This window comes from Microbulbifer agarilyticus (genome assembly GCF_020171345.1).
Taxonomy (GTDB): Bacteria; Pseudomonadota; Gammaproteobacteria; order Pseudomonadales; family Cellvibrionaceae; genus Microbulbifer; species Microbulbifer agarilyticus_D.
The window spans coordinates 115343-173013 of sequence record NZ_JAIUZM010000005.1; the positions used below are offsets into that span (position 1 = coordinate 115343).

Here is a 57671-nt window from a genome sequence, read left to right on the forward strand (position 1 = left end):
CCAGTGCGCTGTTATTGAATCGTGTCGATGGCAAACCAATGACCGAGCCGCGGGTGATTCGTTTCACGACGGGGCGAAGAAAGCAAACCTGGAAGCACAACTGTATTGCCCTCGGCCTGGCCAGCGGGTTTATCGAGCCGTTGGAAAGCACGAGTATTCATTTAATCGTGACCGGTGTGGTGCGTCTGATGCAGCTCTTTCCATTCGCTGGGCTGGAGCCGGCACTGCGGGATGAATACAACAAGCAGACCCAACGCGAACTCGAGGACATCCGCGATTTTATTGTGTTGCATTACCATGTTAACCAGCGCCATGGCGATCCCTTTTGGGATCACTGCCGGCAGATGTCGGTTCCCGACAGCCTCGCTCAGCGCATCGCGCTGTTCCGTGAGCGCGCCCATGCTTACCAGAACAACGACGAATTGTTCCGAGTGGATTCCTGGGTGCAGGTGATGCTGGGCCAGGGGTTAAAGCCGCAGCGATACCATCCGGTCACGCGCATGATGACCGAGCAGCAGATGCAACAGCTGCAAACCGGATTGCGTAACCAGGTGGCGCGCGCTGTCCAGGCCTTGCCGCCACACCACGAGTTTATTCAGCAATACTGCGCAGAGGATGCCGCAACGGAAGCCTGATTGATTCGGCTTCGAGCATCCCCCAGTGTTAGAAGTCATCAGAGAAAGAAAAGCCGGCGCAAGGCCGGCTTGAAGCAAAGATACGATGAGAGAGTCCTATCGCCATGCGTTGACACTGCAAACGCGATTTGGGGAACTGTATTCTTTGACGGTGTCCTGGCGTTTCAGTTCCCATTTATTTCCCTTGCACGCCAAATTTTGTGGAATTTCGTGTAAAAACGCCGATCAGGACACATTTCTGGCGCAAATCTTCCCATTCTGGCCATCCAGTGGTAGTTTTTTCTGTTTGTGGTTAATGCGTCACCGTTCGTTATAAAAAGAGTGGCGCAAAAATAAACAACACTCAGGATGCGCGGGTAACCCCGCAGAAGTATTCGTATCCAATAAGAAAACCAGAATAATCACAGGGAGCGAATATGGCCGATCTAGTAATCCTTGCTGCACCCGGCATGGGGGCCGTAAACGAAGACTTCGCCGAGCCACTGTTCCAGGCACTCGAGTCGGCGCTGGGCGACGAATGGTCCCGGATTCATACCGAAACCATCCTCTGCGATACGCACTTGCAGCCAAACATCGAACGCGTGTTCGACGCCATGCAAAAGCGCGATATGGATTACCTGCGCGCACGCAAGTTTATGCTGTGTGGCCTCGCCGAAGCCTCTGCGCAGCTGGCGGATATACACCAGCGCGGCGGTAACTACGACAAGAGCCAGCAGGCGATATACCAGACCTTCGAGCGCGCCGCCAAAGCCACCAGCGACAAGACCCCGGTCATATTGCTTACCCACTCCATCGGTTGCAGTACCCTGTCCAATTACCTGTGGGATGCCCAGCGCCCCACTATCAGTCACGGTATCTGGCGCGACGGTGGCCCCAAGGGCGTGCACAAAGGTTCCGCCAAAGACCTGTTTCTGCGCGGCAAGACGCTTAGCCACTGGTACACCCTCGGCGCGAGCAACCCCTTGTGGTCCGCCGGCATGGCCCGCGACCAGATCCAGGCCGTCACCTCAGATACCCGCGGTTATCACTTCCGCTGGAAAAACTTCTACCATCCGGACGACCTGTTCGGCTGGCCCCTGAAGCCCCTCAGTCCCTCCTATAACCAGGCCGTCTACCGCGACTTCGAAACCCGCCCGCTGTCCGACTGGACCGCCGCCAGCTGGGGACCGCAACTGGTTTCCCATGACGGCTACTGGGAGAACCCTTTGGTGCACAAGAACCTGGTCGAAGATGTGAAAGAGGTGCTGAAGAAGTCCTCAACACGCCGCCCGAGCCCGCTAAAAAGAACATCGGAAGTGGTGGTTTGACCACAGTAGCTGGAATTTAAGGTGGTGATGCCGGGTAGCCTCTTGTGAGACCGTCTGCGGCCAGGACGGCCGCAGACGAGCCCCCATGGATGGGTATACGGCGTGTCTCACAAGAGGCTACCCGGTAGCACCACCGCCACGGTGCTAACAGCAGGGTGCACGGGACCAACTTAGCCGGATAAGACCTTGGGCGTTATACTCGCCACCGAAGATAAAACAGGTACTCCCATGGCTCTGCAATTTCACTCGGTCCCCGTCACACCCTTCCAGCAAAACTGTACCCTGCTGTGGTGCGATGAAAGCAAGCGCGCCGCCGTGGTTGACCCGGGTGGTGACATCGACCGTATCCTCGCTGCCGTCGAAGAGCGCGGCCTCAAACTGGAAAAAATCCTCCTGACCCACGGCCACCTCGATCACGTCGGCGGCACCGCACCGCTGTCACGCCAGCTCGACCTGCCCGTCGAGGGGCCTCAGGAGGCCGACCAGTTCTGGATCGAAAAAATTGTTGCCCAGGCCCAAGCCTATGGCTTCCCGCCGGTAGAAACCTTTACCCCGGATCGCTGGCTCAAGGACGGCGATACCGTCACCGTCGCCGACGAAGTGCTCGAAGTCGTGCACTGCCCAGGCCACACCCCTGGCCACGTCATCTTCTTCCACCGCGACAGTGGGCTCGCGCTGGTGGGCGACGTACTTTTCGCCGGCTCTATCGGCCGCACCGACTTCCCCATGAGCAATCATCAGGACCTGATCGACTCCATTACCAAAAAGCTCTGGCCGCTGGGCGATGCGGTGAAGTTCATCCCCGGTCACGGGCCCATGTCCACATTTGGGCAGGAGCGCCAGACCAACCCGTTTGTCGCTGACAAGCGCTTTGGCTGATTCAGCACCGGTTCACCGAGTACGGTGTTGAATGGCCGGGTATCAATGGCGGAACCCCATATGACCTCCTCAATAAAAAGCTGGAAGCTGATAACCCTTATCGTATTGCCCATCTGGATACTGCTCGGCAGCGGCTGTGCGGTCATTTCCGAAAGCGAATGCCAGGCAGGGCTCTGGTACGAGCGCGGCCTTGAAGATGGTGCCCGTGGTAGAGGCCAGGGTACCGTGTACAAAATTGCGCAGAAGTGTCACGAGTACGGGGTGCGTACCGATACTGAAGCCTGGATGCGCGGTCATGAAGAGGGTGTGGAAAGATACTGCACCCCGGAAAACGGTTTTGTCGTGGGGCGCCGGGGGCGCAACTATGAAGGCGTGTGTAGCGGCCCCAGTGCGGATTTGTTTCTCGCCAATTACGAGCGGGGCCTCGCTGTTTATCAGGCTGAAAAGCAGTACAACGCGCTGGTTGATCGCTACCATGATGTGGAGCGTGAGGTGGATGAGATCGAAGAGGCGCTGGATGAGACGGAAATCAAAGAAGAGGCCCGCTCCTTGCGTCGCCAGCGTCGCACCCTGCTGCGGGAAATGCGTCACCTGGAAGCTGAGATGATGCACTTTGGTGGCTTTGGTGCTTTTAATCCACTGCTGTTTTACTGATATTTTTCGCGGTAATTGAAGAAATATCGAGAGGTGATGATATGGCGATCTGGCACGGCGACATTGACTTGGATGCTGCGAACCAATCTATGGAAAACAGCATGCCGACCTATCTGGGAATGAAGCTTACCGAGCTCGGCGATGACTTTATTGTGGGCACCATGCCGGTGGACGAGCGCACTCGCCAACCGTTCGGTATTCTGCACGGCGGCGCCAGCGTCGCCCTGGCCGAGACCCTGGGCTCCATGGCTGCAAATATGGTGGTGGATACCACAAAATTTTATTGCGTTGGTCAGGAGATTAATGCCAATCACCTGCGCCCGGTGGTCGACGGTGAAGTAACCGGCAAGGCGACGGCGGTACATATTGGGCGCACCAGCCAGGTGTGGGAAATCCGCATCCATGATACGCGCGGTAAACTCAACTGTATTTCCCGTATCACCATGGCGGTGGTACCAGTGCCTGCCCGCTAATATCTTTTACCCTAAGTATTTCCAGTTTAAGCAATGAGTGTGACCGGGGATCTGTTTACCTTCGAGGATATTTCCTACCGCCTCTCACGCTCGCCGCGGCGCAAGCGTTTGGGCCTTGTGGTGACGGAAACAGGCCCGGAGGTACGGATTCCCCAGCGCTGTGCCGAGCGCCATGGTCACCAGTTTCTGCGCGATAATATCGCCTGGGTGCGCGAACAGTTGCGTGGGCTTGAGCATCGTAAGGCACAGGTACCCGAACATCATTTCGCGTTTGGTGCGAAGTTTCCCTGGCTGGGTAAGACACTGGAATTGGATCGTGCGGCCCGTGCGGCAGATGCCGGTATCCGCGATGGCTACATCCAGCTGTATAGCCGCATAAAAGAACCCGATGAAAGGCAGCTTCAAACCGCGTTGCAGAAGCTGTACCAGCGCGAAGCGTTGTCGGTATTAACGCAAAAGTCACAATGGTTTGCCGGCCAACTCGGTCTGCAATTTGCTTCGGTAAAGGTGCGGCGCACACGCAGCAAATGGGGGCATTGCACCACTCGCGGCGAGCTCCAGTACAACTGGTTGGTATGTCTGGCACCGGAACCCGTGGTGGATTACCTGGTGATCCACGAAGTCTGCCATTTGCGTCACCACAATCACGGGCGTGAATTCTGGGCGTTGGTGGCGAGCTTGTGCCCCGACTACAAACAGCTGCGGTGTTGGCTCAAGGAAAATGGACACCGCTTGCAACTATAGTGCTGCTCATTAAGTGTGCTATCGCACAAGAATCGTAACCCAGCGCAAGTTTCTACTTATCCCCCCCATTCTGGCGTAAACTGCCAGCATCATTTTTAAGGCTAGCCGGTATGGAATTGGAACCTCTCGGAGACGACTTTGAGGAAAACTGCGCCCGCTTTCTGCCAGAAGCGGTAGAGCAGGGCTGTGTGTGGGCTCTGGAAGGAGAGGAGGGCTTTGCCCTGTGCGAATCGGAGCGCCGCGCCGACACCGATGTCATGCCGTTCTGGTCCCAGCGGGAATATGCCGAGGCACATGTCGCCGATGATTGGTCCAACTACCAGGTCGTGCCGATTGACCTTGAAGAGTTTATGGACGACTGGCTCGAAGGTATGCACCAGGACGTGCTGCTGGTGGGTATTAACTGGAACGACGAAATGGAAGGGGAAGAAATTGAGCCCCTCGACCTGCTTGAACAGCTGGAGCAGGAGCTGCAATAGCAGCTCTCTTTGACTGAAAAATAAACAAGAATAAGCCAGCGACAACTTTCGCATGAGACATCTGGACGCTGGAAACAAATCACCCGAGGGAGGTCTTAGGTGAGTCAGTTTTCTGGGGTGCAAAGTGTTATCTACGGCGTTACCGATTTACCGGAAGCCAAGGCCTGGTATACCACCCTGCTCGAAAGCGAGCCGTATTTTGATACGGAATGTTATGTGGGTTTCAATGTGGGGGGCTTTGAATTAGGTCTCGACCCCAGCGCACGCAATGTGATCAGTCGTGCTGACGGCGTGGTGGCCTACTGGGGTGTGACGGACATTGCTGCTCAGGTTGAGCGCATGAGCGAACTCGGCGCCCGCCTGCATGGGGAAATTGTCGATGTCGGGGACGGCATCTTGATGGCCAGTTTCCTCGACCCGTTCGGCAATGTATTTGGCCTGATCCAGAATCCCTACTTCAAGCCGTCCCAGGAATCGTCCAGCTGAGACCGGCAACCAACTAAGACAGAGCGCACTATTGGAGCAGTACACGTGAGCAAGCTACCCGCCAACCGCTTCCGCCCTTCCGATCAGGGGTTCGCCGCCGAGAGCCTGGCGCAGATCGGTCGCGGTTACGTGGTACCGGACCGGGTAGCGCTGATTACCGGTTGCTCCAGCGGCATTGGCCGCGAGCTGGCGCTGGCCCTGCACGCCCGTGGCACCATCGTGATTGCCACTGCGCGCCGCGCCGAAAGCCTGCTGGAACTGGCGGACCTGGGAATCGCCACGGAATCTCTGGACGTCAACAGCCAGGCGGATATCAACCGCGTGGTGCACGCCATCAAGACCGCCTACGGTCGCCTGGATATCCTGGTCAACAATGCCGGTTACGGCCAGATGGGGCCACTGCTGGAGCTGGATACCCGCGCGCTGGAAGCCCAGTTCCGCACCAATGTATTCGCCCCCATGGCGCTGGCGCGGGCCTGCGCGCCGCTGCTCAAGTCGCAACGCAGCGGGGTGATTTGCAATATTGGCTCTGTCTCCGGTGTCTTGGCCACGCCATTCTCCGGTGCCTATTGTGCGTCCAAGTCTGCCCTGCACAGCCTGTCCGATGTCCTGCGCCTGGAACTGAAGCCGTTTGGCATCCGCGTGGTGACCGTGCAGCCCGGCGCTATCGCCTCCGAATTTGGCCGTCACGCCGAGACCTCCCTGCGCGGATTGCTGGCGCCGGACTCCTGGTACAAGCGCAGCGAAGACCATGTGCGCGCCCGCGCCGTTGAATCCCAGCAAAACGCCACCCTGGCCCGCGACCTGGCCAAGCGCCTGGCCGCGGAACTGTTGCGCAAGCGCCCGGCGTGGATACTGCGTATCGGCAATAAGAGCCGTCTGTTACCGTGGATGGCGCGCTGGTTACCCCGCTGGCTGCGGGATCGCATCCTGTCCAAACGCTTTGGCCTGAAGCGGCTGCAGCTCTCTAACCAGTAGTCCCTGAAACGTCTTTGCCGTCGTTTTCCTTGGTTTCTCTATAGACGTTGCGCTTTTCCACTATGTTTGTGGATAGCCCAATGATTTTCCTCGGGCCAAATCAGAAGTGGAATCTTCTTCCCCTATGGCCCTCGACCAGATCACCATTCTTGGCATCATCGTCGTCACCATCGGCCTGTTTATCTGGGGGCGGTGGCGTCACGATATGGTGGCGCTGGCATCGTTACTGGCCTGCGTGTTCACCGGGTTGATTGAGCCCGAAGATGCCTTCGCCGGGTTTGGTCACCCGGCGGTGGTCACCGTGGCCTGTGTGTTGATCCTGAGCCGCGGCCTGCAGAGTACCGGGGCGATGGATGCTCTGGCGCAAAAGGTGGTACCCAAACGCGGGGGAATCACCATGGCCATCGCCGCGCTGACCGCATTGGGTGCAGCGATGTCCGGCTTTATGAATAACGTCGGCGCCATGGCGCTGCTGATGCCGGTGGCCACGGATCTTGCGGTTCGCCACCAGTTGCCGCCGGGCAAGGTACTGATGCCGCTTTCCTTTGGCACCATTCTCGGTGGCATGACCACCCTTATTGGCACTCCCCCGAACCTGATTGTTTCCGGCTTTCGCGCCAATACCGGCGCCGGTGGCTATGGCATGTTCGACTTCACCCCGGTGGGGGTAGTGGTGGCGTTGGTCGGTATTGTGTTTGTTGCATTGATCGGCTGGCGGTTGGTACCTGCGCGCACCCAGGCGGGCGCCAGTACCTTCGATACCGGCACCTACCTCACCGAAGCGCTGGTCGGGGACAAGAGCGCTGCCATCGGTAAGTCCCTCGCCGAGCTGGTAAAAATGATTGGCGATGATGATGCGCAGGTGATTGGCCTGGTGCACAACAATGCGCGGGTTTCCACCGCCATGCCTGGCCTGCGGGTACGCGCCGGCGACCTGCTATTGATCGAAGCGGAGCCCGCGTCTCTGTCTTCTGTACTTTCCAGTCTGGGGCTCAGTTTGACGGCAGATCCGCAATCGGGTGTGGCGGCCAAAGCTGCCTCTTCCGTCGCACAAGAAACGTCCACGGGTGATGCAGTACAAACGGATACCGGCGAAGCTACAGACGCGCTGGAAGTAGAGCCGGAGGCGGAGCAGGGTAAGGAAAGTAAAAAGGAAGCAAAGAAAGACAGCGACGATAAGCGCTCCAGGGAGCAGGACGATCTGGTAATGCGCGAGCTGGTGGTGCTGCCGGACTCTTATTTGATTGGCCGCAGTGCCGAACATTTACGCCTGGCCGGGCGCTACGAGACCAACCTGCTGGCCCTGTCGCGCCAGGGGCGTCGCTCGGTAAAACGCCTGCGTTCCACACCACTGATGAGTGGCGATACGCTGCTGATGATGGGCAGTGAGGAAAACCTGGCACGCTTCGCCAACGAACAGCGTTGCGTGCCGCTGGCACAGCGCGACATCAGTATGCCCAACAAGGAAAAAGCCTACGTGGCGCTGGTGGCCATGGCGTTGGCGGTCGCGGGCGCCGCCTTTGGCCTGATGCCCGCCGCCATTTCTTTCGCCACCTGTGTGCTGGCCTTTATGGCGTTGAAAGTTGTGCCGCTGCGCAATGCATACGAAGCGGTAGACGGCTCGGTGGTGGTGTTGCTTGGCGCATTAATCGCCGTGGCGCAGGTGATGGATACCACCGGTGCCGCGGATGTGGTGGCGAAAACGATGCTGGAAAACTTGGCGCAGGAAAATCCGCTGTATGCGCTGGTGCTGATTCTGGTGGTCACCATGACCCTGTCGGACTTTATGAATAACGCCGCTACTGCCGCGGTGATGTGCGCCATTGCGCTCAGTGCGGCCGAGCAGTTGCATGTGAATCCAGACAGCTTTTTGATGGCGGTGGCGATAGGCGCGTCGTGTGCCTTTCTGACGCCGGTGGGGCACCAGAACAATACGCTGATTCTGAGCCCGGGTGGTTTTAAATTCGGCGATTACTGGCCAATGGGTTTGCCGCTGGAAATCCTGGTGTTGCTCGTTGCGGTGCCCACACTGTTGTGGGTATGGCCGCTGTAGGCGGCAGTATAAAAACGTATTTCAAGCGATGTCGTCACCGGGCTTTTGTGTCAGGTCCGTAAGGTACTCACTGCAAAAACGCAGGGCATCGGTCACCGTGACAATACCCGCGAGTTCCCCCTCTCTCATCACCAGCACCGAGCCGATGCCGGTATCCGCCATGGCCAGCAGAATCCTGTCTAATGGGTCGTGGATGTCGGCGATATACGGGCGGCGCGCGCACAGGTCGCGCACGTACAGCTGCTGCTCCTCCAGTCGGTGACCGGGCGACTGAACCCGGTCAATATCGCCGCGGGAGATAATGGTTTCCAGATCGCCATCGCGGGTTACCGGCAGGTGATGTACCTGATGTTCCTCCATCAACGATTCGGCGGCTTCGATGGGGGAGTCGATATCGATGTGATAGGGGAACGGCGTCATCAGTGCCGCGAGTGTGGGCATATGGTGGATATCCCGTATTTTACGCATGTGTTCGATCCCCTGATGGCGATAGTCCTGTTCTCTGCAAAAGAATAGAACAGTGGTTTGGCAGTCTGAAGACAATTGCGAGAGCGAAGCATTTAGCGACTTCTGGCTAATATCCCGCTAACCATATCGACGAATATAAAAAGGAAATCGAATTAAGCGGGCAATGGTTGGCTATTGAATATCAACACAGTATTATGCGCAGCCCTCGCTGAGGTACCGTTGGAGGTTTACGGTGCCGTTAACGAAGAGTCAGCGAGGGAATAATTTCCCAAGTATGCTTGAAATATCGGAAAACGGTATTACTTTTGTCTTGTTCGGGTTTGCGATTTAGTAATGCTATTTACCTGATTGGCTATTTTAATCCTGCAAAATAAATATTTAGACGCAAGTCGGTTAATATTTTGGGGTGCTAATGTTTTTCGGTTAATCGCCGCTATTTCGAGACAGTCTGGCTGTCAGTATTCGCTGGATCAAACCGCCGAAGATCCGTGACACCTGTGGCGCACCAACTGCAATTTGGTGTGCCTTGTGTATATGCAAAGACTGGATGTTTGCAAATACAGGGTAGGTCGCCGCGTCAATGGGAAATATACAACCGAAGGATATGGGGTTTGTCCCATTATTTCGTACTCTTCGTTTTTTGCTACTTCAAATCAAAGCGGCATGCCGCACACCAGTACAAAATAAAACACGCCATTTAGGCTAGGCGTTTACACGCAATATATATCGAGGCTCTATATATATGTTTCAAGATTACGATCAGATCGAACAACAAATCGCTGCACACCAGGCCAAAATCGAGGAGCTGCAGGAGCAGAAGGCGCAGGCCGAACGTAAGAAGCAGGGCGTTATCGCTTTTGACAAAACACTGGTCAACCTGGCTGCCGAATACAATATGGAAGAAGAAGAGTTCTTCCCGGCGCGTGGCGAAATGATCGTTGACTGGCTGGTTTCTCAACTCAACGATGATGATGCGCCAGATTACGTGCGCTCCCTGAAGGCACGCGTTGCCCGTTCCCTCAAGCGCGATGGTGAAGCGCCGCGCCGCGCGGGTCGCAAACCTGCGACGAACAAGCCGGCAGAGCCGAAGCTGGAAACCGGTCACTACCGCAACCCATACACCAACGCCACCATCGAGAAGAAAAAACGCAACCCGAAACAGTTGAACCAGTGGGTTGCCGAGCATGGACTGGAAAAGGTGCAGTCCTGGAAGATCTAATTTTCCCTTACGCACCCCAATAAAAAAGCCCCCGCCAGCTGCCGCTGCCGGGGGCTTTTTTTATCGCCTGCCTGACGTAAGTTCATTTCCGGCGGCGGCGGGGTCATCTGCAGGTAAAAGGATATCGGCCATTTTGCGTCAAAAGGTGTATTACCGCGTAACGGGAGCGGCCGCGACAGGGGATATCGGCAATACTTTTTCAGGTGCGAACGGAGTTTTTGAGTTGTAGTTCGACAAGGAGTACCCAGTGCCATTCAGGCTCGCTTTACCGGGTGTCGATTTTCGTCGCTGGCTTTTTCTCGCGGGAATCCCCTTAGTTCTTTGCATGTGCGTTGCCGGGTGTCGTTCCGACAACGACAGCAACAATGTCCCTCGCCCTGGCGAAGCACCTCGCGCCACCACGACCAGTGCCACCAAGACACCCACCACGACCAGTACAAGTGCCTCGAATAGCGGTGAGGAAAAAACCGGAATTTTTGTTGGTGATATCAAAGGCCTGTTTTATGAAACGCCGAGTTTTTCCGGCCTCACCGATGACAAGGGCCGATTCCGTTACCGGCAGGGGGAGCGCATTCGTTTTTCCCTGGGGGGCGTCGATCTCGGCGCTGCACTTGCCCGCCCCAGAATGAGTCCGTTTAATCTGGCCGGCACATTACCTTTTAGCGAGGAGTGGGAGTTCCGTGCGGCGCTGGAGGATCACCAGCGTGTGGATGCACTGGACCTGGCCTCCAATATGATGCTGTTCTTTTTGATCCTCGACCGCGACCAGGACCCGAGTAATGGCATTGACCTGACCGATTGGAATGCAGACTTGCGCGGCTACAGTGTCAATTTTGATTTCGACCTATACGCCTTCCCTTTCCGCCGCGGCCTGGATTCATTGCCGGCGATCAAAAGTCAGTTTGAAATCCGTTATCAGCTGCCGCTGGATGCGCCGCTGTTATATCTCTACGACGCCCTGGGTATCTTGATCCCGACGCTGGTGCCATTCGATGAAACCCGCGACTTTAACGATGACGATATCATCGAGCAGCGCATCCTGTGGCGCTATAACGACTTGGGGCTGCCGCGGGATATTCGCTATTCGCTATTTCCCGATGAGCTGGATCGCTGGCGCGAACGTCTGGAATACACCTATGACGATTGGGGGCGGGCGATATTTGTATTGCGTGAAACCGATCTCGAAGAGAACGGGATTGTGAATTTCTTTTACACCTCCGAGCGTTTCTTCAACGACGAAGGCTTTTTGATTGAAATCATCGAGCAGGATGGGCGTGTGCTGCCGGAGGAGCAGCGCCGCTTCGTGTTTGCCTACGACGAGGGCAGCAATCTCGACCTGTATGTGTTTGAGCAGGACTTCACGCTCAGTGGGGTGGTCGATGCGATTTTTGCGATAGAGAGCCTGTACAACGATGACGGCTTGCTGCGCCTGCGGCTTGAGGAGTCGGACCGGAATGCCGACGGTCTGGTGCAGCGTCGCCTGCGCTATGAATACTTTTATAACGATCTCGGACAGCCCTTCGAGGTGTTGGAAACCGAAGACGACGGTGTGGAATTTCGCGCGGACGGTGTGATCGATCGGCGACGACAGGTGCTCTATGTGTACGGCGCGGGGGCCCGCCTGCTGCGGGAGACGGTGCGTTTCGACGATAACGACGACGGCCAGGTGGACCGCATCAACACCTATGAATTTCTATATGAGAGCAGTGGGCGGCTGCGCGAGGAAAGCTGGGCCTTCGATCTGGATGCCGACGGTGTGGTGGAATCCCGCCGTACCTTCACCTATCGCTATTCCACCGATGACCTGTTGCTGCGCGTGGAAATGAACCTGGACAATGATGACAACGGCTTCCCCGAGGCGACCACGGTCACTAACTATCGGTACAACACCCGCGGCCAGCTGCGTGAAACCGAAATTGCGACCTTCAATGGCAATGATGAGCAGCAGAGCCTGCTGACCACCACCCGTATCTACGGCGCACGTGGGCAGCTGGTGGACTGGTATCGCGAGGGCGAGGGCTTTACCGGAGTGACCAATACGCCGACGCGGCTGCGTTTTCGTTATCGGGAAATCGACGACGGCCTGCGCTATTTAATCGATCACTACCGCTACCGGCAGCCACAATTTACCGAGGTGGGCAACCCGGCCATCAACGTACCCTGTATTGACTACCGCTTTGCCGAGGGCGAGGTGCGTTGCGGGCTCAGCTGGCCCATGCAGTGGAAACTGTTCTGGGAAGAAACCTGGAAGGCGCCGGGTATCAACCGCGGCGGGCCTGTGGTGATCAGGCCCTGAAGCTCACCGCGATTATTGATTCTGTTAGAAGCGGAACTTTACGTCCGCGTAGACACTGCGTGGCTCGCCGATAAAGTAGCGGTCACCACCGCCCAGGCTGGAGTAGTCGGCGCGCTCCGCATAATCCACATCCGCCAGATTCTCGATACGCAAACCAACCGATGTGCTGTCGCTCAACGCCTTCCGCGCGCGCAGGTGCAGCAGCTGGTGACCGTCGTAGCGATGGGCGTTTCCAATATCGGTAAAGTAGCCGCCGGTGTATTGCCACTGCAGCGCGATCTCGGTGGTGTCGGCCGGCTGCCATGCCAGGTTGAGGTTGTGCATAGAGCGCGGCGCGGTATCGATGTCGTTGCCGTCGCTGGCGATGGGGCCCGACCCCGGCGCGCTCAGGTCACTGGTGTACTGGTGACGGGCAAAGGTGCCGCTGGCCGCCAGCTGCCAGGTTTCGCTGAAGCGCCAATCCAGTGCGTATTCCAGGCCATAGTGGCGGCTCTCGCCATCGCTCAGGTTGAGGCGGTCAGATGACTGGAACACCACGTCCGACTTTTCCATATAAAACCCGGTAAGGCTGTAGCGCAGCGTTTCTCCGGCGTGGCGGATACCGGCTTCCAGACTGTCGATGGATTCGGAATCCAGCTCGGCGCGGGTCTGGCCGTTCTGTAAACGGTACAACTCCGTGGCCTGTGGCGCGCGGAAGCCGCTTGCCAGGCGCAATACACCGCTTAGCTGGTCGCTCAGCTGCCGGGTCAGGCTGGCGTTTAGTGACAGGTTGGCGAAGTCATCCGCGCGATCGTCCGGACGGGAATAGCGGCAGCCAATGGCGCCGGTAAATCCGCTGATACAGATATCGCCATTGTCCTGGGTGTCCCCAGCAATCATGTGATTGTCGTAGTTGTAGCGCAGGTATTCGCCGCGCGCGCCGATGCTACCGGTGGTGCGCTCGTCCAGTTGCCAGTCGGCCTGGGAAAAAATGGCCGCGACCGCTGCGGACACCGAGTAGTCATAGTGTTTGCCGGCGGGAAATACCGAGAAGCCGCCCTCCTGGGTCTGCTTGAGCCAGCCCGCGGTGTATTCGAGATCCACGCCACTGGTCAGTGCCAGTGCCGGATCAATCTGCTGGCGCAGCGCAGTTTGCACCCCGAGACCTTTCTGGCCGTTTTCCTCCAGCGGTGTACCCGGCAGGAAGTGCATCAGGAATGCCATGTCGGTGTAGCGTGCGTAAGGCGTGATCTGCAGCTCATCGCCATTACCCAGGGTGCGCTGCATTTTTACCTGTGCCCGTGCCGCTTGGCTGTCGCGGAAGGCTTCCGGGTTGGGGTTTTCCCGTTTGCGCGCGTCGTCTTTGTAGGCATCTTTGCCCACCACGTAGCCGGCGGTTTCCTGATTGAGATTGCTCAGGTTGAGCAGTGCCGAGATGGACCAGTCCTGCCACTGTCGGTCATTGCGCAGCTGCAGTTTTTGCTGATCAAAGCCGGAGTCATCCTTGTAGCCGTCATCGCGGGCACCGGTAAAGTCGATACGCGTACCACCCTGGTCATCGCCCCGGTTGTGTGTCAGCTTCAGGCGCTGGTAGTCGTTGGCGCCGCCTTCGATACCAATTGAGGACTCGCTACCCTGCGCCGGGGCCGCGCTCAGCACGTTGATCACCCCGTGTTGCGCGTCGGAGCCGTACAGCACCGTGCCCGGACCGCGCAATACCTCGATACGGCCGGCCTGTTCAAAGTGGGTATCAAACAGCTGGTTGACGTTGCAGAAGCCGGTACCGCGTACTGGAATACCATCCTGGGTTATCGCAAAAGCGCCACAGCTACCGGCACCGGTGAGTACCGGGGAGCGCAGGCCGATCAGGCTTTCCTGGCCATTGCCGCGATTGATATTCACGCCCGGTACCGAGGACAGGGCCTGGCTGGGATGCACCGCGCCGATTGCGCTGAGTGGTTCCCCGTTTACGATACTGACGGAAGCCGGTTGTGAAAGCAGTGGCTGCGGAGTCCGCGCAGCGGTCACGGAAACCTGCTCAAGCCCGGTGGCTTGCTCTTCGGCAGTGGAATGGGCGGAGTCCGTTGCTACTGTGAGAGACAGAGCGAGCAGTGTTGAGCTGGTGAAGGTTGATGCAGTCAGTCGAGAAGTGGTCATTGCTGCGCGTGCCGCCGGTACCTGATGAGATTTCTGCCATGGTACCGGCAGCGACGAGATCAGCAAAGAGGCGGTCTAGTGCATCTTGAGCCGTGGGCTTACGAATCGGTTAGCTTGGCCGATAATGTACAAAAGCATGGCCTTGGGCCAGCCGTGTATGGCCGCCAGATGCATGCGATACAGGGAGCGGTAGGCAACACCTGCCAGTCGGCCTTCAATGGTGAGGCTGCCCTTCACCAGTCCTCCCATCAGGTTGCCGACGGCATCGAACTTGGAGAGGGACACCAGTGAGCCGCGATCTTTATACACAAACGGTTGCAGTGTTGCTTGCTCGCTGCCGGTATCGCTACTGGCCTCGGCTTCCACCAGACGGATCAGGTTTTCACTGAGCGTCTTCGACATCTGTTGTGCGGACTGTGCGCGCGGCGGCACCTTCACCCCGTGGCCGTCGATACAGCCGGCGCAATCACCCAAGGCAAAGATCGCCGGGTCGGTGACACTGCGCAGGGTGGCTTCAACTTCGATCTGGTTTTGTCGATTGAGCTTCAGCTCGTCCAGTTGTTGCAGGAAATCCGGAGCCTTTACACCGGCGGCCCAGACGCGCATGACTGCAGGAATTTCGTCCTCGTCTTTTGTTACAAAGCCAGAGCTTGTTGCCTCCGCGACCTGGGTATTGGTGAGCACCCGCACCCCGATCTTGGTGAGCTCCTTTTCCGAACTGTTACCCAGGCGCGGCGGTAGCGCCGGCAGCAGGTGGGGGCCGGCCTCGATCAAGGTTACCTTGAGGTCGCCATTTTTGATGCGGCTGTAGTGACCCATTTCCTGTACCGAATCCACCAGCTCTGCCGCCAGCTCCACACCGGTGGCGCCGCCACCGACAATGGCGATATGCACGGACTTAACCACCTGGCTATCGAGCAACAGGAATTGATCGAGCAGGCGGCTGTGAAATTTCTGCGCCTGCTCGGCACTGTCGAGAAACTGGCAGTGCTTGCGCACACCGGGTGTATGAAAATCGTTGCTTTGGCTGCCGAGGGCAATTATCAGGTAGTCGTAATCGAGTTTGCGTGCCGGTACCAGTGGTGCGCCATCGGCGTTGTGCACTTCCGCCAGTTCCACGGTTTTGTTTTTGCGGTCGAGGGATTTCAGGCTGCCCAGTTCAAACTGGTAGCCGTGGGCGCGACCGTGGACCTGATAATTGAGGGCGTCGAGGCTTGAGTCCAGTGCGCCAGTAGCGACCTGGTGCAACAGTGGCTTCCAGATATGGGTGCGGTTTTTATCCACCAGCGTTATTTGTGCCGCAGGCGATTTGTTACGCCGGCCAAAGCGCCTGAAAGAGAAGTGGCGTCCAAGACTGGTGGCGAGCTGTAGTCCCCCGGCGCCGCCGCCAATAATGACGATTTTTTTCATAACAGAGTTTCCTGTAGAGCTTATTAATTCTGGCTCTTCGAAGCGCTCTGTGTGACCCGTTTTATAATATTTTTAATGCACCGGGGCGCCCCGGCATAAAGGCAGATAGAGAAATCGCGTGGTAGCTATCTCACCTGAGAAGACGCCAGTATCCCCGCAAGATATACGTTTGGCAATCAATTAATGGTTACAGAAGAAATGGTCTCGCGAGAAAGGGAATTGCAGGCGCGATGCCGGTGCAGGTGCTTTCACAGCAGAAAATCTATAGCACTACCGCGGCACGGTTGGCCGTACGCTTCTTCCAGTCACTGCCATTTGCCAGATAAATGGGCTGCGCGCTGGTTTGCGCGTGCGCATCATTTTCTGTGGTCAAGGTGTCCACAACACCGATTACCGCAGCGTGCCGCCAGCCGGCTGCGTGCAGTGCAGAAATACATTGCTCCGCATGTTCGGCTGGTACCGCTCCTAATAGGCCACCACAGATTTGCGGGTCCACCAGCATGGGCAGATGGGGTTTTTCTTGCCAGAACCCGGGGTTTTTCACGGCCTTGTAACTGCGCGCATTGTGTTGATGCAGGTCGGACAGCACCGCGTGCTCGGCGCAGTAAGTGGCACCGGTCAGAAATGGCAGCGCATCGGTAAGCACACTGACGCCGAGAGTGGATACCTCTGCGGGTTTTACTATCCCATCTAGAGGTTGGGGGTGCCAGTGCAACATCTCCAGTATTTGTCCGAGCAGGCCGGTGCGATGGACGCTTGCCATGGTGCGCACGCCGTTGCGCACAAAAATATTGGCTGCGGTCAGGTTGCTTTGCAGCATGGTATCCAGCGCCTGCTGCAACCAGCGCGCGTGCGCCTTGCCCTGCGCCTGTGCGGCAAATAGCGCACCGTTACCCAGCGGCTTGGTAAGAATCAGGCAGTCGCCTGCGCGCACGCTGTTCCGTGCTGCAAGAGAAGCACGATCGCCGCTGCCGTTCAGCGTCAGCCCCATTTGCGCCGCAGGCCCTTCCAAAAGCTGCCCGCCGGTAAGTGCGCAGTCATACTGGTTGAGTTCCCGCGCCGCTCCGTCGAGTATCAATTGCAAATCACGGCTCGCGAGTGCAGGCGACGCGTTGGGTAGCTGGGTTGGCAGTGTGACCAGTGCCTGCGCAGAAAAAGGTTCTGCCTGCACCGCAAACAGGTGCGACAGGCTGTGCTGTGCTGCCAGACGACCGAATAACCATGGATCTTGCACGGGTGCACAAAGCTGCTCGGTGTGTTGCACCAGCAGCTTATCGCTGGGTAATTCGAGCGCGCTGGTGGCGGCGGTTAGTGCAATGCTGCGCGCGCGTTCAATAGCCGTTTCTTCACTTGCCTTTTTTGGGGTGGGCTGTGCAAGTCGTGCCAGTGCCTGATCAAACAGATCGACACCCAATGTGCCGTTTCCAAGCGCATTCTCTCTCACGAGATTTTGCGCGCAGGCGTCGCCGCTGCGGACAAACCGCGAAAGTGGTAAATGGTTGATCTGATCCACGAAACGGCGATCGGCACTGTCTTTTGCATGCCAAAACAGAGCGCTCACCGCCGCAAGACCGCTGAATGTGGCAATTGCATGTTGGCCGCCACAGCTCAAACGTTGCAGCCGACTGGGTCGTGGTCGGTAGGCTTTCAGCGGGGTATCTTGCAGTGCCGCACGCACATTGTGAAACAGCGTCGGCCCCTGTTGTTGTGCTGCCTGAGAGGACTTGGGTTGCGGTGCACTGGTGGCGGCCACGTCACCCGCGGCAAAAATATGTGGATGACTGATCGAGCGCAGATAATCGTCCACCTGCACGAACCCATGTTGATCGATGGCCAGGCCAGACTGTGCCAGCCATGGTGGTGCAGAAGACTCAGTGCACAGCATGGCCTTGTCGAGCGCAATAAAGCGCCCTTCGTCACTATAGATTCCCCGTGAGGTTATTTCGGTCACTCGCCAATTGGAATGCGCATGGATTTTTAAGCGGGACATTTCCCGCGCGGCCAACCGCCGCGCCAGCAGCGGAAAGTCGGCGGGGATTTTTCTGCCGGATTGCACCAGGTGCAACTCCACGCGACCGCTGTATAGCGGCTCTTCCAGTGCGCAGGCGATCGCCATCGCCAATTCGCAGCCACCGGCACCGCCACCAATAATCCCGAGTTTCAGAGGTTGGTGCTTGCGCTGTATCTGTTGCTTGAGTTGCTCCCAGTAGCGATAGAACTGGCCGATCGGCTTTACCGGTACCGCAAGTTCCGAACCGGGAATGTCGTGGCATGGCGATGCACCTACGGCCAGTGACAGAAAATCGAAGGCCAGGTCAGGACGGCCCAGCAGCGACACGCGGTTTTCCAGTGGATCGATATTGTGCGCGCAGGCGTGAATAAAACGCGCACCGGCGGCGCGGCATAGCCTCGGCAGATCAATATGGATGTCGCTGTGGCTGTAATGTCCGGCAATCAAGCCGGGCACCATGGGTGAGTAGGGGCTTTGCACCTGTGGTGAGACGAGTGTCAGGCGTACGCCGGGGAGTGGTCGCTTGGCCCACTGTTGCAAAAGTACCAGGTGGCTATGGCCGCCGCCGATCAGTACCAGATCCTGACAGTGAGTTTGCTTTTGCATATTTCCGGCGCGTCCCTGTTGCTTCTTGCCTACCCGATCGCACATTGGCTTGTGTGCGCTGCAACCATTTGTGCCAATTTGATTGAAATATAAACAGTGTAATGGGCGTGGGTGGAATAGCACGTTTTGTGGACTTTGCCGCGACGCTTTTGCCGCCGGAATTTTCGCGACACAGGTGTTTTGCCCATTGCAGGGAAAATAACGCGGCAAGAAATGCTTTTTCGGTTGCCTGACACGACATGTGCACGTGGCTCTCTGGTCTTTAATGTATAGAGCCCGCAACTCCTCACCAGAATTCGCCAATAAATGGTGGGCATTGTGCTGAATCCTTTATGCGCTGAGATTTGATGTCCAAACCAACGTCCAATTCACCACCCGTATCGCCGACTCGGCAGCCTGCAGGCAGAGGTATACACCGACTGCTGTGGACGCTGGTGATTCTGCTCGTGGTTGTGGCGGTGTTGAATCTTTTTGTCTCGATCCTTGTGCCCGGTATGGTGCAGCGCTGGCTGCAGGCGCGGGGACTCGAAGCGCGTATTGAGTATGTGAATGTGTCGCTGCCGCGTCTTCACGCGCACTTGCGCAACGTAGAAATGCGCAACGAATCTGAGCGCGGCTTTCGTGTCCGCGAAATGTCCCTCGGTCTCAGTTGGTGGGCCCTGCTGCGCGGCAAAATCCGCGTACGGCAGATGGACTTGCACGGCGGCTACATGGATTTGGAATCCCACCCGGGGAAAATACATGGGCGCGTGTGGGAGATAGGTGGCTGGAGGCTGGAAGAGGGCCCCAAGCGCGCGAAAAGCTGGCGCCTGGAATGGGCCAACGCCACGGTGCACGACAGCGTGGTCTGCTACCTCCATCGTCCCCAGTGGACCAGCCCAACCTGCTTCCGCATTGGAAAAATGTCGGTTAAGGAATTCTTTGTCAACGCATTTCGCGAGGCCCAAGAGCCGCTAAATTTCGACATTGGCACCGATGAGATGGTGCTGGACAATGTGCTCGCGTGGGATGAGCGGCCCGGCACGGTTTCGCAATACAGCCTCGGCTACCAGCCCCCCGCGGAGGATGCTGCACGCCGACCGTCTGCAGAAGATGATCCAATTGTTGCGCTGGTACATTTGCAGACGCGTGACGTCCTGTTTGACCGGCCCGGTAACCACTTCACCATGGCCGATACCCAGGCGCGCAAGTTTGCGGGCTGTTCACCTGCACGCTGGGCGGAGGCGGTACCCGCACTGAATCGTATCAGTGGGCATTGCGCCAGTGCGCGTCGACTGGATCTCGAGGAGCGCGGGCAGTTTTCATTCGGCAAACAGGGTGAAATATCTTGGCACCAACTGAGTGGGGAAGAGGTGCGACTGCGCTATCAAAATCGGCAGCTGCCCAATTGGCGTGCTGAAAGTATCGCCATCAACAATTTCGATTACGTGCGACCAGACAAGACACTGGCATGGCAGAGTGGTATCGCACAGCGCTTCTCCTGGTGCCCGAGTGCCTGGCGCAACGACACTCAGCATTATTGCGTCACGGCGGGCACTCTGAACCTGCCACAGGCTACGCGTTTCGCCTGGAGTGACGGCTTTGGCATGGATATCAATGACGGGGTGCTGTCCGCAGGCGAGATCGAAGATCTGGTGGGCAAGGCTCCCCATCCGGAGCCACTGAAAATTAACGAGCTGCATATTGGCGCATTGCAGTATCGCAACAAAACCCGTCGCCTCGGCCTGAATGATACGTCACTGGATTTGGCAAACGGATGCTTGCCTGGGGCGCTTTGGGATACCCCCGACCAGTGTGTGAACCTGTCTCAGCTCAGTATTCAAGAAGTGTTTTCCATGCAGTTTCCACGCAAGGTCGCCCGCAATGGTTGGCCGGTGCAGGCATGGGCGCTTGAGAGTGGGCCGTTTTCTCTTGCGCATGTTCAGTTTGAACAACGGTTGCAGCAAGTTTCCACGGGCAGTGCGCGCCCTCGCCTGGGGGATGGTGCAGAGTTAATGCAACTCGACTGGGCGCGGTTACAGATCACGCCAGACAAAAAAGAAGTGCTTGCCGACGACTTTTCACTGCAGTCCCTGTCCGGATGCGCGCCCGCTAGCTTGCTACCGGATCGGATTTCGCCACTGTGCGCCCGGTTAGTGGCGCTGAATGGCGCCGGAAATTTTATATTTCGTGCGGACTCCACTACCGACGATGCTGGTAAACAGGGGGAAGGTGCCCAGAATGACGGAGGGCAGCGTCACGGCGGCGCAGACGATATGCCCGCTTCCCCTTATGTCATCCTCGGGGAGTTTTCCCTCGACGAGTTGGTGCTGGACGATCATCTGGCGGCAACAACTGAGCAACAAACCGGCCTGGTTCTCACCCAGTTACGCGCTGGGCCAGGCTTGTTCAAGCGGGGTAACGACCTGCTCGAGCCGGGCGAATACTTCGCCCTCGGTGAGGAATTCTGGTGGGGAAGCGACGACACCGCCTATACCGCGACGGAGCTGATTAGCAGTGACGACGGCAGCGAAAAAGGCGTATTGCAGAACGAAGCGGCGCAAAGTGCGGACTCAGCCGCGCAGGCTAGTGGCGAAACCGCCGCCATCGGCAAGCACCTGCGCACCAGTAGCACGCAACTGGAGCTGGACGCGATAGCCCTGGAGAGTCTGCAAGGCTGCCTGCCCAGGTCCTGGCAGCTACTGGTCGCCGCGGAAAATGCCAGGGACGATACCAGAGAGGATGTGAAAGGGGGCGTACCCGACGGGCAGGGTATTCCCAGCTGCTTTGATATTCGCAATTTGCAACAGCTGCAGCCGTTGAATCTAGCGTTTGAGCGTCGCGCCCGCATGCCGCAGGGTGATCAGCCAGCGGATAGTGCCTTTCGCTTCAAACTGGATGCTGCAGCGCTGAATCTGGATCACGCGATCGTCAGCAGTGCCAGTGGTGAATCGCTTTTGTCACTGGCCAGCCTGGCGCTCCCGGAAGCGGAAATTCGGCTCCAGTCTCAGCCCGCGATGGCACATGTCACTCTGCCAGGGGCGTCCCTCGCCGGCGCGGCCTTTTGCCTGTCGTCGGAACGTTGTGCCGAGTTACAGGCGCTGGGTACCGGTGACACCTTTACGTTGAAATATTGGGGTGACCGCTTTTTTGCGGACCTGAACCAGCTCGCGCTGGCGCGCTTTTCTCTCACGGGCCAAAGCAGCGACTTCACCGCGGATATTCGCGACCTGTCCAGCCTTTCCATGCGTGTGGACTTGCCCCCTGTCGCTTTTGCACGGGCGGACTGGAACTTCGATGCATTGCAGGCATCGAGCATCAACATTTGCTGGCCCGACACGGCCGATTCCGAGCGGGGATTACCCCAGTGTTTGCGCAGTCGCGATCTATCCTCCCGTGGCGACGGCATCACCATTGGGCAGTTGGCGTTGTACGGCAACCCGTCTGATCCACCGCAGTTGGACCTGGCGCAACTGACCATAGCGAATGTGGGTTTTGTACAGATGGGCGGGCGACGGTCGCTGGCGCTCAACCTGACAGATTTACGCCTTAACGCACTGCGCGGTTGCGGGCCGAAAGACTGGTTGGCTGCATCGCCGTTGCGCAGTGACAATACCGCATTCTGGGCGGGTTGCCTCGATTGGGGCGTGATCGCACTGACCGGCGATAACTTGATCTCCCTTGCTGGCGGGGCTGACGCAAGCGGTGGTAACGAGCGTTTGCGACTGGGGCCGCTACAGGCGAATCAATTGCGTTTGTTACCGGCGCTGAATCAGAAACCGTCGCTGGAGCTGGCGTATCTGCAATGGCGCGGATTGGCGTGGCCCGGTGGCGGTCGGCTGCGGGTTGCCGATCTCGACGCACAGGGAGGGGCCGGTTGCCTGCCATCGGGCGGGAGTAAAGGCAGTCGTTCGAAAACCTGTATGCGAGTCGGGCGACTACAGGTCCCCGGCGAGCAGACTCTGGTGATGGGCGAAGCGGATGTTGCATTCCGCAGTAGCGGGCATATCACCGTCAGTGATTTCGCGTTGAACCAGGGAGAGAATCGACGGGTTGGTTTTGACTATCTGGATGTCGACGAACTGGTTGTAGCGGCGGGTACTCTGGCGGTCGCTGAGGGAGAAATCACCGGTTTAAGCGGCTGCTTACCGGAAATGCGTTTTGCAGAAAAATCCCTGGCGCCCTGCTTTGACGTGGGAACCATTGCGCTGCACAGCGGGCATCGCATGCAATTGAGTGACTTTCGCAATGCCCAGTCCATGCGCAATCTTCGCCATGTATCCGTAGACGGATTACGTGTGACTCAATCGGACTTTCCCGGGGGGCTACCCGCACCGCTGTTAATGGTGGAGTCACTGCAAGCGGACCTGCTGGGGTTTGGCGACGGGCAGCTAGTGAGTGAAAACCTGCACCTTGGGCAGGTAAACGGCTGTCTGCCCGAAGGCTATGTGCCTGGTGTGCGCTATTGTCTGGAGTTACGGGACTTCAATGCTTCAGGGCGCTTCGACTTTGCCCACCGCGAGCTGGTTCTGGATATGGCGCAGTTCCATCGCCTGGGTATCAATGACACCAGCGGTGATCGATTGCTGGAGCTGGAGTTTGCTGAAGCCCGGCAGGTGACCTATGCCAAAGAGCGCACGGGTGTCCTGTCCCTGGAAGTTGCCAACAGCAAGTTGTTCCAGCGGAACCCCAGAGCCCCGGAGTTTGTGAACTACCAGTGGAACACACAAATTCAGCACCTGAGCCTCGCCCGTTTCGAATATCTGCCAGCAGAAAAGCACCTGGCAATCGATAGCATCAATTTGCTCAGACCACGCAGTATATTGGCACGCGGTATCGAAGGGGACCTCGGTGCCTGGGAGCGGTTTCGTGACCGCACGCCCGAGGCCGATCGCTACAAGTATCGGCGCGGCGATCTTGCCCGTGAGGCCAACCGCTTTCGTTATCGGATCCGCGAGGTCTATATCGACCAGGGCGCGTTCCTGTGGCTCGATGAAAGCGAACACTATCACGCAAAATTACCCATCAGGCATATCAACGTGTTGTTGCGTGGCGCGAGTAATTACTATGAAGATGCGGCGGCAACCCTGATCTTGCGGGCCAGCCCCGGCGGCTTTAGTGAAATGCATGTGGCGGGTCATATTAACCTGCGTGACAACAATCACTGGGACGGTGGCCTGCTGGGGTATGTCGAGGGTGCCAAACTGATTCCGGCCACACCGTATATGGCCCGCCTGCTTGGCTACAAAATTCAGCAGGGGCAGCTGGATGCCCTACTCACGCTCTCCGTATTGAATAACAAGCTCGATGCACTGGCGAAAATGGGGCTGGAAAAAATCAAAGTGCGCCGAGTAGAGGATACGGACCATCTCGAGGTGAAAAGAAGCCTTATACCTCTCAGTTTTGCCCTGGCTTTGCTAAAAGACGGCAATGGCGACGTGCGTATCAAAATGCCAGTGACCGGTGACCTGAACGATCCAGACTTTAACTTCCAGTTTGTCTTCAGCGAGCTGTTGCAACGGGCGATTCTCGAGTCGCTGTTCGCCTACTTTACCCCGATCGGCTTTTACAGTCTCGCCAAACTGGCCTGGGACCGCTTCCGCGCGGAGCGCTTCGATGACCTGCTGTTTGCGCCGGGAAGCGACCAACTGAGCAGCGAGGCGATGTCAGAGCTAAACAGTATGGTGAGTACTTTGAAGGACAACCCGAAAGCGCGGCCCGGAATCTGTGGCGTGGCCACCACACAGGACTTGCGCGTGATGTTTCCCCATGAAGCACAGGCGCTGGCGGTATCTGGCGAAACCGTCCGTGAGTTCTACCGCGATCCGCCGCGCGGTATGCGTGAAGAACTTCTGGAACTTTCCAAACGCCGCAGTCGCAACGTACAGTTATTTTTGATTGAGGCCGGGCTCAGTCAGAGAGATTTTATCCAGTGTGCACCAGACTATATCGGTACTGATAGCAGCGCACCGCGGGTGGAACTCCCGAACTAGCGGATTGCTGTCCGTTTTAGTAATCGACAAAAAGACTTAGAATGCATCCGGTTTTTGTATGATCTTCTTGGCACGTGTACACAGGGCTTTGCGATCGGCATCAGACATCTTGTCCAGTTGATGCAGCATCATTGACATGCGCGGATTGTGGGCCAGTAGCTCGCGCTTCTCTGCGATAAAGTGCCAGTACAGGCTGTTAAACGGACAGGCATCGTCGCTGGTGCGCTCTTTTACATTGTACCGGCACGACTCGCAGTAATTACTCATCTTGTGAATATAACTGCCGCTGCTTACATAGGGCTTGGTGGCCACCAGACCGCCATCGGCAAACTGGCTCATGCCCCGGGTGTTGGGCATCTCCACCCACTCGATGGCATCGATATAAATACCCAGGTACCAGGCCTCTATCTGGTCCGGGTGCACCTGTGCCAGCAGCGCGAAGTTGCCGGTAATCATCAGCCGCTGAATATGGTGGGCATAGGCATTGTCCAGGCTGTTGCGGATGGCGTGGTGCAGGCAGTTCATTTGCGTGTCACCGCTCCAGTAAAACTCGGGTAGCGGCCTGTGGTTGTGCAGGCGATTGCAGCGGCGATAGTCGGGCATCGCTTTCCAGTAGATGCCCCGCATATATTCTCGCCAGCCGAGAATCTGTCGAACGAATCCCTCGATCTGGCTTATGTCGATTTCAGCTTGGTGTGCACGCCAGTGCGCGATGGCTTTATCGATCACTTCCTGTGGGTGCAGCAGCTTACTATTCAGCGCGAAACTGAGGCGGCTGTGGAATAGGTATACCTCGCGATCGTGCATGGCATCCTGATAATCACCAAAGTGGGGTAGTAGCGCACTACAAAAATGCCGCAGCACCGCCAGTGCATCTTCCCTCGAAGTGGGCCAGCTGAATTGCTGCGGGTCGATAGCGCCGATGGTTTCAACACCGCAATGTGCCAGGCGCGCGACAGTTGCGGTAACGTTTTTGCGGAAGCCGCGTTCGTGAGGGATTTCTGGCTGGCCGGTCCATTTCTTGCGGTTGCTCTGGTCGAAATTCCACTTTCCGCCCTCAGGCTCCCCCTCGCTGGTGAGCAAGATGTTGTACTGCTTGCGCATGTGACGGTAGAAACTCTCCATCAACAGAGATTTCTTGCCTGCAAAGAACTCGCTGAGGGTATTGCGCTCGGTGAGAAAATGCTCGCTATCAAATACTTCGGTGGCAATACTCAGGTCATCGGCGAGCTGTTTGAGTTGTTGGTCCAGCCGGTATTCGTCAGGCAGCTGGTACTGAAAGCAGGCAAAGTGATGCTTGGCGATGAGCCCGGCGATATTGGCACCGAGGTTCTGTGTATTTTCGGGGTGATCCAGGGGATAGTGGATAACATTTTTACCGCGGGCTTTAAGCCACGCGGCAAACTCGGCCATGGCCTCAAAGAATGCCACTACCTTCTGGATATGGTGCCTGGCGTAATCCGTTTCCTGGCGCATTTCCGCAATGAAGTACCAGGTGTCGGCATCATCATCGCGGTACCAGGAGTGGTTGTGATTGAGCTGATCGCCAAGGATCAGTCGGAGTCTTTTCACCCGTGCACCTGTGAGCAGTATCTGAGGTCAGAATAGTTGGTGTTTTGCTCTGGTACGAAAATTGTGGGGTTTGGATGCCTCATGGCACCGCGCTTGGTGCGCAGGGGGGGCAGGCGACCTCAGCCAACCTCAGCCAAAGTAACCGATGCCCTTGGCCATAAGCGCGCCACACAGGGCCATGCCAACCAGTGCCGTTAGCTCGGTGTGAACGATAATACGCAGCCAGCGGCGGCGCCGTTCCGGCAGTTGTGGCTGCTGCCCGCGGGCAATTTCCCGGCGCCAGGCGAGAAATTGCAGGGTGGGGATGGCCGACAGGGTAGCGGCGAGGGCGAACAGAGCCAGCTTCGCGTGAAACGCCGCATTGTGGAAATAGTAGTCAGCGCCCTTTTCAAAGTGATACACACGCAGTAGGCCGACAATCAGCAGGGCCACGGCGGACGCCCCCACGATTCGGTCCACAATCCCTAGTTTGCGCGCGCTCTGCACAGTGAGAGGTTGCCCGAGGACCACCAGCTGTACCGTCAGGGTGACCGCGAGGGCCAGGAACGCAAGGTGGTGCAGGAAGGCGAAGAGCGCGGGCATAAGTGGTTTCCATACCGGTGGCGGCGCGAGTTACCGCGGTTGTTAGGGCTTGGTTTGGGCCTGATTTGGGTCTAGTTTGGGCTGAACTTGAGAGTCGCTGCGTATTTAGCCGCATTCCCCCGCCACCTGCAAACTGCTGCAGATGTGGACAGGATCTTTGAACCGCTCGTCTGTGTCGGCCATAATCCCCCTCTTATATTTACCTGTCCCCAACAGAATAACGAGACTCTCGCAGTATGACCGAGCCCTCAGTCTACGAAGCTTCCGAGCGCCAGCACCTGGCGGACTACACGGAGAAGGCGTACCTGGACTACTCCATGTACGTGATTCTGGACCGCGCCTTGCCGAATATCGGTGATGGTTTGAAGCCGGTACAGCGCCGTATCGTCTACGCCATGAGCGAGCTGGGCCTCAAAGCCAGCGCCAAATACAAGAAATCTGCCCGTACCGTGGGCGACGTGATCGGTAAGTACCACCCGCACGGGGACAGCGCCGTATACGAAGCCATGGTGCTGATGGCGCAGCCGTTCAGCTACCGCTATCCGCTGGTGGATGGCCAGGGTAACTGGGGCTCCCCGGACGATCCCAAGTCTTTCGCGGCGATGCGTTACACCGAATCGCGCATGGGCAAGTACTCCGAGGTACTGCTGTCCGAGCTGGGCCAGGGCACCGTGGACTGGCAGCCGAACTTTGACGGCACCATGGACGAACCGGCGGTGTTGCCGGCACGGGTGCCGAATATCCTGTTGAACGGTACCACCGGTATTGCGGTGGGCATGGCCACGGACATTCCGCCGCACAACCTGCGTGAAGTGGTCAATGCCACCATACACATGCTGGAAAACCCCAAGGCCACGGTGAGTGACCTGTGCGAGTTTATCCACGGCCCGGATATGCCCACCGAGGCGGAGATCATTTCGCCGCGCGCGGATATCCACAAGATGTACGAGACCGGCAAGGGCTCGGTGAAAATGCGTGCGGTGTGGACCAAGGAAGACGGCGATATCGTGATCACCGCGCTGCCGCACCAGGCCAGTGGCTCCAAGGTGCTGGAGCAGATTGCCGCACAGATGCAGGCGAAAAAGCTGCCGATGGTGGGTGACCTGCGTGACGAGTCAGACCATGAAAATCCTACCCGCCTGGTGATTGTGCCCAAGTCCAACCGTGTGGATTTGGAGCAGGTGATGAACCACTTGTTTGCCACCACCGACCTGGAAAAGAGCTACCGGGTCAACCTCAACATGATCGGCATTGACGGTCGCCCGCAGGTCAAATCCCTCGACAAGATCCTGTCTGAGTGGTTGAGCTTCCGTACCGTTACAACAAGACGCCGCCTGCAGTTCCGCCTGGAAAAGGTCGAGAAGCGCCTGCACCTGTTGGATGGCTTGTTGATCGCTTTCCTCAATATCGACGAGGTAATCGAGATTATCCGCACCCACGAGGAGCCGAAGCAGGAGCTGATGCGCCGCTTCGAACTGTCCGAGGTGCAGGCGGAATACGTACTCGACACCAAGTTGCGCCAGTTGGCGCGCCTCGAGGAAATGAAAATCCGTGGTGAGCAGGCGGAGCTCGAGAAAGAGCGCGACATGCTGACCAAGACCCTGGACAGCGCGCGTCGCCTCAAGACCCTGATCAAGAAAGAATTGCTGGAAGCCGCCAAAGAGTTTGGCGACGACCGTCGCTCGCCTATCGTCGAGCGCGCCGAAGCCAAGGCCTTCAGTGAGACTGAGTTGCTGTCTTCTGACCCGATTACCGTAGTGCTGTCGGCCAAGGGCTGGATTCGCCAGGCCAAGGGCCACGAAATCGATCCGGAATCGCTCAGCTACAAGGCCGGCGACGGCTTCCGTTTTGCCGCCCGCGGCAAGAGTAACCAGCCTGCGCTGTTACTCGACAGCAGCGGGCGCAGTTACGCCATTGCCGCACACACCCTGCCATCTGCACGGGGCCAGGGTGAGCCGGTATCCGGGCGCATTAATCCGCCCTCCGGTGCCACCTTTGAAGGCCTGTTGATGGGCGCGGACGATCAGAAAGTCCTGCTGGCGAGTAATGCGGGCTACGGCTTTATTGCCAAATACGCCGACCTGCAATCGCGCAACAAGGCCGGTAAGGCCATGTTGACCCTACCCAAGGGCGCCAGTGTGTTGCCGCCGCAGGAGATCGAAAATCCCGACGAAGCGCTGCTCGCGGCAGTGACCAGCGAAGGACGCATGCTGGTGTTCCCGGTGTCCGAACTGCCGGAGCTGTCCAAGGGCAAGGGTAACAAGATCATCAACATCCCGGCTGCGCGCGCTGCCAGTGGCGAAGAGACACTGGTGGGAATTGCGGTGCTCGAAGGCAAGGATCAGCTGTTGATTCACGCCGGTAAACGCCACACGCGCATCAAGATCTCCGAGCTGGAGCACTACCAGGGTGAGCGGGGCCGCCGCGGCAACAAACTGCCGCGCGGTTTCCAGAAAGTGGATAAGGTGGAAGTGGAACGAAAATAACCCGCAGATACCGATCTACAGGCATAAAAAAGGAGGGCTCAGGCCCTCCTTTTTCTTTGGTACTAATTGGCCGTGCTAATCAGTCCGCCGGGTACCAGGTCTGGGTGCGGTAGAAGAAACCCAGGTAGCCGCGCACCATCAGGTTGCCGCCTTCTTCCCACATCTTGCAGTCGTAGACCTTGCCTTTGGTGGGGTCGAGAATCTGGCCGCCTTCGTACACATCGCCCTTTTTCACCATGTTGGTGATGATGTCCATGCCAACGACTTTCTTGCCTTTGTTGGCGCCGGGGCAGGCTTCACATACGGTGTCGTCCGGCCTCATCAGCAGGTCCACCACGCGACCGTAGTATTTGCCGCCTTTCTCGTAGATTTCCACGATGGACTTGGCTTGTCCGGTTTCGTCGTCCACGGTTTTCCAGCGTCCCACCACATCGGCAAAAGCCAGCTGAGTGCTGAGCAGCAGGGCGGTGAATACGGCGGTTATGGCCAGGAAATGTTTTTTCATAAGAGCTTCCATCGCAAGTAATCAAAGCTGACCATAACATGTTTTCAGGTCACGCTCCGCATTGGGATATTTACCTTGTTGTAGAGAGTGTAGAACCTATCCTTTGGCCCGCTGAATCGGAGCGAGCGTTGTTTGGCGCGAGCCTATTCTTGTTACGAAGAGCAGCTGATCGGCAGATGTTTGCCGGACTCCGGTGGCGGGGCGGCCCACTCTTCGTGCTTGCTGTGTTCATCAAACGGTGATTGCAGCAGGGTGAACAGGGTTACCAGTGGCCCGTAGTCTCCCGCCTCGGCGGCCTCAATTACCCGCTGGGCAAGATAATTGCGCAGCACAAATTTGGGGTTGGTACGCAGCATATCGTGGCTCCGTTCCGTTGCCGATCGCTGCTCCTTTTGCAGGCGCTGGTCGTAACGGGACAGCCAATCGTCCAGCGCCTGGTGTTGCACCGGGGCGACCAGAGCGTGCAGGCTCGCTGCCGGCCGTTCGCCGCAGTAATGGCTCAGGGTGCGGAAGAACAGCGAGTAATCCACCTGTCCCGTCTCCAGAATCTGCAGCAGATCTGCACACAGCTGCTGGTCGCCCTCGTCTTCAAGGGCGAGCCCGAGTTTGCGTCGCATGCGCTCGGCGAAGAAATCGATCAGCAGGGGCTGGTACTGGCCCAGGCAGTCCTTCAGGGTCTCGGTGTCCAGTAAGCTGGATAATGCGTGAGCCAGTGCATTCAGGTTCCACAGCACCACGCCGGGTTGTGCGTCAAACGCGTAGCGCCCGGTATGGTCAGAATGGTTGCAGATAAACCCGGGCTCGTAATCGTCCAGAAAACCGTAGGGGCCGAAATCAAAGGTGTCGCCGATCATCGACATATTGTCGGTATTCAGCACGCCGTGGGCGAAGCCTACGGACTGCCAGCCGGCCACCAGCTCGGCACTGCGTCGCACGGTAAAGCGCAGCAACGCCTCCGCCTGTTCTTGCACCGGGTGCCCGCTCACTTCTGGCAAAAACTGCGCGCACACATGCTCGACCAGCTTGTGTTGTGCCTCGAGCTGGCGGGTGTAAAACAAATATTCGAAATGGCCGAAGCGGATGTGGCTCTCGGCCACCCGAATCAGCGCCGCGCCGGTTTCCACTTTTTCCCGCACTACCGGTTCGCTGCTGGCAACAATACTCAGTGCGCGAGTACTGCGGATCCCCAGCGCGGTAAGCGCCTCACCGGCGAGATACTCGCGAATGGTTGAACGCAATACTGCGCGGCCATCGCCAAATCGCGAATAGGGTGTCTGCCCCGCACCCTTGAGGTGCAGGTCCCAGCGTTGTCCCTGATGCTCTACCTCGCCAAGCAGCAGCGCACGGCCGTCGCCGAGGTCGGGATTGTAACTGCCAAACTGGTGACCGGTATATTTCATGGCAAATGGCACACTGCCCGGAAACAGCTTGGCGCCGCTGGTGAGTTCCGCCCACGCGGGATCTTCGACGCTTCCCGGAGGCAGTCCCAGCAGCGCGATTACCGATGGGTTCACGTGGAAAGTGCGGGGGTTTTCCAGTGGCGTGGGCGATGTGGGGGTGCCAAATACCGGCCCCAGGTCTGCGTAATGGTGCTGCAGCTTGAGACTGCTTGCGGTGTCAGTAGTCACGAGGAAATCAGTTTCACTTTTATTGATTTTTCTGCCCAGCACTCGACCTCCATTTGCAGGAGATCCTCAATGGCCGGGTGGGTGTATAACCAGTCTTCAGGGACCAGCAGTCGATAGCCAGGACCATCTGCGGAGAGCTGCAGGCTATCGATGGCACGATCCACATGATCCCGGTGCACGATGCAGGCGAGGCGCAGACACAGCAACAGATCATTGTTGGGATGGAACCCATAGTGTTCACGCACCGTTTTAATATCGCCGCGCTGGTTGCGCACCAGGTAGGCCAGGTTTTCCTGTTCACTTTTACTAAACCCGGCCATGTCCGCGTGCTCGATCATATAGGAACCGAGTTTGCGGAAACTGCTGTGCGACAATACCAGGCCGAGTTCATGCAGGTCAGCGGCCCAGTGCAGCAGGCGCCGCTGGCTGACCTGTGCGTGCGGATTCAACTGGCCGAAACATTGCAGTGCGGTATTGGCTACGCGTTTTGCCTGATCGCGGTCAATCTCACCGCGCTCCATCAGGTTTTCGACGGTATCCGCGCGTCGATCACCGCCGTGGGCGCGGCCCGCTAGATCGTAGACGATACCTTCGCGAATCGCGTAGGGCGATATATGCATTTCCTGGATATTCAGCTCGCGAAATATACCGTGCAGTATGGCAAGACCAGCGGCAAATACCGGGCGGCGCTCAGGGTCGAGATTGGGCAGCTCGATTTTTTCGACGGTTTTGTATTTGGCGACTTTATCCGCCAAAGCGTCGATGTCCTCGCGCACGATTGGCAGTAGCTCGCCATCGTTTAACACCCGTGAGACCGACTTCACGGTACCGGATGCGCCCATCACCAGGGCATCGTCGGCGATATGCTGCAGCTCCTGCAGTTCTGCCTGGGCGGCGCGGCGCGCACGGATAAAATTGTTGTGCTTGCCGCCATCGATTTTACCGTCGCTGAAAAAACGGCGGTTGAAAGCCACACAGCCCATATTGACACTTTGCAGTTGCCGCGGGACTTCCATGCCCCGTACCAGCTCGGTGGAGCCACCGCCGATGTCGACCACACAGCGCAGGCAGGGGGGGCCTTCTGCGGCAGCCATAACCCCTGAGTAGATGAGGCGCGCCTCCTCGATGCCCGAGATGATTTCAATGGGGGCGCCGAGAATCGATTCGGCCTCTTCGAGAAAACCGTCGGCGCGGGTGCTGGCCGCACGCAGTGTGTTAGTGCCCACTACGCGTACTTTGTCCTGAGGAAGGTCCTGGATCACCGGCGCGAAACGCCGCAGGGCCTCCAGTGCACGCTCCGCCACTACCGGATCGAGACTGCGGTCGGCGCCCAACCCTTCCGCCAGACGCACCATGGCGCGATCGGTGTGCAGTCGCACCATACGCTGATCGCGAAATTCTGCGAGCAGTAAATGGAAGCTATTCGAGCCAAGATCCAGTGCCGCAAGGCGCTCGTGGGCGACGTCCTGGCTGGCGGCGTCGACGGGGTCAATCATGGTTGTGGGTGTCAATTGGTTGCAATAAAAATGTAGCAAACTGTCGGTCGATGAACTATGGCTTCAATGGGGGTACAGTTGGAAGGTACCGTTTTGAAACCCAATAATCTTGCACTGTCACCGGGCGTTGCGAATGCTCGTGCGCGCTGTGCAGGTATGCCTTCCCCGGCAAATGCAGTAAAGAGTATGGCAAACGACACCCCTTTATATCCCAAAGAGCTCAGCTGGCTTTCTTTCAATGCACGTGTGCTGCAGGAAGTGGAAGATGAAAGCGTGCCAATGATTGAGCGGGTACGTTTTCTTGGCATCTTTTCCAACAACCTGGACGAATTCTACCGGGTTCGTGTGGCGGATGTCCGCCGCCTGGCCACGTTTACCAAAGGCAGTAAAAAGAAAGAAAGTTTTTCCGAACTGCTGATCAATATCAATGAGATGGCGGCGCGTTTGCATGCCCGCTTTGGCAACGCCTATAACAAGGTGCTGAAGGACCTCGGTAAGAACAATATTCACCTGATCAGTGAGCGTCAGCTCACGCCCAAGCAACGTGAATATGTGGAAGAGTATTTCCACCGCGAAGTGTTGCCGGAGCTGGAACCCTTCTTTATTGACGATCGCGACACCATGCCGCTGTTGAATGAAGCGAGCATTTACTTCGGCATTTACCTGGAGTTGGAAGACGGTAGCCTGCGCTTTGCTGCACTGGAAATTCCCACCGATATCCTGCCGCGCTTTATTGCGATTCCGCATCGGGAAGGCAAGCAGGAGAAGGTCTATATCGTTCTGGATAATGTGATTCGCGCCTGTCTGGTGGAAGTATTCCGCTATGTGTTGCCGATCGGAAAGGCGGCCGCCTTCACCTTCAAAATCAGTCGTGATGCCGATCTGGAACTGGGTGAACATGTGACCCAGAACATTCTCGATCGTGTGGCGAAATCCCTGAAGAAACGCAAGCAGGCGGAGCCGGTGCGGCTGGTTTACGACTCCACCATGCCGGAAGTACTGCTACAGCTGATCAAGAAGAAATTGAAGATGGGGCGCTACGACAGCTATACCCCGGGCGGGCGCTACCACAACTCAAAAGACTTTATGAGCTTTCCGGCGGACAGCAAACAGCATACCTACCGGGCGATCAAGCCGCTGCCCACCTTGCCGGACAGTGCCAATATCTTTGACTGGCTGAATGAACGTGATCGCCTGTGTTATTACCCGTATCATGACTTTCGCGTGATCACAAAGCTGCTGGCATCGGCGGCCATTGACCCCAAGGTGCGCGAAATTCGCATTAACCTGTATCGCGTGGCAAAAAACTCGCGGGTAGTCGCGGCGCTGATCAATGCCGTGCGCAACCAGAAACTAGTTACCGCGGTGGTGGAACTGCAGGCACGCTTCGACGAACAGGCCAATATTCACTGGTCCAATGAGTTGAGTGATGCGGGCGTGGAGGTGATCTACGGTGTACCCGGCCTCAAAGTGCACTGTAAATTGATTTCTATTGTGCGCGAAGAAAATGGCATCGATCGCTATTACAGCCATTTCGGCACCGGTAACTTTAACGAAAGTACCGCGCGTATTTATTGCGACTTCAGCCTGCTCACCAGCGATAGCCAAATGGGGAAGGACGCCTACAGGGTGTTCGACTTTATCAAGCAACCGCACCTGCAGCCGGACTACCACTATATTTGGAGTTCGCCCCACAGCAATCGGCCGAATATTCTCGCGGCGATCGATCGTGAGATTGCCGCGGCCGAGGCGGGTATGCCGGCGGAAATATTCATCAAATGTAACAATCTGGTGGATCGCGAAGTGGTGGATTACCTGTACCGCGCCAATCTGGCGGGTGTACGGGTGCGGATCATCGTGCGCAGCATGTGCGCGCTACAGTGTCAGCAGAAGGGGCTGTCCGACAATATCCAGGTAATTAGCCTGGTGGACAAATACCTTGAGCATGCGCGTGTCTATGCCTTCCACAATGGCGGCGACCCGCAAGTGTATCTCTCGTCGGCGGATTTGATGACCCGCAACCTGGACCACCGGGTAGAGGTGACCTTCCCGTTGTTGGCCGCAGAACACCGGGAAACGGTGATGAATATTCTGGAGCTGCAGTGGCAGGATAATCAGAAGGCGCGGGTGCTCGATGCAGCGCAGACCAATAGTCGCATCGCCAATCGCGACAGCAAACGCAATGTGCGCTCTCAGGATGCGATTTACCGCTATCTAAAGAATCGCGCAGTTTAGTTCCTGCTAAATCCTGTGAGCTGGCCGTTGCTGAAGGAAAAGCGGTAGCGTTCACCGACCTTGAGTTTGTTGCGGCAGGAAGAGCTGATGGTAATGCGCGGGAACTGGGGCGTGACTACCCAGGTGGAAAAGTCATCACCGGGTCCGCGTCCAATCAGCCAGTAGTGGTCACCGCTATTGCAGTCGCTGAGACTTTCACAGCTCTGGAAGCCCCACACATAGGCGCGGACATCAAAATTGCCGGGCAGGTTGCTGGCGCGCTGGAAGGGAAAGCGCGGATCGTTGGTGGTGACATACAGGTCGCTGAAGGAGAGTAGCTTGTAGCCCTTGGCACGGGTACCGCAGCTGGCGACATGGTTGAACACCTCAGTGGTGGCGTCCTGGGGCTTGGCCTGGGCGGCTTTTGGCTTGCCGTCCATTTCGCTGGGGAGATAACCGCAACCAGTCAATGTGACGCCCCACAACGTCAGGCCCGCGCACAGTGCGCTACCGCTGAAATACCGCACTTCCTACCTCCTCGGTATCAATCCGCTCCTCTAACTATAGTCGCTGTTAGCGGGCTTTTTTCCCCTCTGCGTGCGAACTGGGAGGCTGATTAAACGGCGACTTTAAAGTCAGTGGTTCGACTTGCGCGAAGGGCGCTTGAAGCGGATCTTGCGGCGATACGGGAAGGTGCTCTCCACCCGTCCGGCGCGGATGCGCTCCTGCAGGCCCTGCCAGTAGCGGTAGTCATAGAGGTCACTGTGCTGGTCTTCGAAGGCCTTTCGCGCCACCGGGTTGCCGGAGAAAAACAGGCGGAACTCCTCTGGAAATACATCGGCCTCGTCCACCGTGTACCAGGGCCGGTCTGCCAGCTCCTGCTCGGTGGTCTGGGGTTCGGGAATCTTGCGAAAATTGCACTCGGTCAGCGGGCACAACTCGTCGTAATCGTAAAACACCACGCGCCCGTGGCGGGTCACACCAAAGTTCTTCAGCAGCATGTCGCCGGGGAAAATATTCGCCGCCGCCAGCTGTTTGATGGCGTTGCCATATTCCTCCATGGCCTCAATGGTCTGCTGGTCACTCGCGTCGTCGAGATACAGGTTGAGCGGTTCCATGCGCCGCTCGACATACAGGTGCTTGATGATGATCCACTTGTCATCCACCAGCAGTTTTGACGGTGCCAGTTCCTGCAGTTCCGCCAGTAGCTCCTCGCTGAAGCGGTTGCGGTAAAAAATAAAGTTGGTGTATTCCTGGGTGTCCGCCATGCGCCCCACACGGTCCGCGCGGGATACAAATTTGTATTTCTCTTTGACGATGGCCTCGGTCACCGTTTTCGGGTTATCGAATTTGTCTTTGATGACCTTGAAGACCACCGGGTAAGACGGCAGCGTGAATACACTCATCACCATGCCCTTGATGCCCGGCGCGATCACAAACTTGTCGTTGCTCGTCTTCATGTGGGCAATGACATGGCGATAGAACTCGGTTTTGCCGTGCTTGTGGAAACCGATGGAGTTGTACAGCTCCGACTTTTCCTTGAGCGGCATAATGGTGGACAGGAAGCGCACGAATCGCGAGGGAATCGGCGCGTCCACCATAAAGTAGGAGCGGGTGAAACTGAAAATGATACTGGTGGAATCGTTGTCGTAGATCAGGGTGTCGACAAAGATGCCGCCACGGCCATTGTTTAGACACGGCAGGATTAGCGGGATTACCTCACCGCCAAACATCAGTCGCCCGACCAGATAGGCGGCCTTGTTGCGGTAGAAAACCGATTCCAGCATGTCGACACGCAGTCGGTGCTCGTCCTCCAGTGACTCCAGCTGCCCCGCCAGTGGCCCATTGCGCAAGGCATCGCAGACATTGCGCAGATCGCGCGCGGTATCTTCCCAGGGAATGGAAAAACTGTAGTCCGCCAGGATGTCTTCAATCATGGCTTCGAGGCCATGTTGACCGTTGTAGCTGATGTAAATGCTGTAGTCGCGCAGAGGCTTTTCGTCCGGTGCGCGCGAGGATTTCACGAAGATATGGCTGTCGTGGATATGCGCATGATCGAATTGGCTGCAGAACACCGAGTTGAAGAAGGTCTCGGCAATCTCATAATTGTTGTTGTTGGCAATGAGCTGGCTGTAGGTGGCTTTGGCCTGGCCCCAGAGCTCCAGTTGCGTGGTGTCTTTGCTGGTGACCGAGTGCACCAGCCTGAGGACCTGATTGACCTTGGTCTTATACAGGTCGATGCGCTCCTTGTTGGTCTCGTGCACCGCGTCCCACGCGGCCTTTTCAAACCGGGCTTTTGCCCCAAGGGTCATATTCTGAAAATCCGCGAAATAGGCGTCAAAGCCATTGAGGATGGTTTTGGCGATACGGCGCGCGGTCGGGGAATGGTTTGTCATGCACTAAACTCTGTTGGAAGCCTCTCCCATATTTTTCCGATACTAGCACGGGCTTGCAGGAGATCACTTGGACGATTGGCTCAGTAGCTTTGTCTTTTTCTTTGCAGTGATCGACCCGGTAGGCACCCTGCCGGTGTTTATTGCCGTGACCAGTCGCCACAACGAATGGCAGCGTCGCAAGATTGCCCTGCTTGCGGTAGCGGTGGCCGCGGGCATTTTGCTGTTCTTCTTACTGGCCGGTCAGTACTTGTTGGAGGCCATTGGCGTGCCGCTGTCCGCGTTTCAGGTATCCGGCGGTATCGTACTGTTCCTGTTCGCTCTCACCATGATTTTTGGTGAAAGCAAACCCGAGCAGGAGGTCGATATTATCCGCGGGGGCCACGAAACCGCGATATTCCCACTTGCTGTACCCTCCATTGCCTCCCCCGGTGCCATGCTGGCGGCGGTCGTGCTGACCGATAACCACCGTTTTGACCCCATTCACCAGGTGAATACCGCCAGCGCGATGCTCGCGGTGCTGGGTATTGTGTTGCTGCTGTTACTCACCGCGAACTGGATTTACCGCTGGATCGGCGATGCCGGCGCGAGTATTGTCAGTCGCATAATGGGGCTTATTCTTGCGTCGGTCGCAACGACCAATGTACTGCTGGGTATCCAGCAATTCTTTCTGAGCTGATCGGGCCTGTATTGCGTATACGGTCATTGAATCTGCCGCGCAATGTAAGAATTCTTCCTTGTCTGCGACAGAACAACAGCAAACTCCCGAATTGCTAACCCGAGGATGCCACCGTGCTGATTAAGAAGCCCGCCCCCAGTGACTTGAGCGAAGCCCACTCCACGTCGGAATCGGCCTACGTATCACGCCGCAGTGTGATCAAGGGACTGGCTGCCAGTGGTGTACTGGCCGGCGCCGGTGTGGGGGAGAAAGCTATGGGGCTGGACCTGTTTGGTCGCAAGGATGAGCCTAAACAGGCGCCGCGCAAGCCGCTGAAATTTACTCCGCAAAAACCTGTCCCCGACCTGCTGCTCACCCCGGAAGACAAGGTGAGCAACTACAACAACTTTTACGAGTTTGGCACCGGCAAAACCGACCCGGCGAAGAACAGTCAGGGTTTGCGTACCGAACCCTGGACGCTGCAGGTGTCAGGCGAGGTGGAAAAGCCGGCAACGGTGGACGTGTGGCAACTGATGAATGAGATCGGCCTGGAGGAGCGTATTTATCGCATGCGCTGTGTGGAGGCGTGGTCCATGGTCATTCCCTGGGTGGGGTTCGAACTGGGTAAGTTTTTAAAGCGCTTCCAGCCCACCAGTCGCGCCAAGTTTGTCGCCTTTGAAACCCTGTACGATCCGGAACAGATGCCGGGCCAACGCAATCGCTATATCGGCGGCGGTGTCGACTATCCCTATGTGGAAGGCCTGCGCATGGATGAGGCCATGCACCCGCTGACCATTCTCTCTGTTGGCCTGTACGGCAAAACTCTGCCCCCGCAGAACGGGGCACCGATTCGCTTGGTAGTACCGTGGAAATACGGTTTCAAGGGCATCAAGTCGATCGTCAAAATCAAACTGGTGGAACAGATGCCGCCCACCAGCTGGAACAAGATGCTGCCGCAGGAATATGGCTTTTATGCCAACGTGAACCCGCAGGTGGACCACCCGCGCTGGTCCCAGGCCAGTGAACGGTTTATTGGCGAGGGCGGCCTGTTTGCGGTGAAGCGCCAGCCCACATTGCCCTTTAATGGCTATGGGGAGGAGGTCGCGTCCCTGTACCGCAATATGGATCTCAGGAAGTTTTACTAGTGACGGCACAGTGGAAAAAGCCGCTTGCCATTCTGTTGCAGGTGGCGGTGCATCTCGGTGCCCTGCTGCCACTTTTATGGCTGTTTGTGGCCATTAATCAGGGGCGCTTGGGTGGTGACCCTGTTAAGGAGTTGATCCACTATCTGGGAATGGGCGCCATTCGACTGCTGCTGCTCACGCTGCTGATTTCACCGCTGGCGAAGAGCCTGAACTTCGGCCAGTTGAATCGACTGCGCAGGCCCCTGGGGCTCTGGTGTTTTGCCTGGGCAACGCTGCATTTCAGCGCGTGGCTGGTATTGGAACTTGGTCTTGACTGGTCGCTGATCGGCGAGGAAATCGTCAAACGTACCTATATCCTGCTGGGTTTTACTGCCTGGTTGATTCTATTGCTGCTCGCGATCACATCGCTTCCATTGCTGCTGAGAAAGATGGGGCGCAACTGGAAAAAGCTACACGGCCTGTTGTACGTGGTCGCTGGTCTGGTGTGTTGGCATTTTTGGTGGTCGGTGAAAAGTGGCTGGATTGAGCCGGCGATTTACGCAGCGATTGCGGTGCTGTTGCTGCTCTGGCGCCGCCAGGCACTGCGGCGGTGGCTGAAAAGTTTTTGAAGTCTCCGTAGCCCGCGGGGCTATTTTCCGTAGCCGCAGCGCTATTTCCCTAGCCGCAGCGCTATTTGATGTACTGCGCGGCTTCGCGCACTTTCTCGCGCACGTTCTGCGGCAGAGGAATATAACCAAGCGCATTCGCCTCTGCCTGCGCTTCATCACTTAGCATATAGTCCACCAGCCTGCGCATGGCGGCTGCCTTATCGTTGTCTTGATCCACATATACCAGTAGCCAGGTGAAGCTGACAATTGGGTAAGCACTGTTGCCGGTTGGGTCTGGTACCCATGCAATCAGGTTTGGCACTGTACTGTCCGGCAGGGTTTCGGCAGGGAATTGCGCACCGGCCAGCGCAGCGCCACCGGCCGCAGGGCCCGGCGAGACGAAGTTGCCCACCTTGTTTTCCAGCCGTGCTACCCGCAGGTCAGTCAGTTTGGCGACGCCATAGGTTACGTAACCGATTGCACCCGGCGTCTGCTTGATTTCTGCGGCAATACCGTCGTTTTTTGGCGCGGATACGAAATTGGCGCCGCCAGGCCAAGTGGGTGTGGTCGAGTGGCCTACCGCAGACTGGAAATTGTCATTGATGGCGCTCAGGTGGCCGCTAAATACATACGAGGTGCCGGATGCGTCTGCCCGTGTGACTACGGTAATTTCACTGTCTGGCAGCACAACGTTGGGATTCGCCGCGATGATTCTTGGGTCTTGCCAGTGGTCAATGTTACCCAGGAATATTTCCGGGTAAACATCGCGCGGCAGTTTTAATTCGTCGACACCCTCCAGGTTGTAGGCGAGAACCACCTCTCCCGCTGTCACCGGTAACAGCACGACACCCTGCGTTACCTCGGCGATTTCGCCGTCGCTCATCGCCGCATCGGACGCCGCGAAATCCACCACGCCAGCGATGAAGTCCTGAATGCCCGCGCTACTGCCATTCGGCTGGTAATTCACCTGCACACCCGTCTCTGAACGGGAGAAGCCTCGGAACCATTTCGCGTAAATTGGAAACGGGAAACTAGCGCCAGACCCATTCAGTTGGACCTGCGCGCCATTGTCCACAGTGACTGCGTCAGTAGTTACGTTTTCGTCGCGGGATCCATCTGAGCAGGCACTCATAAGGAGCGCTGTCAGCAGCAACGCTCCTTTGCCAAGTGTGCGGTTTATGCTCTTCCATGTTGTCAGCAAAAACATCCTGGCAGTTCCTTTGATGGCGTTGAGTGTCGTGCACCTGTACTACACAGGTATTCAAAAAATACTAGCCAAGTGCACGGCACGAAGTATCACATCAGCTGCCAATAGTGCCGCCGTCATTCCGCCGAATGGCCAGTACCGATGGCCGCGGCGGCAGGTCCGGATCGTTGTCCGGCCAGCGGTGCAGTGGGTTGTCGAAGGTTGAGTTATCCACATCTGCCGGGTGCTGCACCGCGACAAACAGGGTTTTGCCGTCCGGGGTGAACTCCGGCCCGCAGATTTCTGCGCCCTCCGGGCAGCCGAAGAAGTGCTTGGGCGCTGCGCGCAGTTCGCCCTCGGTCGCCATGGCCCAGAGGCCATCGTGGAAGCCGAAGTCCTCGCAACCATCGGTGGCTATCCACATATTGCCGCTGCTATCAAAGGCAACGTTATCCGGGTTCGCAAACCAGCCATGTGGCGATATGTTGCCGGGCTGTTGTCCGTAGGCGCCGCGCTCGGCGGGATCTTCTGCATTGGGGTTGCCGCCGAGCAAAAAAGTATTCCAGCGGAAGGTGTCGCTTGTGTGATCGCGCTGGCCGTTTCGTCCCGGGGGAACAATCTCCAGTACATGTCCGGCGGTATTGCGCGCACGTGGGTTGGCGGCATTTTCCTCCCCGGCCTTGCGCTTCTTGTTTTTGGTCAGCATCACATAGGTGCAGTCGTTCACCGGGTTGGTTTCCACATCTTCCGGGCGGTCCATCGGCGTAGCACCAACAAGCTTCGCGGCGCGACGGCAGTCGATCAGGACATCTGCCTGATTGCGAAACCCATTCTGCGGCGTCAGTGGACCCCGTCCGAATATCAGCGGCAACCAGGTTCCACCACCGCCTTCGCGGAACTGGCCGGCATACAGGGTGCCTTCCGTGAGCAGGTCGCGGTTATGGGCGTTATTGCGGGGCAGGTAGTTCTTCTTAGACACAAAGCGATACACAAACTGGTACTCGTCGTCATCGCCTCCGTACGCCACCACCGGTGCATTGGGTTTGCTGACTACCGTAAACCCTTCGTGTTCGAAGCGGCCGAGCCCGGTGAGCTTGCGCGGCGTGGATTTCGGGTCGTAGGGGTCGAATTCCACCATCCAGCCAAAGCGGTTTGGCTCATTCGGTTCCGCGGTGATGTCAAAGCGGCGATCGTAGTCGCCCCAGTTGCGGTTTTCCGGTTCGATGCCAAACGCGTGGTGATTGCGTGCCTCGACCTCGTCGGCAACATTGTCCGGGTCGCCCTGGAATGCACCGCCAAAACCCTCCTCGGCAATCAATACCGTTCCCCACGGGGTCTTGCCACCCGCGCAGTTGCCCACAGTGCCAAAAACTTTCGTACCACTCGGGTCCTCGCTGGTCTGTAGGCGTTTGTCACCGGCAGCGTCACCGACAATTACCATTTCGGTGGTGAGAGAAATACGCCGGTTATAGGGGCTCCCCAGTACTGCCTGCCACCCTTCTGCAGTCTGTTCAATTTCTACAATGCTGTGCCCGCAGGCTTGCTGTTCCACCGCGATATGCGCGTGGCTGGTGCCACGATTCGAGCTTCGTTCGGTGTAGCCACTGAACATTAAATGCGGCTGTGTGTATTCGTGGTTTACACAGAGCAGGCCACGTTTGCTGTTGTTGCTCAGGTTGTGCCTGTCGCCTTCGCCGGGAACTGCGTCGGGATCCAGTGGCATAAACGCAAGAAAGTCGTTGTTGTAACCAAAACGGCGGGATTGTTCGCCGGCATCGAGGGTATCTGGAGAGAAGGCACCGGCAAAAGCATCCAGAGAATCCCCCCAGCGCAGTAGCAGGTCCGCACTGTAGCCATCCGGCAGGTGATGTTTGGAATCCAGCCCATGAGGAATTTCCGCGAAGCTGAGGTTGTGTGCACCTTGCGCTGTTCTTTGGGCACCGCTTTTGTCGCTGCAGCCGTGCAACAAGCCCGCACCGGCGGTCGCCGCTGCGGTAGCGCCGATTGATTTCAGCAGCGCCCTGCGCTGAGCGTTGTGTGGCGCCCGGTCGCCGTGTTTGTGGTCTGTCATAAATTGTTCACCAAAAATTATTTTGCTTTCCTCGCGGGCCCACTCTCGGGGCCAGTCGCGGGTCCAGTCGCGGGTCTAGCGTGGCGCCAGAAGCTGATTTGTCGCTAAATCCTTCTGGCTTGTGTCACGTTCGGAACCAAGCCTAGCGGCGCAATATGACAAATTTAAAAAAAACGTAACGCAAGATTCACATCCCGAGTCTAGCCTGCGCTCGCAAACCAAAAGATCGGACTTGGATTTACACGCCAGATTACCGGTCGCCCAACTGCTTCTGTTTAAAAACCACCTCCAACGGGAACGGGGACTATGACTAAGACGGTATTTAATTTGAATATGCTGGCGCCGCTTGCGGCTGCGGTAATCAGTGTCAATGCAGGCGCACAGGAAGTGCCGAATGCTGGCGTAGAAAAGCAAGGCGAATTGATGGAGACCATAGTGGTCACCGCGCAGGCCGCCAACGCGCGCAGTGATATCGAGCGCCAGCGTGAATCCAATAAAGTCGTTGCCGTGCAAACCTCTGAAGCGATCGGTGAGCTGCCGGATGCTAACGTCACCGAAGCGCTACAGCGTATGGCGGGTGTGTTTATTTCCCGCGACCAGGGCGAGGGTCGCTTTGTCGGTGTGCGCGGCATTGATCCAAACCTGAACGCATCCACCATCAATGGCATGAGCCTGCCGGCGCCGGAAACCGACAGCCGTGCCGTTGCTCTCGATGTTATTCCCGCTGACCTTCTCGCCAGCCTCGAAGTGTTCAAAACCCTGACTCCCGATATGAGCGCTGACTCCATCGGTGGTGCCATCGAAATCAAGAGCATCAACGCGCTGGATTACGACGGCCAGACCTACAAGGTGAGCATTGAGAATGGCTATAGCGAATTGCAGGGCGAAAACAGCCCGAAGTTCGCCGGCACTTACACCAATAAATTTGACTTGAACGGTCGCACCCTGGGTGTTGCTGTTGCCGCTTCGCACCAGGAGCGTAACTTCGGTTCCGAGAACATCGAAACCGACGGCGTGTGGGAAGAGTTTGCCGCGCTGGATGGTAGTGAAGGCATCACCGCTGCGGAAATCGAGCAGCGCGACTACACCGTGACCCGCGAGCGTACCGGTCTCGCCGCGAACTTCGATCTGGAAGTCGCCGAAGGCCAGCAAGTGTATCTGCACAGCCTGTATTCCGATTTTTCCGATGACGAGCAGCGCCAGCGTAATTCTTTCAAGCTGGATGAAGAGAATGATGATCCTTCCAGCGTTTCTGCAAACTCCGCGACCTGGTCGGACGCCGCGTTGGAGAAAGAGCTGAAAGACCGTTACGAAGCGCAGGAAATTCTGTCACTGGTTGCCGGTGGTTCACACGACATGGATACCTGGGGTGTGGAATACGCACTGGGCTATTCCCATGCGGAAGAGTCTGAACCCCATCGCCGCGACACCACTTTCGTACAGGAAGGTCTGGAGCTGGGCTACACCAGCGCGGGCAAGATCCCGCAAATGTTTGCTACGGATGCCAACGCCATGGATGCCGCCAGCTACGAGCTCGACGAGATCGTCATCGAAGACAACTACACCGATGATGAAGAAGTTAGCTTGCGTATCGATATTCGTCGCGATATCGAAGTGGCTGGCAATCCATCTGAATTGAAGCTCGGCCTGCACGAGCGCCGCCGGGAAAAAACCGGTGACCTTAATGCCACCATCTATGACGGCTTCGGTGGTGACTACACCCTCGCCGATTTCGCCGCTAACGGCATCGATTACGATCTGGGTACCTTCGGCCCGAGCGCCAGCAAAGGCGCCATCAACGCATTCATTAATGCGAACCTGGCCAGTTTCGAAATTGATGAAACCGATACCGCACTGGATTCCGCGCGCGACTACGTGATGAGCGAAGACATCTCTGCGCTCTACGTGATGAACGATATCGATTTCGGCCGCGCCAACTTGGTCTACGGTGTGCGCTACGAGGCGACGGACTTCTCCGCTCAGGGCTACCGCGTGGTTGAGGCCGGTGAAGCGATCCCCGGCGCAGTAGAAATTGCGGAAGACGTCTATGTATCCGAGGTGGAATACGCTAACGACTACAGCAAGCTGTTCCCGAGCGTGAACGTCAAGTTCGATTACAGCGATAACATTGTACTGCGCGCAGCCTACACCGAATCCCTGTCCCGCCCGTCCTTTGGCGCGTTGAACCCGTCTCCGGCAGAGATCGAGTACGACGCAGGTGAATTGAAGGTGGAAGCCGGTAACCCGCTGCTGGACCCTTATGAGGCGCGCAACTTCGACGCTTCCTTCGAGTATTACGCAGACGCGCTGGGTATGTTCTCTGTGGGCGCGTTCTACAAGCAGATCGAAAACTTTGTAGTGACGGTCGATGTGTCCAGCGTTGCCGACTACAGCATGTATGTGGGCAGCCTGACCGTGGATGAAGCGGAAATTTTGCAGCCGATGAATGGCGACAAGGCCACCCTGAGTGGCGCCGAACTGGCCTGGACCCGCGGCTTCGACAATGGCTTCCTGCTGCGCGCCAACGCCACCCTGACCGACTCCGAAGCGGACCTGGGCCTGGGTGGCGACGCCGAGCGTAGCAACAAGGTTGCGTTGCCGTCGCAAGCGGATCTGGTGGCCAACTTTATCGTCGGTTACGAGCGCGATGCGTTGAGCCTGCGCCTGTCCACGGCGTACAAGGGCGAGCGCCTGCTGGAAGTGGATCTGGAAGACGAAGCCTTCGATCTCTACGAAGACACCCACATGCAGGTGGACCTGTCCGCCAAATACCGTTTTGAAAATGGTATGCAGGTGTTCTTCAACGCGGTCAACCTGACCGATGAAGCTTTCTACGCCAATCGACGCGGCTACAACGGCCAGTACGAAGAGTACGGTCCTGCCTATGTACTGGGCGTGACCTATAGTACTTTCTAATAAAGAGCTATTCGCGATCTCTTTGTGCTAACTGCTCCGCGGAGAGTTAGTGCGGGAGGTCACAGCAGCAAGCCTGGGCGCTGCAGGAGTACCTGGAGCACTCGGGCTTTCTGCTATTTTTTTACATGGGATTCATTGGTCATCTGTTTACCACATTCCCGTCACGGGAGCGGCGTATTTTGGCCAATGCACTGGCGCGGTCTTTCAGGAAATTAGACCGAGCCTGCACAGTAAGAACCTGCAAAACGAATGAATTATGGCGTGTAAAACCTTGTTAAAACTGTTCAGCACATTGGCCGCCGCGGCCTTGATCAGCGCGTGTGGACCGCAGATTGGCAAAGAGGCGGCGACGCCTAAAGGCATCGCCGCGGAGCACCAGCTGGCACTCACCGATGTTGTATCGAGCCAATTGGCGCCACTTTCCCTGGGTGGAAATGAATACCTGTTACTGGCCAGCGAGAAGCGCGGCCTGGTTCTGGTGGACAAGGAAGGCAACGAAAAGCTTGCGTTGGATGGCGGCACCGTAGAGCGCTTCGCCTTGCATCCACTGGAACAAGACAGCTGGTTGATTGCCGTTTACGACGAGGACAATGGAGAACTACAGCTGCGCCTGCTGGATGTGGAAGAGGACAGCCCACGGATTCGCTACCTGGCGGCGATGGCGACGAGCGCCCCGCAAGTAGCCATGTGCTTTTCTTCGCAGGCGGGACGCACGCATCTGTTCGCGATTGATGAAACCGGCCTTGGTCACGAGTATGTGGTACACCCCCGTGAACAAGCCTGGACGTTTACCGGCCTGCGGCCGCTGTATTTTGGCGAGCAGGTTTCTTCCTGCGTCGTTGATGATCGCAGGGGCAAGTTACTGGTTGCCCAGCCACCCCTGGGCATCTGGAGCCTGAATGCCGATGCGGAAATGGATGAGGCGCGCCAGGTGTTTATCGCGGCAAGTGATTTGCCCAAGGGCGAATTCGGTGGCCTGTGGCTGGATGAGGTCAACGGCAATCTGTGGTTGACCGTCGCAGAAAAAGTCATGGCCTTTGATATCAACGATCCCGCCAAGGGGCCGCTGTTTGTGGAAGCGCTTGCCGACATAGAGCCAGTATCTGCAGCGGTGCAGGGTGAAGCACTGCTGGCCTTGGAGGAAGAGAGCGATCAGGTGCACCGCTTTGCGGTGTCCCTGCCGCAGCCACCCGAAGAGCTGCAGGCGTTCCGCGGCCCGGTCGAGATACCGCGCGTGCGCGCCAGCGGCCAGACCGCGCCGGTCGCTTCCGGTGGCGATGCCGCCGACGACCCGGCAATTTGGGTCAATCCGGCCAAGCCCAGCGCCAGCCTGATCCTCGGTACCGACAAGAAGAGTGGTCTCAGCGTGTACGACCTGAGCGGCAAGCTGGTGGAGCACTTTGAGGTCGGTCGGGTAAACAACGTGGACCTGCGTCCGATGCAGCACGGCAAGTTTGTCGCTATCGCTGCGGCCACCAATCGCACCGATCCGGGCGTCAGCCTGTTCGGCATTACCGCTGCGGGTGCAGTGGAATACCTGGGGTTGCGCAACCTGGAAATGGAAGACCCCTACGGTCTGTGCGTGTACCGCAAAGGTGCCGACCTGATGACCTGGGTGTCTGACAAGGAAGGTGCCGTGCAGCTGCTGCAGATTGTTCCGGGCACCGGCAATGTGGATTGGAGCCTGCGCAAGGTAGCTTCACTGGAAGTGGCCAGCCAGGTGGAAGGCTGCGTGGTGGATGACGAAATGCAGATGCTGTTCTTCGGTGAAGAAGACGGTGGCATCTGGCGGTTGGACATTGCCGCATACCTCGCTGGCGAGGCCAGGCCGCAGTTGATTGCTCCGGTGGATGGCGAGCGCTTGGCGGCAGATGTGGAAGGCATGGGTTTCTATCACGCCGCGGACAAGAGCTACCTGGTGGTGTCCAGTCAGGGCAACAACAGCTATGCCTTGTTTAACCGCGATGGCAGTGAGTTTGTGGGCCATTTCAAGGTAGATATCAATCTGGACAAGGGATTGGATGGCAGCTCTGAAACTGACGGCCTGGAAGTTTCCAGTGCGGCACTTGGCGCTCAATATCCACAGGGATTGCTGGTGGTGCAAGACGGCCGCAATCGTATGCCCAGTGCGAGCCAGAACTTTAAGCTGGTTTCCTGGGCCGATATCGCGGAAACCCTGCAGCTGCCCTAGGCCAGGGTAAGCCTCAGCGGGGGAGGACCATTCGCCCCGCAATTTATGTGAAAATCCGCTGGAATCTATTTGATCCAGCGGATTTTTTTATGCAGCGCGTTTCTTCCTCTCTCGCTCCCGAGTTTTCTCTTTCCCGCATTGCTTTCGGTTTATGGCGTCTCACCGACTGGGGCTATTCACCGGCCGAGCGTGTTTCCCTGTTCGAGCGCATGCTGGATCTGGGCGTGACCACGTTTGATCTGGCGGATATTTACGGCGACTATCGCTGCGAGCAGTTCTTCGGCGAAGCGCTGCGCCTGAAGCCGCAGCTGCGCGAGCGCATGGAGCTGGTAAGCAAGTGCAGTATCCGGCTTGCCGGTGAAGCGTCCGGGGCGCGCATCAACCATTACGATACCGGTGCCGCCCACGTGCGCATGGCCGTTGAGACCAGCCTGCGCGATATGGGTGTGGAGCAATTGGACCTGTTGCTGCTACACCGCCCGGACCCACTGATGGATGCCGACGCGCTGGCCGAGGTACTGGAAACCCTGGTGCAAGACGGCAAAGTAAAGCAGCTGGGCGTATCCAACTTCCTGCCCCATCAGTTTGACCTGCTGCAATCGCGCTTGTCGTCGCCGCTGGTGGCCAATCAAATCGAAGCGTCACTGTTGCACTCGATAGCGATGTTCGATGGCCAGCTGGACCACTGCCAGCAACACCGCGTTATCCCCATGGCCTGGTCACCGTTTGCCGGCGGTCGCCTGTTTAGCGGAACCGATGAAGATGCAGTGCGCGTGCAGCAGGAGCTTAAACGCTTGAGCGCGGCACGCGGCCTGAACGCCGAAGATGGGCCTATGCAGCTGGCACTGGCGTGGTTGCTGAAGCATCCCTCGAACATGATCCCGGTGTTGGGTAGCGGTAACCCACAGCGGCTGGAAGCGGCGCTGTCTGCTCTGGAGCTTGAGCTGGATCGGGAAGAGTGGTTTGAACTGCTGCGCTCTGGGCGCGGGCGGGATGTGGATTAATTGCGGTCGCGTATCTTCCGCCAAAAATTTGCTGCTTCGTTAGCTGAGTTTGATTCGAAGTGCAGATGTTAGGTGCAAAGGTGCTGGCGCCGGGAGAAGTTTGCGAGACCTTCTAAAACAGGGATGTTTTAGAAGAACCCCCAGGGATGGGTTTAGGGGGGGCGCCTAGCTTGTGTCTCGCAAACTTCTCCCGGTGGCAGTGCCGCCATCGGAAATGCTTCAAGCTTTCGAGAGTCAAGATTGAACTGGTGCCCGGCATTACCCGTTGTAGGCGTTATCCGGCACCAGGTCGTAATTTACATCCGCAAAATCAAAGTGCTCCAGCGGTGCCAGGTGCATGGGCACCTGATAGCCGCGCAGCACATCGTCGCCGCGGCGATCCATTACTTCCAGCACTTCACCGCGCACAGCTTGCAGCAGGCGGTCGAACTCAGTAACCGCTGAAGCAATTACCTTCTTGTATTCCAGGTCTTCACCCAACTTGATGTAGCGCGAATCGCCATCGGCCTGCTCGATACGCAGCCAGCCCGGGCCGCGCTCGGCGCCGGCCACGCCCAGTACCAGAGGGCCGCCTTGATCCTGGCAGATGGGCGCCAGCTCAAGGTCTGCAGGCTCCGTATCCACCGCTTTACCAACCCACACCCAGCCAGGCAGGCCGATACGGGTCAGGTGCCATTCGGAAAGCCATACCGTCTGATCGTCGTCCACGCGGAATTCGCTGTACTCGCGCTGGCCACTGCCAGGTGCCAGATCCACGTTGGCATCCGGGTTTTGCTGGCGGAAGTTGTGCAGTTGCTGGGTCATTTCGTAGTTGACCTCCCACTGCTTCTGCAAACGCCACTGCATCGGATACTCACCCCATTCCACCAGATAATCCTCGCGCTCGCGCAGAGTTTCCGCCACGCGCCAGAAGGCGCCGTCGATCAGAATGTAGGTATCTCCCGGCTTGCTACCGGGGGCAATAAAGCTGTGTTCGGGCGATGCTTCGGATGCGCTGACCACGTGTTCGCTGCGGCCTTCGATCACGTCATACCAGGGGAAACCGTGGCGCAGGGGCGGGGGGAAGGCCAGAGGCGGCCGGCCCGCAAGCAGGCGGCGGAACAGTACCGATTTTTCAATTTCCAGGTCAGACAGGGTATAGCCTTCTTTCTGGGTGATCTGGCCCCAGGCAAAAGCAGCCCTTACCAGTTGTTTCTCTCTGTCTGAAAAGCTCATTTCGGCGGGTTCGCAGTGGTTGTTCTGTAATCAAGCGACCGCAAACAATACCATTCGGCGCTAGCTGACGCCACGGCCTTGTGGGGGCATAGCGCAGCGATGGGGCAAAAACTTCGGTAGACTGCGGCAATGAACATTGATGCATCGGTACCGGAGAGCCAATCACGGATGAAGCTGCAACGAAGGACCAGGGAAATGAAACGACGGATAGCGGCGGCCCTGTGCCTGTTCGCGGGGGCAACGGTGTTTGCCCAGCCGGCCGAAACTCAGGCCGGCAAAGAAGGTTTGCCAAGTGCCGACACACTGCAACCGACTTTGTGCCACGGTAGTGGCTGGGCGGATGCGCTGCGTTGCTATTCGATACCGGTAACCGGTTTGCAGGTGGGGCAAGCGGCGGAGCTGACCGTACTGGTGGCGCCGGCACTGAGCGACACCCGTCGCGAGCCGTTATATCTGCTCGCCGGCGGGCCAGGGCAGGCATCCTCCGATCTGGTGCAACTGCTTAACCCGCTACGCAAGATCAACCGCGAGCGGGACCTGGTGTTCGTTGACCGGCGCGGTGCCGGGCGTTCTCAGGTATTTGATTGTGGTCTGAGCGACTCGCCCCCGGCCGATATAGAGCGCTTTGTCGAGCTGTTGGCCGATTGCTATCAAGCGAACCCCGAGCGCCCACTGGCCCTCACCAGTCGTCAGGCGGTGGAAGACCTTGAGCAGGTGCGCAAGGTGCTGGGGCACGAAAAGATCAGTCTGTGGGGCGGTTCCTGGGGCACACGCACGGCACTCCTCTACCAGCAGTGGTATCCGCAGTCCCTGCAAAGCCTGGTGTTGGATGGGGTCGCTCCCATCGACAGCAAGGTTTTCCTCACGGCGCAGGCCGCGGAAGCCGCGCTGGTGCAGCTGCAGCAAGATTGTGCTGCGGACCCGGTTTGTCGCGGTTTCGGCGACTGGCGCGGTGCGCTGGATCTGATATTGCAGAGCTGGGACCGGGCCAGCGCAGTCAGTTTCCCAGACCCATTCACCGGTCTCCCCTCGGAAGAGCCGGTCGAGCGCTGGATGCTGGCCAATGCGGTGCGCACCGCGTTGTATGACCCCAGTGTGGCGGCACAGCTGCCGTTCGCGATCGACCAGGCAGCCAAAGGCAATCTGTTGCCGCTGTCCGGTATCGTTGGGCTGTTTGCCAGGCTGGAGGAGAGTATGGCGATGGGGCTTACGTTTTCTGTGGCCTGCGCCGAAGAAGTGAGCCGTATGGAGCGCGATGAAATCCTCGCGGATGCCGCCGGTACCTTCCTCGGCGATGCGTTTGTGCAGCCATTTGTACGCGGTTGTGCGCAATGGCCGGTTCCCTCGCGGGAGTATCCGGTGAGCGAGGCTCGCTCACATCCCGTGTTGTTGATATCCGGTAGCGCAGATCCAATCACGCCACCGCTCTATGCCGAACGGGACCTCGGCTACCTGGAAAATCGTCAGCACCTGATTGTTCAGGGCGGTGGTCACATCAACAGTGCGCGCGGTTGCATTCCCGATTTGATGGAAGAATTCTTGAATGGCGGCGGCCTGCCGCTGGATCAGGCGTGTATCGCCGATATCCAGCGCCCGCCGTTTATGGCCGGTATGTTTGGGCCTTCGTTGAGACAAGAGCTGAGACAAGAGTTGCAACAAGAAACAAAGCCTCGGCTTAATCCGGAGAGTGAGGCTACGGCCTCAGCAGAGGAGGCGCAGCCATGATTCAGGTGCAGGGTATCAGCAAGTCGTTCGCCGGCCAGCCGGTTCTGCGGGACCTGAGTTTTGAGGTTCCGGATGCGCGTATTACGGCACTGCTTGGCGCTAATGGCGCCGGCAAAACCAGTTGTTTGCGCATCCTGTGCGGATTGTTGCGTGCGGAAACCGGGCAGGTGTTGGTAGGTGGTATCGACCCGGCTCGGGAACCGCAAGGTGTGCGCCGCCAGCTGGGCGTGGTCGGTGATCGCGAGGGACTCTATGAGCGTCTTACCGTGGTTGAGTATCTGGATATTTTTGCGCGTATGCAGGGCTTGTCCGGGGCTGCGCTCAAGTCTGCGCTGGCGTCGGTGTGTGAGGAGCTTGAATTACAGAGCCTGTGGCGGCGGCGCATGGGCGGGTTTTCCCAGGGGGAGCGGATGAAAGTGTCGCTGGCGCGGGCGCTGGTGCACAGGCCAAAGCATCTTATTCTCGACGAGCCCACACGGGGCCTCGACGTCCTCGCAGTACGCCTGTTGCGCCGCACCCTGTTGCGCCTGCGGTCGGCGGGTACCGCGATTCTGTTTTCCAGCCATGTGATGCCGGAAGTGGCGGAGCTGTCGGATCGCGTTTTGGTGATGTCGCAAGGCCGGATCGTCGGTCGCGGGGCGCCGGATGAACTGATTGCAGAGACCGGTAGCGAAAATCTCGAGGATAGCTTCGTGGCGCTGGCGTATGGTGAGCGCACGCGGATGGCCGAGGAGGTGGTTTGATGCGTGGTGCAAAAGGAAATGCTAAAGCGATGCTGCAGCTCAAACTTATGCTGCCGTTGTTGCGCAAAGAGTTTTTAGAGGCCTGGCGCGATCGGCGTGCCCTGATTATGGCGGTGAGCTTTGCGTTGCTGTTTCCTGCGATGATCGCGGGAGGCTCCACCTTCATGATCAAGAAGAAAGCCGAGGAAGTAACCCGGGTTGCGGTACTCGGAGGTGCGCAGGCGCCATTGCTGACCGAAAAGCTGGACGGGCCCGGGTTTGAGGTGGTCAGTCTCGACGATGGCGAGCCGCGTAGCCTGCTGGGGCAGGGGTACCAACTGGTTCTGGTTGTCGGCGATGAGTTTGATCAGCGCTACCGGGACTTTCTTGCTCCGCCACTCTATGTATATGTGGATTCATCCAATACCAGTAGCGGCCGCGCACAGCGGCAGCTGCAGGATCGGCTCGCCGCACTGCAGCAATTGGTGGTCACCCAGCGTCTCGTGGCACGTGGTGTTGCTACCCAGGTGCTGGCGCCGTGGAAGCTGGAGGTGCGGGATGTGAGTACTCCGTCGGCGCGAGGTGCATTGTTGCTGGCGATGGTTCCGGGGCTGCTGATTCTCACTCTGTTTGTCGCCAGCCTGGCGACATCTGTGGACACCTCCGCGGGGGAGCGTGAGCGCCTCAGTTTGGAAACGCTGTTGTTGCAGCCGCTGGCCGCGTGGCAGATCATCACGGCGAAAATGCTGGCTGTGGCGAGCCTGGGTTGGTTGGGCGCGCTGATGTCCATCACCGCACTGGTACTATTAATGCCACTGATGCCACTGGCAGAACTGGGTATCCAGCAGGCGACCACCCTGTCTGGTGTTTTCACTATGGGGCTGCTGCTGTTGCCCCTGGCGCTGCTGGTGGCCGTGCTGCAGATTCTGTTGGCCCTGCGCTCGCAGTCATTCAAAGATGCGCAGACCCAGCTCAGTATCCTGCAGATCGCCCCGCTGGTGCTGCTGATGGCGCTGGATATGGCGCAGGTGAGCCTGGAAGGGAGTTGGCAGCTGGTGCCATTGGTAAGTCATCAGCAGTGGTTGAAGGATTTGTTGGTCGGCGAAGTGGTTTCTGTGCCGGCGATGCTGGCGGGTTCCGCCGTCACTTTGCTGTGTGTAGTGGCTGCAGTCTTGTTGGGCGCCAAAGCGCTGCGGCGGGAATCGCTGCTGTCGGCAGCGTAGGTGGCTCCCATTGTGCGAGTGTGAAAAGAGTTTGTTGGGGTAATCGGTGACGATATCGGAACAGGAATGCGAAGGGCTGCTGCGAATTGACCTGGGTGCGGTCGCGTCCAACTATCGCGCGCTGCGCTCTCGGCTCGCCGACAGTAGTCGGTGCGGTGCCGTGGTCAAGGCTGATGCCTATGGCCTGGGTATCGAACAGGTTGCCCCGGCCCTCTACCGTGCCGGGTGCCGGGAGTTTTTTGTTGCCACCCTTGCCGAGGGGCGGCAATTGCGCGCAGTGCTCGAGTCTGTTTCTGCGGAAGAGTTTGAGAGCGCGACGAACCCCGGTGCTGCGCGCGAAGCCGTGCACATCTATCTGTTGACCGGTTTGCGTCCTGGCTGCGAGGCGGAGTGTGCGGCAGAGGGACTGATACCTGTACTGGTCAGCGTGGACCAGATGCACCGGTGGTGTCAGGCCACCGCGGATGCGAATGGCATCGCAGCGCCCTGCGCGCTCAAGGTCGATACCGGCATGACCCGGCTGGGGATGACCACCGTTGAGTTTCGTCAGCTGCTGCAGGACGAGCGGCTGTTGGCCGGAGCGAATGTTCAGTTATTCCTGAGTCACCTGGCCTGTGCCGATGAAGCCGCGCACCCACAGAATCGACAGCAGTTGGATTTGTTTAAGGATCTGCTGGCAAAGCTGCGCAGCCTGCATCCGCGGGTGCGCGCCAGCTTCGCCAATTCCTCCGGCATTTATCTCGGTGAGGAATATCATTTTGATCTGGTGCGCCCGGGTTCGGCCCTGTATGGGATTAACCCCACGCCTGCGGCGACCAACCCGATGGGTGCGGTGGTTAATTTGCGCTTGCCGGTGCTGCAGCAACGGGAAATTTTTGCCGACAGTGCGGTGGGCTATGGTGCCACCGAAACGGTTGCCGCCGGTAGCTGGTTGGCGGTGGTGAGAGGCGGCTACGCCGACGGTATACTGCGCGCGCAAAGCGGTCGTGGTCGCGGCTGCGCAGTCATTGGTGATCGGCGCGTAGAGGTGCCGATGATTGGGCGTGTCTCCATGGATACTTCGGTGTTTGATATTTCCGTGCTTACGGCGGAGCAGCGGGCGCGCCTGGAAATCATCGAGGTGCTGAATGAATCCCTGACCGTGGACCAGATGGGGGTGGCCGCAGATACCATTGGCTATGAGATCCTCACGTCTCTGGGGCGTCGCTACTGTCGTATCTACCGCTAACCCCGTTTGGCCCAAATACCCATTGGAGTAAAACGCTTGAGTTCCCCTGATTTCCCTGGCTCACCTGTGTCCACTAAAAACGAAGCGCTCGGTGCGCTGCGCCCGCTGTTGGAGCGGCTGGCGGACGGCAATGTGCATTCCGGAGAGACACTGGGTGAAGCGCTGGGCGTGAGCCGTGCGGCGGTGTGGAAGCAGTTGCAGAAGCTCGAGGCCTTTGGTTTGCACGTGGAATCGGTAAAAGGCCGCGGCTATCGCCTGCCGGGTGGATTGGACCTGTTGGTTGAGGAGCATATACGCAGTGGTCTGGCATCGGATGCGGGGACGTTGCTATCGGGGCTGCACGTATTCGACTTGGTGGATTCGACCAATGCGCGGGTATTGTCTGCGCTGGAAGGTGGTCGCGGCCACGGGATGGTAATGCTTGCTGAACAGCAGTCTGCCGGGCGCGGTCGTCGTGGACGGCAGTGGCAGAGCCCGTTCGCCGCCGGCGTCAGCCTGTCCATTGGCTGGCAGTTCAATGGCGGTGTGCAGTTGCTGGAGGGGTTGAGTCTCGCGGTGGGCGTTGCGCTGGCCAGAGCGCTGTCGCGCTTTGATGTGCCGGACGTGCGACTCAAGTGGCCGAATGATGTCTGGTGTCGTGGTCGCAAGCTTGCGGGTGTGCTGCTGGAATTGAGTGGGGATTTGACCGACCGCTGTGGTGTGGTGGTCGGTATTGGCTTGAATATGCGCTTGCCGGAGTCGGTGTCCGATGCCATTGGGCAGCCGTGGATTGATTTGCAGGAAGTGCAGCCCGGCATCTCTCGCAATGCGTTGGTGGCGGCAATGCTGGATGAGCTGTTACCGATGCTGGCGGCCTACCCCCAGAGCGGTTTTGCGCCATGGCGTGAGGCCTGGTCGGCACTGGATCAATTTTCTGGTGCCGATGTGTGCGTACAATCGGCACAGCAGCGCTGGTGCGGCGTGGCACGCGGGGTGAATGACAGTGGCGCACTGGTGCTGGAAATTGATGGTCAGCCGCAGGTGTTTCATGGTGGTGAGGTCTCCCTGCGACCCGCGTCGTGATTGGCTATCTGCCCGCGCCGTTATTGGTTATTTGAGTGGGCCTTTGCATGTTTGAGGGTCGTTGAGGTTTCCGTGTTGAGAGTGGAATTTTGGCTGAGATGATTCTGGAGTTGGATCAGGGGAATACCCGTGGCAAGTGGCGCTTGCTACGCGCCACCCCCGCAGGTGCTTCTCAAGTCATTGCACGTGGGGCGTTTGCGCCGGGTCCCTGGTGGTCCGCCGAGCACTTGCCTGATGCCTGGTTTAAGCACAGGCCAACGCGCGTTCGCTGTGGCAATGTTGCCGGGGCGGAGGTGGCGCATCAGATCGCCATGCGGTTGAAGCAGGAATTTGCCGTTCCTGTGGCCTTTGCCCGGGTATCCCCCGAATGTGTCGGTGTAACCTGCGCGTACCAGGAAGTAGGCCGTCTGGGGGTGGATCGTTGGTTGGCAGTACTGGCGGCCTACGCACGAGATCCCTCGCCGGCCTTGGTGGTGGATTGCGGTAGCGCGGTCACCCTGGATTTGCTGGGTGAGGGTGGTCAACACCTGGGCGGTTACATTGTGCCTGGCCTGGGATTGATGCGACGCGCCCTGTACAGCGACACCGACGCAGTAAAGGTCGATGAGGTGTTCTCCCAAGGAATGCCGCTTGCGCCGGGAATGAATACCGAACAGGCGGTCAATCATGGACTGCCGTTAATGATACTGGGCGCCATTGAGATGGCGCAGCGCGAGTTGCTGCGCCAATTGGCAGCGGTATCCGGTGAAAAAGCTGGAGCGCCCCGGTTACTGGTTACCGGCGGTGATGGCGCTTTTATCGCCTCGTTGCCCGCATCTGCCACTCAGAGTGCGGTGGAGGTTCTCGATGAGTTGGTGATGGAAGGTTTGGCATGCGCGGATCTCGAAGAGGTCTAGTGCTCTCCTCTCTCGCTTTTACTTCCCGCTCAAGCGGTCGGCAACGTGTGACTCCGGAGTGTCGCCACTCTGGGCACGGTTTGAATTAATTACGTGGAATAGAGCAACGAAGTCCCTATGCGCTGGATATTTTTCTTGTTGGTGGTTGCGAATCTGGGTT

The 57671-nt window shown here is 57.8% G+C and carries 42 protein-coding genes (2 of these 42 running past the window's edge); 28 read left to right on the plus strand and 14 right to left on the minus strand.

The window, feature by feature from the left end; translation table 11 throughout:
* The 10 genes from LCM31_RS15295 to LCM31_RS15340 form a co-directional block, all read left to right on the plus strand.
* Positions 1–635 carry the end of a tryptophan halogenase family protein gene (locus LCM31_RS15295; RefSeq protein ID WP_224871528.1) on the plus strand. Its footprint begins 886 nt before the window's first position, so the window shows 635 of its 1521 coding nt (coding positions 887–1521); the start codon falls outside the window, past its left edge; its stop codon occupies positions 633–635.
* A 416-nt stretch (positions 636–1051) separates the two neighbouring features.
* Complete coding sequence (locus LCM31_RS15300; protein ID WP_224871530.1) at positions 1052–1942, plus strand: hypothetical protein; 891 nt, start codon at positions 1052–1054, stop codon at positions 1940–1942.
* A gap of 228 nt (positions 1943–2170) precedes the next feature.
* On the plus strand, positions 2171–2821 hold the full coding sequence (locus tag LCM31_RS15305) for an MBL fold metallo-hydrolase (RefSeq protein WP_318245657.1): 651 nt from the start codon (positions 2171–2173) through the stop codon (positions 2819–2821).
* Between the two features lie 60 nt (positions 2822–2881).
* A complete protein-coding gene (locus LCM31_RS15310; protein WP_224871532.1) occupies positions 2882–3475 on the plus strand; it encodes a DUF2799 domain-containing protein in 594 nt (197 codons plus the stop codon).
* Positions 3476–3516: 41 nt separating this feature from the next.
* A complete protein-coding gene (locus tag LCM31_RS15315; RefSeq protein WP_224871534.1) occupies positions 3517–3948 on the plus strand; it encodes a hotdog fold thioesterase in 432 nt (143 codons plus the stop codon).
* A 33-nt stretch (positions 3949–3981) separates the two neighbouring features.
* Positions 3982–4692, plus strand: coding sequence for a M48 family metallopeptidase (locus tag LCM31_RS15320; RefSeq protein WP_224871535.1), 711 nt, complete (start codon positions 3982–3984; stop codon positions 4690–4692).
* Between the two features lie 110 nt (positions 4693–4802).
* Positions 4803–5171, plus strand: coding sequence for a DUF2750 domain-containing protein (locus LCM31_RS15325; RefSeq protein WP_224871537.1), 369 nt, complete (start codon positions 4803–4805; stop codon positions 5169–5171).
* Positions 5172–5270: 99 nt separating this feature from the next.
* Positions 5271–5657: a VOC family protein gene (locus LCM31_RS15330; RefSeq protein WP_224871539.1), complete on the plus strand. Its 387-nt coding sequence runs from the start codon at positions 5271–5273 to the stop codon at positions 5655–5657.
* Positions 5658–5702: 45 nt separating this feature from the next.
* A complete protein-coding gene (locus tag LCM31_RS15335) occupies positions 5703–6635 on the plus strand; it encodes an SDR family oxidoreductase (protein WP_224871541.1) in 933 nt (310 codons plus the stop codon).
* A 106-nt stretch (positions 6636–6741) separates the two neighbouring features.
* Positions 6742–8688: an SLC13 family permease gene (locus tag LCM31_RS15340; RefSeq protein WP_224871543.1), complete on the plus strand. Its 1947-nt coding sequence runs from the start codon at positions 6742–6744 to the stop codon at positions 8686–8688.
* A 21-nt stretch (positions 8689–8709) separates the two neighbouring features.
* On the opposite strand, the gene LCM31_RS15345 is transcribed toward LCM31_RS15340, so the two are convergent.
* Positions 8710–9156, minus strand: coding sequence for a CBS domain-containing protein (locus tag LCM31_RS15345; RefSeq protein ID WP_224871545.1), 447 nt, complete (start codon positions 9154–9156; stop codon positions 8710–8712).
* 742 nt (positions 9157–9898) lie between these two features.
* On the opposite strand from LCM31_RS15345, the gene LCM31_RS15350 reads away from it, so the two are divergent.
* Entirely contained in the window at positions 9899–10375 is a 477-nt protein-coding gene (locus LCM31_RS15350; protein ID WP_224871547.1) for a hypothetical protein, read from the plus strand.
* A gap of 325 nt (positions 10376–10700) precedes the next feature.
* Positions 10701–12671, plus strand: a complete 1971-nt coding sequence (locus tag LCM31_RS15355) for a hypothetical protein (RefSeq protein ID WP_224871549.1) — start codon at positions 10701–10703, stop codon at positions 12669–12671.
* 24 nt (positions 12672–12695) lie between these two features.
* On the opposite strand, the gene LCM31_RS15360 is transcribed toward LCM31_RS15355, so the two are convergent.
* The 3 genes from LCM31_RS15360 to selD form a co-directional block, all read right to left on the minus strand.
* Positions 12696–14807: a TonB-dependent receptor gene (locus tag LCM31_RS15360; protein WP_224871551.1), complete on the minus strand. Its 2112-nt coding sequence runs from the start codon at positions 14805–14807 to the stop codon at positions 12696–12698.
* Positions 14808–14882: 75 nt separating this feature from the next.
* Complete coding sequence (locus LCM31_RS15365) at positions 14883–16217, minus strand: NAD(P)/FAD-dependent oxidoreductase (protein ID WP_224871553.1); 1335 nt, start codon at positions 16215–16217, stop codon at positions 14883–14885.
* Between the two features lie 262 nt (positions 16218–16479).
* A complete protein-coding gene (gene selD / locus LCM31_RS15370) occupies positions 16480–18834 on the minus strand; it encodes a selenide, water dikinase SelD (RefSeq protein WP_224871555.1) in 2355 nt (784 codons plus the stop codon).
* Positions 18835–19181: 347 nt separating this feature from the next.
* Between selD and LCM31_RS15375 the strand changes: the two genes are divergently transcribed.
* Positions 19182–24806 carry a DUF748 domain-containing protein gene (locus tag LCM31_RS15375; RefSeq protein WP_224871556.1) on the plus strand — a complete coding sequence of 1875 codons (5625 nt, stop codon included), beginning with the start codon at positions 19182–19184 and terminating at the stop codon, positions 24804–24806.
* A gap of 36 nt (positions 24807–24842) precedes the next feature.
* Here LCM31_RS15375 and LCM31_RS15380 read toward each other — a convergent pair whose 3' ends face one another.
* Together LCM31_RS15380 and LCM31_RS15385 are read right to left on the minus strand one after the other, a co-directional pair.
* Entirely contained in the window at positions 24843–26378 is a 1536-nt protein-coding gene (locus tag LCM31_RS15380; protein WP_224871558.1) for a cryptochrome/photolyase family protein, read from the minus strand.
* Positions 26379–26507: 129 nt separating this feature from the next.
* Entirely contained in the window at positions 26508–26960 is a 453-nt protein-coding gene (locus tag LCM31_RS15385) for a DUF2214 family protein (protein WP_224871560.1), read from the minus strand.
* Positions 26961–27196: 236 nt separating this feature from the next.
* Between LCM31_RS15385 and parC the strand changes: the two genes are divergently transcribed.
* Positions 27197–29446, plus strand: coding sequence for a DNA topoisomerase IV subunit A (parC, locus tag LCM31_RS15390; protein WP_224871562.1), 2250 nt, complete (start codon positions 27197–27199; stop codon positions 29444–29446).
* 79 nt (positions 29447–29525) lie between these two features.
* On the opposite strand, the gene LCM31_RS15395 is transcribed toward parC, so the two are convergent.
* The 3 genes from LCM31_RS15395 to LCM31_RS15405 form a co-directional block, all read right to left on the minus strand.
* A complete protein-coding gene (locus LCM31_RS15395) occupies positions 29526–29951 on the minus strand; it encodes a DUF2147 domain-containing protein (protein ID WP_224871563.1) in 426 nt (141 codons plus the stop codon).
* A 152-nt stretch (positions 29952–30103) separates the two neighbouring features.
* Entirely contained in the window at positions 30104–31579 is a 1476-nt protein-coding gene (locus LCM31_RS15400) for a protein adenylyltransferase SelO (protein ID WP_224871565.1), read from the minus strand.
* A complete protein-coding gene (locus LCM31_RS15405) occupies positions 31576–33075 on the minus strand; it encodes a Ppx/GppA phosphatase family protein (RefSeq protein WP_224871567.1) in 1500 nt (499 codons plus the stop codon). Before LCM31_RS15405 ends, LCM31_RS15400 begins: the two co-directional genes overlap by 4 nt.
* 93 nt (positions 33076–33168) lie before the next feature.
* On the opposite strand from LCM31_RS15405, the gene ppk1 reads away from it, so the two are divergent.
* Complete coding sequence (ppk1, locus tag LCM31_RS15410; protein ID WP_224871569.1) at positions 33169–35310, plus strand: polyphosphate kinase 1; 2142 nt, start codon at positions 33169–33171, stop codon at positions 35308–35310.
* Here the strand turns inward: ppk1 and LCM31_RS15415 are convergent.
* Together LCM31_RS15415 and aceK are read right to left on the minus strand one after the other, a co-directional pair.
* On the minus strand, positions 35307–35816 hold the full coding sequence (locus LCM31_RS15415; protein ID WP_224871571.1) for a hypothetical protein: 510 nt from the start codon (positions 35814–35816) through the stop codon (positions 35307–35309). The genes ppk1 and LCM31_RS15415 overlap by 4 nt on opposite strands.
* Before the next feature lie 108 nt (positions 35817–35924).
* Positions 35925–37685, minus strand: coding sequence for a bifunctional isocitrate dehydrogenase kinase/phosphatase (gene aceK / locus LCM31_RS15420; RefSeq protein ID WP_224871573.1), 1761 nt, complete (start codon positions 37683–37685; stop codon positions 35925–35927).
* A 67-nt stretch (positions 37686–37752) separates the two neighbouring features.
* Between aceK and LCM31_RS15425 the strand changes: the two genes are divergently transcribed.
* The 3 genes from LCM31_RS15425 to msrQ all read left to right on the plus strand — a co-directional run bounded on the left by LCM31_RS15425 (position 37753) and on the right by msrQ (position 40093).
* Positions 37753–38361: a MarC family protein gene (locus LCM31_RS15425; protein ID WP_224871575.1), complete on the plus strand. Its 609-nt coding sequence runs from the start codon at positions 37753–37755 to the stop codon at positions 38359–38361.
* Positions 38362–38474: 113 nt separating this feature from the next.
* Positions 38475–39485, plus strand: a complete 1011-nt coding sequence (gene msrP / locus LCM31_RS15430; RefSeq protein WP_224871577.1) for a protein-methionine-sulfoxide reductase catalytic subunit MsrP — start codon at positions 38475–38477, stop codon at positions 39483–39485.
* Positions 39485–40093 (plus strand): protein-methionine-sulfoxide reductase heme-binding subunit MsrQ, encoded by a 609-nt coding sequence (gene msrQ, locus LCM31_RS15435; RefSeq protein WP_224871579.1) that lies wholly within the window; start codon positions 39485–39487, stop codon positions 40091–40093. The genes msrP and msrQ overlap by 1 nt, the downstream gene beginning before the upstream one ends.
* 61 nt (positions 40094–40154) lie before the next feature.
* Here msrQ and pstS read toward each other — a convergent pair whose 3' ends face one another.
* Entirely contained in the window at positions 40155–41204 is a 1050-nt protein-coding gene (gene pstS / locus LCM31_RS15440) for a phosphate ABC transporter substrate-binding protein PstS (protein ID WP_224871580.1), read from the minus strand.
* 169 nt (positions 41205–41373) lie between these two features.
* A complete protein-coding gene (locus LCM31_RS15445) occupies positions 41374–43329 on the minus strand; it encodes a PhoX family protein (RefSeq protein WP_224871582.1) in 1956 nt (651 codons plus the stop codon).
* A gap of 306 nt (positions 43330–43635) precedes the next feature.
* Here LCM31_RS15445 and LCM31_RS15450 point away from each other — a divergent pair, with 306 nt between their 5' ends.
* The 3 genes from LCM31_RS15450 to LCM31_RS15460 all read left to right on the plus strand — a co-directional run bounded on the left by LCM31_RS15450 (position 43636) and on the right by LCM31_RS15460 (position 49440).
* The gene (locus tag LCM31_RS15450) at positions 43636–46245 is read left to right on the plus strand and encodes a TonB-dependent receptor (protein ID WP_224871584.1); all 2610 of its coding nucleotides are present in this window, start codon (positions 43636–43638) and stop codon (positions 46243–46245) included.
* Positions 46246–46501: 256 nt separating this feature from the next.
* Complete coding sequence (locus LCM31_RS15455) at positions 46502–48436, plus strand: phytase (protein ID WP_224871586.1); 1935 nt, start codon at positions 46502–46504, stop codon at positions 48434–48436.
* 89 nt (positions 48437–48525) lie between these two features.
* A complete protein-coding gene (locus LCM31_RS15460; protein ID WP_224871588.1) occupies positions 48526–49440 on the plus strand; it encodes an aldo/keto reductase in 915 nt (304 codons plus the stop codon).
* A 258-nt stretch (positions 49441–49698) separates the two neighbouring features.
* Here LCM31_RS15460 and LCM31_RS15465 read toward each other — a convergent pair whose 3' ends face one another.
* Positions 49699–50655: a hypothetical protein gene (locus LCM31_RS15465; RefSeq protein ID WP_224871590.1), complete on the minus strand. Its 957-nt coding sequence runs from the start codon at positions 50653–50655 to the stop codon at positions 49699–49701.
* A 195-nt stretch (positions 50656–50850) separates the two neighbouring features.
* Here LCM31_RS15465 and LCM31_RS15470 point away from each other — a divergent pair, with 195 nt between their 5' ends.
* The 7 genes from LCM31_RS15470 to LCM31_RS15500 all read left to right on the plus strand — a co-directional run.
* Positions 50851–52380 carry an alpha/beta fold hydrolase gene (locus LCM31_RS15470; RefSeq protein ID WP_224871591.1) on the plus strand — a complete coding sequence of 510 codons (1530 nt, stop codon included), beginning with the start codon at positions 50851–50853 and terminating at the stop codon, positions 52378–52380.
* Positions 52377–53123 (plus strand): ABC transporter ATP-binding protein, encoded by a 747-nt coding sequence (locus LCM31_RS15475; protein WP_224871594.1) that lies wholly within the window; start codon positions 52377–52379, stop codon positions 53121–53123. The genes LCM31_RS15470 and LCM31_RS15475 overlap by 4 nt, the downstream gene beginning before the upstream one ends.
* A gap of 29 nt (positions 53124–53152) precedes the next feature.
* Entirely contained in the window at positions 53153–54325 is a 1173-nt protein-coding gene (locus LCM31_RS15480; RefSeq protein WP_224871596.1) for an ABC transporter permease, read from the plus strand.
* Positions 54326–54371: 46 nt separating this feature from the next.
* Positions 54372–55553 carry an alanine racemase gene (alr, locus tag LCM31_RS15485; RefSeq protein WP_224871598.1) on the plus strand — a complete coding sequence of 394 codons (1182 nt, stop codon included), beginning with the start codon at positions 54372–54374 and terminating at the stop codon, positions 55551–55553.
* Between the two features lie 66 nt (positions 55554–55619).
* The gene (gene birA / locus LCM31_RS15490; protein ID WP_224871600.1) at positions 55620–56615 is read left to right on the plus strand and encodes a bifunctional biotin--[acetyl-CoA-carboxylase] ligase/biotin operon repressor BirA; all 996 of its coding nucleotides are present in this window, start codon (positions 55620–55622) and stop codon (positions 56613–56615) included.
* Between the two features lie 98 nt (positions 56616–56713).
* The gene (locus LCM31_RS15495; protein ID WP_224871761.1) at positions 56714–57511 is read left to right on the plus strand and encodes a type III pantothenate kinase; all 798 of its coding nucleotides are present in this window, start codon (positions 56714–56716) and stop codon (positions 57509–57511) included.
* 117 nt (positions 57512–57628) lie between these two features.
* On the plus strand, positions 57629–57671 hold the start of the coding sequence (locus tag LCM31_RS15500) for an SPOR domain-containing protein (RefSeq protein ID WP_224871602.1). Its footprint extends 698 nt past the window's final position; 43 of the gene's 741 nt are visible here — the first part of the coding sequence; its start codon is at positions 57629–57631; its stop codon lies beyond the right edge, outside the window.

Excerpts from the sequence above, each read along its gene's own strand:
- LCM31_RS15355 (WP_224871549.1), top strand. The coding sequence starts at position 10,701 with ATGTGCGTTGCCGGGTGTCGTTCCGACAACGACAGCAACAATGTCCCT.
- LCM31_RS15460 (WP_224871588.1), top strand. The coding sequence starts at position 48,526 with ATGCAGCGCGTTTCTTCCTCTCTCGCTCCCGAGTTTTCTCTTTCCCGC.
- LCM31_RS15345 (WP_224871545.1), bottom strand. The coding sequence starts at position 9,156 with ATGCGTAAAATACGGGATATCCACCATATGCCCACACTCGCGGCACTG.
- LCM31_RS15475 (WP_224871594.1), top strand. The coding sequence starts at position 52,377 with ATGATTCAGGTGCAGGGTATCAGCAAGTCGTTCGCCGGCCAGCCGGTT.
- LCM31_RS15365 (WP_224871553.1), bottom strand. The coding sequence starts at position 16,217 with ATGAAAAAAATCGTCATTATTGGCGGCGGCGCCGGGGGACTACAGCTC.
- LCM31_RS15385 (WP_224871560.1), bottom strand. The coding sequence starts at position 26,960 with ATGCCCGCGCTCTTCGCCTTCCTGCACCACCTTGCGTTCCTGGCCCTC.
- LCM31_RS15325 (WP_224871537.1), top strand. The coding sequence starts at position 4,803 with ATGGAATTGGAACCTCTCGGAGACGACTTTGAGGAAAACTGCGCCCGC.
- LCM31_RS15450 (WP_224871584.1), top strand. The coding sequence starts at position 43,636 with ATGACTAAGACGGTATTTAATTTGAATATGCTGGCGCCGCTTGCGGCT.
- LCM31_RS15320 (WP_224871535.1), top strand. The coding sequence starts at position 3,982 with ATGAGTGTGACCGGGGATCTGTTTACCTTCGAGGATATTTCCTACCGC.
- LCM31_RS15495 (WP_224871761.1), top strand. The coding sequence starts at position 56,714 with ATGATTCTGGAGTTGGATCAGGGGAATACCCGTGGCAAGTGGCGCTTG.
- LCM31_RS15350 (WP_224871547.1), top strand. The coding sequence starts at position 9,899 with ATGTTTCAAGATTACGATCAGATCGAACAACAAATCGCTGCACACCAG.
- LCM31_RS15405 (WP_224871567.1), bottom strand. The coding sequence starts at position 33,075 with ATGATTGACCCCGTCGACGCCGCCAGCCAGGACGTCGCCCACGAGCGC.
- LCM31_RS15465 (WP_224871590.1), bottom strand. The coding sequence starts at position 50,655 with ATGAGCTTTTCAGACAGAGAGAAACAACTGGTAAGGGCTGCTTTTGCC.
- parC (WP_224871562.1), top strand. The coding sequence starts at position 27,197 with ATGACCGAGCCCTCAGTCTACGAAGCTTCCGAGCGCCAGCACCTGGCG.
- LCM31_RS15310 (WP_224871532.1), top strand. The coding sequence starts at position 2,882 with ATGACCTCCTCAATAAAAAGCTGGAAGCTGATAACCCTTATCGTATTG.
- LCM31_RS15480 (WP_224871596.1), top strand. The coding sequence starts at position 53,153 with ATGCTGCAGCTCAAACTTATGCTGCCGTTGTTGCGCAAAGAGTTTTTA.
- LCM31_RS15395 (WP_224871563.1), bottom strand. The coding sequence starts at position 29,951 with ATGAAAAAACATTTCCTGGCCATAACCGCCGTATTCACCGCCCTGCTG.
- LCM31_RS15470 (WP_224871591.1), top strand. The coding sequence starts at position 50,851 with ATGAAACGACGGATAGCGGCGGCCCTGTGCCTGTTCGCGGGGGCAACG.
- LCM31_RS15300 (WP_224871530.1), top strand. The coding sequence starts at position 1,052 with ATGGCCGATCTAGTAATCCTTGCTGCACCCGGCATGGGGGCCGTAAAC.
- aceK (WP_224871573.1), bottom strand. The coding sequence starts at position 37,685 with ATGACAAACCATTCCCCGACCGCGCGCCGTATCGCCAAAACCATCCTC.
- LCM31_RS15375 (WP_224871556.1), top strand. The coding sequence starts at position 19,182 with ATGTCCAAACCAACGTCCAATTCACCACCCGTATCGCCGACTCGGCAG.
- selD (WP_224871555.1), bottom strand. The coding sequence starts at position 18,834 with ATGCAAAAGCAAACTCACTGTCAGGATCTGGTACTGATCGGCGGCGGC.
- LCM31_RS15315 (WP_224871534.1), top strand. The coding sequence starts at position 3,517 with ATGGCGATCTGGCACGGCGACATTGACTTGGATGCTGCGAACCAATCT.
- pstS (WP_224871580.1), bottom strand. The coding sequence starts at position 41,204 with ATGAGTGCCTGCTCAGATGGATCCCGCGACGAAAACGTAACTACTGAC.
- LCM31_RS15305 (WP_318245657.1), top strand. The coding sequence starts at position 2,171 with ATGGCTCTGCAATTTCACTCGGTCCCCGTCACACCCTTCCAGCAAAAC.
- LCM31_RS15360 (WP_224871551.1), bottom strand. The coding sequence starts at position 14,807 with ATGACCACTTCTCGACTGACTGCATCAACCTTCACCAGCTCAACACTG.
- LCM31_RS15455 (WP_224871586.1), top strand. The coding sequence starts at position 46,502 with ATGGCGTGTAAAACCTTGTTAAAACTGTTCAGCACATTGGCCGCCGCG.
- LCM31_RS15445 (WP_224871582.1), bottom strand. The coding sequence starts at position 43,329 with ATGACAGACCACAAACACGGCGACCGGGCGCCACACAACGCTCAGCGC.